General features: G+C 69.4%; 22 protein-coding genes (1 of these 22 cut by a window edge). 8 read left to right on the top strand and 14 right to left on the bottom strand.

Annotated features, from left to right (window positions below; all coding sequences use genetic code 11):
- A protein-coding gene (gene pncB, locus KDK82_RS05330; protein ID WP_012206539.1) for a nicotinate phosphoribosyltransferase crosses the window boundary here: on the bottom strand, positions 1 to 302 show its beginning. The gene continues 919 nt to the left of window position 1, outside the view; 302 of the gene's 1,221 nt are visible here — the first part of the coding sequence; its start codon is at positions 300 to 302; its stop codon lies off the left edge, out of view.
- A 115-nt stretch (positions 303 to 417) separates the two neighbouring features.
- Positions 418 to 879 carry a thioesterase family protein gene (locus KDK82_RS05325; RefSeq protein ID WP_034394994.1) on the bottom strand — a complete coding sequence of 154 codons (462 nt, stop codon included), beginning with the start codon at positions 877 to 879 and terminating at the stop codon, positions 418 to 420.
- A gap of 323 nt (positions 880 to 1,202) precedes the next feature.
- Between KDK82_RS05325 and KDK82_RS05320 the strand changes: the two genes are divergently transcribed.
- The 3 genes from KDK82_RS05320 to KDK82_RS05310 all read left to right on the top strand — a co-directional run bounded on the left by KDK82_RS05320 (position 1,203) and on the right by KDK82_RS05310 (position 3,989).
- Positions 1,203 to 1,751 (top strand): phasin family protein, encoded by a 549-nt coding sequence (locus tag KDK82_RS05320; protein ID WP_013801612.1) that lies wholly within the window; start codon positions 1,203 to 1,205, stop codon positions 1,749 to 1,751.
- A gap of 301 nt (positions 1,752 to 2,052) precedes the next feature.
- Positions 2,053 to 3,099, top strand: coding sequence for a Fe(3+) ABC transporter substrate-binding protein (locus KDK82_RS05315; RefSeq protein ID WP_012206542.1), 1,047 nt, complete (start codon positions 2,053 to 2,055; stop codon positions 3,097 to 3,099).
- 131 nt (positions 3,100 to 3,230) lie between these two features.
- The gene (locus KDK82_RS05310) at positions 3,231 to 3,989 is read left to right on the top strand and encodes a 3-hydroxyacyl-CoA dehydrogenase (RefSeq protein ID WP_034394989.1); all 759 of its coding nucleotides are present in this window, start codon (positions 3,231 to 3,233) and stop codon (positions 3,987 to 3,989) included.
- Positions 3,990 to 4,142: 153 nt separating this feature from the next.
- On the opposite strand, the gene KDK82_RS05305 is transcribed toward KDK82_RS05310, so the two are convergent.
- Both KDK82_RS05305 and KDK82_RS05300 read right to left on the bottom strand, forming a co-directional pair.
- Entirely contained in the window at positions 4,143 to 4,985 is an 843-nt protein-coding gene (locus KDK82_RS05305) for a N(5)-hydroxyornithine transformylase PvdF (protein WP_088164201.1), read from the bottom strand.
- A gap of 21 nt (positions 4,986 to 5,006) precedes the next feature.
- Positions 5,007 to 6,722 carry a cyclic peptide export ABC transporter gene (locus tag KDK82_RS05300; RefSeq protein WP_088164200.1) on the bottom strand — a complete coding sequence of 572 codons (1,716 nt, stop codon included), beginning with the start codon at positions 6,720 to 6,722 and terminating at the stop codon, positions 5,007 to 5,009.
- 245 nt (positions 6,723 to 6,967) lie between these two features.
- Here KDK82_RS05300 and KDK82_RS05295 point away from each other — a divergent pair, with 245 nt between their 5' ends.
- From KDK82_RS05295 to KDK82_RS05275, 5 genes are all read left to right on the top strand, one after another.
- On the top strand, positions 6,968 to 7,933 hold the full coding sequence (locus KDK82_RS05295) for an alpha/beta hydrolase (RefSeq protein WP_088164199.1): 966 nt from the start codon (positions 6,968 to 6,970) through the stop codon (positions 7,931 to 7,933).
- A gap of 221 nt (positions 7,934 to 8,154) precedes the next feature.
- The gene (locus KDK82_RS05290) at positions 8,155 to 9,267 is read left to right on the top strand and encodes a GNAT family N-acetyltransferase (protein ID WP_088164198.1); all 1,113 of its coding nucleotides are present in this window, start codon (positions 8,155 to 8,157) and stop codon (positions 9,265 to 9,267) included.
- A gap of 11 nt (positions 9,268 to 9,278) precedes the next feature.
- Positions 9,279 to 10,577 carry a lysine N(6)-hydroxylase/L-ornithine N(5)-oxygenase family protein gene (locus tag KDK82_RS05285; protein ID WP_088164197.1) on the top strand — a complete coding sequence of 433 codons (1,299 nt, stop codon included), beginning with the start codon at positions 9,279 to 9,281 and terminating at the stop codon, positions 10,575 to 10,577.
- Positions 10,578 to 10,791: 214 nt separating this feature from the next.
- The gene (locus tag KDK82_RS05280; RefSeq protein WP_012206549.1) at positions 10,792 to 11,391 is read left to right on the top strand and encodes an RNA polymerase sigma factor; all 600 of its coding nucleotides are present in this window, start codon (positions 10,792 to 10,794) and stop codon (positions 11,389 to 11,391) included.
- 12 nt (positions 11,392 to 11,403) lie between these two features.
- A complete protein-coding gene (locus KDK82_RS05275; RefSeq protein ID WP_088164196.1) occupies positions 11,404 to 12,438 on the top strand; it encodes a FecR family protein in 1,035 nt (344 codons plus the stop codon).
- A gap of 76 nt (positions 12,439 to 12,514) precedes the next feature.
- Here the strand turns inward: KDK82_RS05275 and KDK82_RS05270 are convergent, their stop codons facing one another.
- The 10 genes from KDK82_RS05270 to KDK82_RS05225 all read right to left on the bottom strand — a co-directional run bounded on the left by KDK82_RS05270 (position 12,515) and on the right by KDK82_RS05225 (position 56,988).
- On the bottom strand, positions 12,515 to 14,914 hold the full coding sequence (locus tag KDK82_RS05270) for a TonB-dependent siderophore receptor (RefSeq protein ID WP_088164195.1): 2,400 nt from the start codon (positions 14,912 to 14,914) through the stop codon (positions 12,515 to 12,517).
- Positions 14,915 to 15,095: 181 nt separating this feature from the next.
- Positions 15,096 to 33,629, bottom strand: a complete 18,534-nt coding sequence (locus KDK82_RS05265) for a non-ribosomal peptide synthetase (protein WP_088164194.1) — start codon at positions 33,627 to 33,629, stop codon at positions 15,096 to 15,098.
- The gene (locus tag KDK82_RS05260; RefSeq protein WP_179217851.1) at positions 33,629 to 43,546 is read right to left on the bottom strand and encodes a non-ribosomal peptide synthetase; all 9,918 of its coding nucleotides are present in this window, start codon (positions 43,544 to 43,546) and stop codon (positions 33,629 to 33,631) included. The genes KDK82_RS05265 and KDK82_RS05260 overlap by 1 nt, the downstream gene beginning before the upstream one ends.
- 10 nt (positions 43,547 to 43,556) lie before the next feature.
- On the bottom strand, positions 43,557 to 48,251 hold the full coding sequence (locus tag KDK82_RS05255) for an SDR family NAD(P)-dependent oxidoreductase (protein ID WP_088164192.1): 4,695 nt from the start codon (positions 48,249 to 48,251) through the stop codon (positions 43,557 to 43,559).
- Entirely contained in the window at positions 48,251 to 53,605 is a 5,355-nt protein-coding gene (locus KDK82_RS05250; protein WP_088164191.1) for a non-ribosomal peptide synthetase, read from the bottom strand. The genes KDK82_RS05255 and KDK82_RS05250 overlap by 1 nt, the downstream gene beginning before the upstream one ends.
- A gap of 20 nt (positions 53,606 to 53,625) precedes the next feature.
- Positions 53,626 to 54,615, bottom strand: a complete 990-nt coding sequence (locus tag KDK82_RS05245; RefSeq protein WP_043824407.1) for a TauD/TfdA family dioxygenase — start codon at positions 54,613 to 54,615, stop codon at positions 53,626 to 53,628.
- Positions 54,612 to 55,301, bottom strand: a complete 690-nt coding sequence (locus tag KDK82_RS05240) for a 4'-phosphopantetheinyl transferase superfamily protein (RefSeq protein ID WP_088164190.1) — start codon at positions 55,299 to 55,301, stop codon at positions 54,612 to 54,614. Before KDK82_RS05240 ends, KDK82_RS05245 begins: the two co-directional genes overlap by 4 nt.
- Positions 55,279 to 56,022, bottom strand: coding sequence for a thioesterase II family protein (locus KDK82_RS05235; protein WP_088164189.1), 744 nt, complete (start codon positions 56,020 to 56,022; stop codon positions 55,279 to 55,281). Before KDK82_RS05235 ends, KDK82_RS05240 begins: the two co-directional genes overlap by 23 nt.
- Before the next feature lie 5 nt (positions 56,023 to 56,027).
- Complete coding sequence (locus tag KDK82_RS05230; protein WP_034395838.1) at positions 56,028 to 56,312, bottom strand: MbtH family NRPS accessory protein; 285 nt, start codon at positions 56,310 to 56,312, stop codon at positions 56,028 to 56,030.
- 151 nt (positions 56,313 to 56,463) lie between these two features.
- On the bottom strand, positions 56,464 to 56,988 hold the full coding sequence (locus KDK82_RS05225) for a sigma-70 family RNA polymerase sigma factor (protein WP_088164188.1): 525 nt from the start codon (positions 56,986 to 56,988) through the stop codon (positions 56,464 to 56,466).
- Positions 56,989 to 57,671: the final 683 nt, after the last annotated feature.

Genomic DNA, 57,671 nt, shown 5'->3' with positions numbered 1-57,671 from the left:
CCATTGGGCAGCGCCTGCACCGTGACGCACTTCTCGTTGAGGTGGAACAGGCTCAGGAAATCGACGAAATCGCTCTTGATGAAGCGCAGCGAGCTCAGGTAGGCCAGCTCCGCATCCTGGAACCGCAGGCTGCACAGCGAGCGGATCTCTGCCCGGATCTCGTTCACATAGGGCGCAAGCTGCACGCCGGGATTGCGGCACTTGAAACGGTACTCGACCTGTGCCCCGGGAAACTGGTGCAGCACCACCTGCATCATCGTGAATTTGTACAGGTCGGTATCGAGCAGGCTGGTGATGATCATGGACAGAGCCGGGCGGTAAGCGCCCAAGCGGTCAGATGGCAGACAGCTTTCGAGTGTAGGCCATCCACACGCCGCCGCGCTGCGAGCGGGCGCCTTGCATGCGCCCCGAACGCCATCAACCGCGCAGCAACGGCTCCAGCACCCGGCGCAGCGCCTGCGGAATCTGGGCAGGCCGGCGCGTCTGCCGGTCCACATAGACATGGACGAAATGCCCGGCTGCGGCCGACAGCGGCTCACCCTGCGCAAACAGCCCCACCTCGTAGCGCACGCTGGAGCCGCCGATGCGGGCCACGCGGATGCCGGCCTCCACCTCCTGCGGAAAGGCCAGCGGGGCGAAGTAATTGCATTGGGTCTCTATGACCAGTCCTATCGTCTCGCCCGCATGAATGTCCAGCGCGCCCTGCTCTATCAGATGGGCATTCACCGCCGTATCGAACCAGCTGTAATAGACGACGTTGTTGACGTGCCCGTAGACATCGTTGTCCGACCAGCGCGTGCTGATGCGTCGGAATGCCGCATAGGCCGAACGGGGCTGCGGCGCGGGGCGGCTCGGGGGCGATTCATTCATGGCGGCCATTGTGCCGCCGGCCGAATGCGCCCTGTCCCCGGCCACTGTCGCCATCACGACGCGCACTGCTGCCGATCACTCGCCAGGCGAGTAAGCATGCCAACTGAAAAATGTCGTCAAACCGACATAAAACCAATTCAAAATCAAAGACTTACAAAAAACCCACAGCTTTCCGAATTTTTTTGCTGCACCGCAGCATCAGGTACTTGATTCCTTTTTTGCAATCCCTACAATAAGACCCATGCTGCACTGCAACATGACACTCAGTCAGGTCAGCGCAGGCAATTCCCCGTAACCCGAGACCCCTGTGGTCCGTTTTTCTGGAGACTGACATGAGCTTGACCCCTGACCAAATCCTGAGCGCACAAAAGGCCAACCTGGAAACCCTGTTCGGCCTGACGAGCAAGGCCTTCGAAGGCGTTGAAAAGCTGGTGGAACTGAATGTGACCGCCTCGCGCGCCGCACTGACCGAAGCTGCCCAGCACACCCAGGCTGTCCTGAGCGTCAAGGACGCACAGGAACTGCTGTCGCTGCAGGCCAACCTGTTCCAGCCCCTGGCTGAAAAGACCGCTGCCTACAGCCGTCACCTGTACGACATCGCCAGCGGCACCGGCGCCGAACTGGCCAAGACCTTCGAAAGCCAGGCTTCCGACCTGCAAAAGAACTTCAGCGCCCTGGTGGACACCACGGCCAAGAACGCACCCGCCGGTTCCGAAACCGCCGTTGCCGTGATGAAGAGCGCCGTGTCGGCTGCCAACAATGCCTTCGAGTCGGTGCAAAAGGCCGTCAAGCAGGCTTCGGACCTGGCGGAAGCCAACTTCACGGCCGTGACCAACACCGCCAACGAAGCCGTCCAGTCGGCCCAGACCCGCAAGCGTTGATCACGCTGTCTTACAACGGGGCTGCGTGCAAGAATCAGTGATTACCCGCATAATTGCACGCATCCCGGGTCGAAAGACCTGACCAGTTGTCTCCTTGGATCCTCTTGAAACCCCCGTTTCTGGATCCTTTCAAACCCAGTCTTTGGACTGGGTTTTTTTTCGTGCGCTTTTTCGCGCGCCATGGCTCGCGGCCCACCAGGGACCACCGCGCACAAGCCCTTAGACGGGCCCCACCCTTTATTAAGAACAATTCGCGTTTGACCTATCATCGCGCTTTGCCAACAAAGAGAGGCCTGTCTTCATGTCGAAATCCCTGAAAGCCCTGTTTGCCGCTTGCGCCCTGGTGGCTGCCGGCACAGCCATTGCCGACTCCCAGGTCGTCAACCTCTATTCCGCGCGCCACTACTCCACGGACGAGGAGCTGTACAACGGCTTCACCAAGGCCACCGGCATCAAGATCAACCGCGTGGACGGCGACGACGCCGGCATCATTGCGCGCCTGAAGGCCGAGGGCCAGGCCTCGCCGGCCGACGTGATCCTGCTGGTCGATGCCGCACGCCTGTACCGCGGCGAGGTCGATGGCCTGTTCCAGCCCATCCACTCCAAGCTGCTGGAAGACGCCATTCCCTCCAACCTGCGCGCCCAGCCCACGGCCGATGGCATCAGCTGGTTCGGCCTGTCTACACGCGCCCGCGTCATCGTCTACAACAAGGCCAAGGTCCAGCCCGCCGACGTGCAGAACTACGAATCGCTGGCCGACCCCAAGTTCAAGGGCCAGCTGTGCATCCGCTCGGGCTCGCATCCCTACAACCTGAGCCTGTTCGGCACCGTGGTCGAGCACATGGGCGACCAGAAGGCCGAAGGCTGGATCCAGGGCATGAAGGCCAACCTGGCCCGCCCGCCCAAGGGTGGCGACACCGACCAGATCAAGGCCGTGGCCTCGGGCGAATGCACCATCGGCGTGACCAACAGCTACTACCTGGCGCGCATGATGCGTTCGGGCAAGCCTGAGGACCAGGCCGTGGTCGGCAAGATCGGCGTGGTCTTCCCGAACCAGTCCAGCTGGGGCACGCACCTGAACATCGCGGGCGGCGCCGTGGCACGCCATGCCAAGAACAAGGACAACGCCGTCAAGTTCCTGGAGTACCTGGCCAGCCCCGCCGCCCAGAACTACTTTGCCAACGGCAACAACGAGTGGCCCGCAGCCAAGGGCGTGGAACTGGACAACCCTGCCCTCAAGGAGATGACCGGCGGCAAGCCCTTCAAGAGCGAGACCATCCCGATCACGGCCGTGGGCAAAAACATGACCAAGGTCCAGCAAATGCTCGATCGCGCAGGTTTCCAGTAACCCCCATCGCGCCCATCACCAGCCCGGCACTGCCGGGCTTTTTCTTGGGCGCGACATGGCTGCAGCCGGGGCTGCATGCATAATTTGAGAGTTACGTTTACGTCAACGTCAGATAACCAAGGAGACATTCCATGCAGATCAAGGACCGGGTATTCATCGTCACGGGCGGCGCCTCCGGGCTGGGCGAAGGCACGGCGCGCATGCTGGCGGCCGAGGGCGGCAAGGTGGTGATTGCCGACATGCAGGCGGACAAGGGCGAGGCCGTGGCGCGCGAGATCGGTGGTGTCTTCGTCAAATGCGACGTGAGCCAGGAAGCCGATGGCCAGGCTGTGGTGGACAAGGCCGTGAGCCTGGGCAAGCTGGCAGGCCTGGTCAACTGCGCAGGTATTGCGCCCGCCGAGAAGACCGTGGGCAAGAACGGCGCGCACAACCTGGCGCTGTTCTCCAAGACCATCACGGTCAACCTGATCGGCAGCTTCAACATGATCCGCCTGGCCGCCACCGCCATGTCGGCCAACGAGCCCGAGAGCACGGGCGAGCGCGGCGTGCTGATCTCCACGGCCAGCGTGGCGGCCTACGACGGCCAGATCGGCCAAGCAGCCTATGCGGCGTCCAAGGGCGGCGTGGTCGGCATGACGCTGCCCATTGCGCGCGACCTGGCGCGCAACGGCATCCGCAACATGACGATTGCCCCCGGCATCTTCGGCACGCCCATGCTGTTCGGCATGCCGCAGGAAGTGCAGGACGCGCTGGCCGCCGGCGTGCCCTTCCCCAGCCGTCTGGGCACGCCCCAGGACTATGCCAAGCTGGTGCGCCACATTCTGGACAACGACATGCTCAATGGCGAGGTGATCCGGCTGGATGGGGCCATTCGTCTGGCGCCGAGGTGAAGCACCCCCTGAGCGGCTGCGCCGCTTCCCCCTCTCTACGCGCTTCGCGCGGGAGGGGGACGACACCCTAGCGGCGGGGCGGCGCGGCCGGCATAGGCCCTTGCTCGGTGTCCCTCGCGTTGGGCCGCGCCGTTTTTGGAGATACGCGCGTTGTCAGGCCATGGTGCGTGCAGGCTCTTTGGCCATCATCTCCAGCCCCTTGCGCAATGCAGGGAACAGGCTGTGCTGGAAGTTGTTCCAGCGCAGCTCAAGAATCGTGTCTTGGGGATCGATGTCGGTGCCCAGCACGTCGGCGATGACTTCGCCGGAGTCGATGCCGTTGTCCACGTAGTGAAAGGATGCGCCGGTCTTGAACAGGGGCGGGACCGGGCGCTGTTCCATGGTCTTCCAGTCCACGATCTTGTAGCCCTGCGCGCCATGCAGCGCGTCCAGCGTGGCACAGGCGCCCCGGCGTTCATAGGGTGACTCCAGCCGCGTTATGCCGGGGTGGATGTTGGCGATCCTGCGGTGGAACAGGGCACCGGGCCGCACGAGCCGGTCCAGGATGACGAGCAGGCCATCCAGCACCACCCGCTCGGCACCCAGCTGCACCAGCCTGTCCTGCAGTTGCGCCTCGAACATCTGTTTGCCCGCGGCGCGCTGCGGATCGTTCAGCGGCAGGCGCCGGTAGGAAGACGGCACGGCCATGAGCAGATCATTGACCCTGCGCCCCTGGATGCGCAGGTCCGGCGGATAGAACCAGCGGCCGCCCGGCTGGTAGTGAAATCCGTAGTCGCCGATTTTTTCGCGGTCGCGCGGCGAGGCCTCGTCGTCGTCGTGGATCACGGCCTCCAGGCTGTAGATATCGCCCAGCGGGGTGGTGTCCAGCAACTCGCCCAGGTATTCGAGCGGCGATTTCATGTAGCGCGTTGCGCCCTTGTAGGCGATGTGCTGGCCGGCCTGGTCGGCGGCGGCGTTTCTCAGGGACCAGATGTAGACGAGTTTTGTCTTTGCCATGTTCGTGGATTCAGCAGGAATTCAGATGTCGGCCAGCGCGCCTTGACTGGCGGGACTGGCCGATGCAGCCGCCACCGGCTGCGCCCCATCTTGCGGCTGGACCATGCGGCCGGCCTCCATGCGCACGATGCGGTCGGCCAGGTGGAAGTAGCGATCGTCATGGGAGATGACCACCAGCAGGTGGCCCCTGGCGCGCAGCTCGGGCAGCAGCTCGGTGTAGAACAGGTGGCGGAAGCTCGGGTCCTGGTCGGCCGCCCATTCGTCGAAGACCAGCACGGGCCGGCCCTCCAGATAGGCGTGGACCAGGGCCAGGCGCTTGCGCTGGCCGGTGGACAGGTCGATGGTGCTGAAGCTGCCGTTGCGCACGCTGACCTTGTGTGCGATCTCCAGCCGCTGCAGGTAGGGCAGCGCGGCCTCGGGCAGCGCGGCGGCCTGGCCCTCTTCACCGCCGGCCACCAGGTCCTCGAACAGGTAGAAGTCCGAGAAGACCGTGGTGAACAGCTGGCGGTAGTCGTCGCGCGTCTGCGCCGTGACGGGCTGGCCGTCATGCAGGATCTCGCCCTGCTGGGGCGCATACAGGCCCAGCAGCAGCTTGATCAGCGTGGTCTTGCCCGAGCCGTTGTCGCCCACCACAAAGACCAGTTCGCCCTTGCCCAGCTTCAGGTCGATGGGACCGATCTCGAAGGCCTTGCCGCCTTCGGGCGCATCGAAGGCATAGCGCACGCCCCGCAGCTCCAGGCCGTGGTCCAGGCTGACCTCGCCGGGCGGGCTGTCCAGGTGCAGGTGCGGCTCGGGGCTGGCAAAGCGCGCCGACAGGTCGGCAATGCGCTGCAGCGCCACCTTGGCACGGCCCAGGTTGGGCAGCGCGCCCGCGATCTGGTCCATGGGGCCCTTGAGGAACAGCAGCACCAGCACGAAGCCGCTGAGCACCACGGGCTCGGTGGTGCGCAGCGCGGCCCAGCCCAGGATGAGGGCGATCAACAGAAAGAACAGCGCCGAACCGAAGGCCGTGGCCAGCACATAGGTGTTGATGGCGCGGCTGTTGATGCGGCGGATGGCATCCACGGTGGAGCCAATCTGCCCGTCGAAGATGCGGCCCCGGCGCGCGCGGTGCATGCGCAGCTCCTTGGCGCCTTCGCTGATGGCGCGGTAGGCCTTGTGCAGCACTTCCTCGTGATCGCGCGCCTTCCAGAACCCCGCCACGCCGCGTGACTGCGCCAGCGCCTGCAGGCTCACGCCCAGCATCAGCGCCACCACCAGCATGGCAAACAGCGGCGGCGACAGCAGGGCCAGATAGGCCAGGCAGCCCAGCGCAATGGCCAGGGCGATCACGTTGGAGGCCAGTACGAAGGCCACGTCGCTGATCATGTCCACGTCCTGCGTGAGCACGGGCATGAGGCGGTGCGTGCGGTAGCGTTCCAGCGCATCGATGGGCGCAGCCAGGATCTTGCCGGCCAGTTCCTTGCGCAGCTGCGCCACCAGGCGCTGCCCCACGAAATTGCCCGACATGTCCGACGTGGCCCGGCACACCAGCACGGTGGCACACAGGGCGAGGAAGGTCAGCAGCAGCCCGCCAGCCAGCCCGCCGGGACGATTGAGCACCTGGTTGATGGTCGCCAGTAGCGCCACCGTGGCCCCACCCGCGCAAATGCCCGTGACCACGGACAGCGCCATCCACGGCAGGAAGGGCCTGAGCAGGCGCAGTACCTCGGAGGGCGGTCGGCTGGCGTTTTCCATAAGGGATTCCTCTGGCGCCCGTGGGCGCATGACCTTGCAATGCCGGCGCGGCCCGGCGTTTCCTGGAGCGCGGCGCACGGCGAGCACTCCCCACTCCCTGCAAGACGTGCGTGCGCCAAAAATGTTCACCGCCCAGGCGATGAACAAATTCCGCTGCCCTGCGTCATCACGGGGAAGGGGCAGCGCGGGCGCCATGCCCTGCACCGGCCCGCTTTGCTTTGTCTGCCGCATATCCGAAGGACGCCATGGCTCTCCACCCCGACCTGCAAGCATTTCTTGAACTCGCCAACGCCCAGGCATCCAGCCGCCCGCGCATGAGCCAGATGACGGCAGCGCAGGCGCGCGCCGCCTACGACAACGCCACGCTGGCGCTGGACCTGCCGGGCGACGATCTGCCCACCGAGGACCTGGATCTGCCCACGCGCGACGGCGCGCGTATCCGTGCCCGGCTCTACCGCGCAGCCCCTGGACACACAGCTGCGCCCTGCCTGCTGTTCTTTCACGGCGGCGGCTACGTGCTGGGCGGGCTCGAATCGCATGACAGCCTGTGCCGCAGCCTGGCGCTGGGCACGCCCTGCAATGTGCTGGCCATCGACTACCGGCTGGCGCCAGAGCACCGCTTTCCCACAGCCTTTCTCGACGCACAGGACGCCCTGGCCTGGCTGCTGGAGCACGGCGGCCGCCATGGCCTGGACGCGCAGCGCCTGGCCATTGGCGGCGACAGCGTCGGGGGCACGCTGGCCACGGCCCTGTGCATCGCCGCACGCGACGCGGGCATGCCCCAGCCCTTGCTGCAGTTGCTGCTCTACCCCTGCACGGCAGCGCAGCAGGACAGTGACTCGCATGCGCGCCTGGCCACCGGCCATCTGCTGGAAGGTGACACCCTGGCCTGGATGTTCGGCCAATACCTGCGCAGCGATGCGGACCGGCAGGACTGGCGCTTTGCCCCCCTGCAGGCATCCGACCTGGGCCGGCTGGCCCCCACGCTGATGGTGCTGGCCGAGTACGACCCGCTGATCGACGAAGGAAAGCACTATGCCGAGCGGCTGCAGGCCGCCGGCGTGGCCGTGGACCTGCAGATCTACGCCGGCATGGTCCATGATTTTGCGCGGCTGGGCGCCCTCACCGAAGAGACCGAGGTGCTGCGCGGCCAGCTCTGCAAGGCACTGGCCCATGCCTTCCAGGCGGCCCGCAGCCTGGCCCTGGCATGAACAGCCCTGGCATGAACATTTGCCGCGCCTGCGCGTCATCCCGGTCATGAGGCTGCCTTGTGTCCCTTGTGTCCCTTGTGTCCCTTGTGTCCCTTGTGTCCCTTGTGTCCCTTGTGTCCCTTGTGTCCCTTGTGCCCCTTGTGCCCCTTGCGCCCCTTGTGCCCTTGCCCGAGCCCCGACCCGTGTCCCGCACGCGGGGCACTCCATCTGAAAGAGTCCACGTGCGTCCAGTCGAAGCCACCGCTACACCGTCACCAGACGCCTCCGGCGCCAGCTACCTTGCCCATGCAGGCGCCGAGACGATCAGCGTCTTCGGTGATGGACAGCGGCTGCGCCTGGAGCGTTCGGGGTCCGTGGATGCCGGCAGGCCCGGCAAGCCCAGTCTCTGGAATCTGTCGCCCACGGCCGCGCCAGGCCTGATGCAGCTGCAATGGCTGGGCCCCTGCTCGGGCATGCCCGAAACGGATGAACTGCTGGCCGCACTGCAGGCAGGCTTTGGCCTGCATCCCGATGCGCAAGCCATCGAGCTGCCCCTGCCCCGGCTGCCGCCCGGCCTGCGCGACAGCATTGCCACAGTGCAGCCGGGCCAGGCCCCGTGCGTGGCAAGAAGCGTGCTGTGGCAGCAGCCCCTGTGGCTGCCCCGCCCGCGCCCACCCTATGCGCTGCACTACACGCTCACCGAAGGCCGGCGCCACCCCGCGCGCCTGCACAAGCCGCGCGGCGAGGTCTATCGCCGCTTCATCCCCTGGCTGGGCCGAACGCTGAGCTTTCGCACCGTGGAGCCCGAGGCCGACCTGCCCCTCATCCACCGCTGGATGAACGACCCGGTCGTCGCGCATTTCTGGGAGGAAAGCGGCGACCTCGCCCACCACCGCGCCTACCTGCAGCGCATGGCCGGCGACCCGCATGCGCTGGGCCTCATCGGCTGCCTTGACGGCGAGCCCTTCGGCTACTTCGAGGCCTACTGGGCCAAGGAAGACCGCATCGCCCCCTTCTATGACGCGGGCGACCATGACCGGGGCTGGCATGCGCTGGTGGGGGAGGCGCGGTTTCGCGGCCAGCCCTACCTGACGGCCTGGCTGCCCTCGCTGTCGCACTACCTCTTTCTGGACGACTGCCGCACGCAGCGCATCGTCGTGGAGCCGCGCGCCGACAACCGCAAGATGCGCAAAAGCCTGCCGCGCTGCGGCTATGCGCTGGTCAAGGAATTCGACTTCCCGCACAAGCGCGCCGTGCTGGGAGTGCTGCTCAGGGAACGCTTTTTCGCAGACGCCTTGTGGATACCGCAGACCGACGCAGCCGCGCCGGACGCACTGGACGCATCGACCCAATGAAAGGACCTTCCATGCAAACCCACCCGCTGATCGGCATCGGCTTCGGCCCCTCCAACATTGCCCTGGCCATCGCCCTCAAGGAGCGCGAAACCACCGCACGGGCCTTGCACCCCGTCTTCATCGAAAAGCAGCCGCGTTTCGCCTGGCACCGGGACATGCTGCTGGAGCAGGCCCACATGCAGGTGTCCTTCCTCAAGGACCTGGCCACGCTGCGCAATCCCACCAGCCGCTTCACCTTCATCAACTACCTGCACGAGAAGGGCCGGCTGCAGGACTTCATCAACCTCAAGACCTTCTTTCCCAGCCGCCACGAGTTCAACGACTACCTGGCCTGGGCCGCCTCCAAGTTCGAGGACTGCTGCGTCTACGGCCAGGAAGTCATCGAGGTGCTGCCTGAAAAACGCGACGGCAAGGTGGAGCTGCTGCGCGTGCGCTCGCGCGATGCGGCCGGCAACGTGCATGAGCGCCTGGGCCAGAACCTGGTCATGAGCATCGGCGGCACGCCCAGCATTCCCGAGCAGTTCAAGCCCCTGCGCGGCGACGCGCGCGTCTTCCACTCCAGCGCCTACCTGCGCAGCATTGCCGAGCATGCCAGGCCGCTGCGCATCGCCGTGGTCGGTGCGGGCCAAAGCGCAGCGGAAATCTTCATGGACCTGCACGGCCGCTACGCCACGGCCGAGATCGACCTGGTCATGCGCGCCCGCTCCATCCGCCCCTCGGACGACAGCCCCTTCGTCAACGAAATCTTCAACGCCGACTTCGTGGACCATGTCTACAGCCGCCCGCATGACGAGCGCGGCGCCCTGCTGCGCGAGTTCTGGCACACCAACTACGCCTGTCCCGACCTGGAACTGATCGAGAGCATCTTCAAGGTGTTCTATGAGCAAAAAGTCGTCGGCGACACGCGCCACCGCTTCCTGCGCCGCCACGAGGTGCAGGACGTGCGCGCCGCCAGCGACGGCATCCACCTGGGCCTGCGCGATCTCAACAGCGGCATCGACCATGCATCGCGCTACGACGTGGTGGTGCTGGCCACCGGCTATGCGCGCGAGCACCACAAGACCCTGCTGGACCCGCTGGCCCCCTACCTGGGCGACTTCTCCGTGAGCCGCGACTACCAGGTGCACACCACGCCGGACTTTCGCCCCGCCATCTTCCTGCAGGGCGCCTGCGAGGGCTCCCACGGCCTCAGCGACACCCTGCTGTCCGTCACTTCGGTGCGCACCGGCGAAATCGGTGAAGCCCTGCTGGCAGCGCAAGCCCAAAGACCCGATGTTGCGCGCACAGAACAGCTGGCGCTGCAGGATTGAAAGATCGCACAGGGCATGATGGCGCAGGGATCTCCCATGCCATAATTTGAATGCAAACCATTTGCATTTGAATTTGAATCACCTGCGCCGCTGAATCCCATACCCGCTGCTGCACCGCCCCGGCCCTGGCCGGGGTTGCAGCATCCGGTAGGCCCTTCTCTGTACGGACCCAGGGGTTCCAACCCATCGCCCTTGCGGAAAGGCAGGTATCCGGATGCGTGACCTGATCCAGGAACTCGTGGCTCACTATGGCGATCTGCGCCGCCAGCTCACGCGCGATCTCAGGGATCCGCACTATGCGGCCGACATCGCGCAATCGAGCTTCGAGCGGGTCTACGTGCACGCCCTGGGCCTGCGCAGCGGCAAGAAGGCCGAAACCCTGCCCGACGCCGGCATCGAATCCCCGCGCGCCCTGCTGTTTCGCGTGGCACGCAATCTGTGCATCGACGATGCGCGCAAGCGCAAGACCGCCCAGGAATGGACGCGCCAGCAAATGGTGGTGCAGCACAGTGCGCCCTCCAGCGAAACCCTGGCCGCCCAGCGCCAGATCCTGAACCGCGTCGTCCAGGCGCTGGAAGGCCTGCCGCCGCGCCGGCGCGAAGTCTTCATCCTCTTTCGCGCCCATGGCTACACGCGCGCGGAAATCGCCGATCAGCTCAACATCACCGAAATGGCCGTCGCCAAGCACATGGTGCGCGCCACGCTGGACTGCTCGCGCGTGCTGGCCCAGCTGCGCTCCGAACTGATCGAGGACCATGCGCTGGGCAGCGCCATGGATTTTGACAACAGTACACTGACCGACGACGCATCCTGACTCCCCCTTTCCATGGCAAGTGCACCTAGCGAGCGCATGGTCGAGCATGCGCTGACGCTGATCGTTCAAAGCGAAATCGCTCCCGACCCGGTGGCCGACCAGGCCCGCCTGACCCTGGGCGAATGGCGCGGGAAATCAGCCCGGCACGATGCCGCCGCACGCGAGGCGCACCTGCGCTGGAACCTGCTGGGCGGCATGTCCGGCGGCCTGCGCGAGCAGTTCCAGGAAACCGCCCTGCTGGCCGACCGGGCCTCGCGCTCCACCCAGACCGTCCGGCGCCGCAAGCTGCTTCTGTCCTTCGCCGGGCTGCTGGGCACAGGCGCGCTGGCGGGCCGGGGCGCCTACTGGTACTGGCAGCAGCCCATACACACCTCGGCCTACGCCACGCGCAACTCGCAAATCCTCAAGATCACTCTGGCCGACGGCAAGCTGCCGCTGCAGGCCAGCCTGGTGGAACTGGCGCCCCAGAGCGCCATTGCCGTGACGCTCTACCGCCAGCGCCGCAGTGTGTCCATGGCCCGGGGCGAAGTGCGATTCGACGTGGCCCCCGATCCCGACCGGCCCTTCGAGGTCATCACGCGCGAGGCGCGCATCGAGGTCGTGGGCACGGTCTTCACCGTGCGCGACCGCGGCGGCCCCGTCACCGTGGGCGTGGAGCATGGCCATGTCAGGGTCCGGGTGCTGGGCAGGGATGCGCAGGATGCGACGGGCCCGGCGGCGGCAACGCTGGACCTGCTGCCCGGCCAGGTCGTGGACATCCGCAACGGCCAGGCCGAGGCTGTGCGCCAGGCCGATGCCGCCACGCTGTCCGCCTGGCGCGAGGGCTGGCTGGTCTTCGAGAACACCCCGCTGGCCGAGGCCCTGGCCACGGTCAACGCCTACCGCACCCAGCCCATAGAAGCCGCCGATGCACGCGTGGCCGCGCTGCGCCTGACCGGGCGCTTTCGCGCCAATGACTCGGCCGGCCTGCTGGCCGTGCTGCCGTCCATCCTGCCGCTGAGGGTGCGCCCGCAGGCCGGTGGCGGCGTGCAGTTGCAGGCGCTCTGAACGGCGCCTTCGGTTCCCCGACAAAGAAAAGGCCACGGCCGGATCGCTCCAGCCGTGGCCCATGGCCCATGCCCGCTTACCAGCGATAGGTGGCCGTGCCGATCACCTTGCGGGGCTCGCCGTAGAAGCAGCCGTAGGAGCAGCTGGCGATATAGGTCTTGTCGGTCAGGTTGGTGAGGTTCAGGGCGAAGCGCCAGGGTCCGGTGGTGTAGCTGACCATGGCATCCACCAGGGTGAACGCCGGCAGCGAGACGGGAACGCCATAGGCCAGGCCGCGTGTCTGGCCCAGGTACCTGGCGCCCATGCCCACCTTGAGGCCGGCAAGCCCGAAGTCTCCAAAGCTGTAGTCGCCCCACAGCGATATCTGGTTGTAGGGCACGCCGATGGAGCGCTTGCCCAGCTCGTCCGGCTGCAGGGGGCTTGCCTGCGTGGTGCGCGCATCCGTGTAGGCATAGGCGGCAATGATGTTCACATTGCGGCCGATGGAGCTTCGTGCCTCCAGCTCGAAGCCGCGGGAGCGGACTTCACCGGCCTGGATGTTGAACGCCCTGCTGGCGTCCTGGGGATCGGGCACGAGCAGGTTCTGGCGGGTGAGCTGGAAGACCGCTGCCGAAATCATGGCCCGGGAGCCGCTGGGCTGGTAGCGGACACCGGCCTCGTACTGCTGCCCCGTCGTCGGCTTGAACCGCGATCCAAGGCGGTCCTGGCCCTGGGTGGGCTCGAAGGACTCGCTGTAGCTGAAGAAGGGGGCAAGGCCATTGGCGGCGAGATAGACCACGCCCACCCGGCCCGTGAAGGCCGAGCTTTTCTCATTGGCCGCGCTCACGTCCCCGGTGAAGAAGTTCGTCTCGTTGAAGCGGACCTTGTCATAGCGGCCGCCCAGCAGAACCACCCACTTGTCATCGATCTTGATCTGGTCCTGCGCATAGATGCCAAGCCGCTTGTAGTCGTTCTTCCAGGACGAGCGGTAGTAGGGGGAGACAGGCCCCACCGGCTTGCCATAGACCGGGTTGAAGACATCGAGGTCGGCGGCCTGCTGTTCATAGCGCTCGGTCTCGTGCTTAGGCAGGGCGTAGTCGAAGCCCACCAGCATGGTGTGCTTGATGCGGCCCTGGTCCAGCTGGTACTGCAGCGAGGTATCGGTCACGAAGGCCGACGAACGGTCCCAGCGCGGCTGGTAGTAGCGCTCCACCACCGAGCGCTGGTCGGCGGACAGGCCCCAGCCGTCCGTGCTGAAGTAGCTGCTCTTTGCGTTGTAGTAGCGCATGCTGTTCCTGAGCTTGAGCTTCTCGGAAAAGGCATGTTCGAAGAGATAGCCGATGGAGTAGCGGTCCAGATCGAATTTGTCCCGTCCCGCCTCTCCGATGAAGCGATTGCGGGGAATCTGTCCATTGATGTTGGGCAGCAGGGTGCCGTAGGCGGGCAGTCCGTAGACGTAGGTGGTGCGGTCCTTCTGGACCTCGGCCAACAGTGTCAGCGAGGTATTCGCATCGGGCTGCCATTTGAGCGACGGGGCGATATAGGTTCTGTCATCGGGGACACGGTCGATGAAGCTGTCGCTGTCGCGCTTGAGCGCCACCAGCCGGTAGGACCATTTGCCCTCGTCGTCCAGGGCGCCCGCAAAATCACCCGAGACCTGCCTGCGCCCGAAGCTTCCGGCGTCGATGTTCAATTCCCGGATTTTTTCCGTGGTGGGCCGCTTGCTCACGGTGTTGACCACGCCGCCCGGGGAGACCGAGCCGAAAATCACCGAAGAGGCGCCCTTGAGCAGCTCGATGCGCTCCAGGCCGTAGGGCTCCTGCCGTCCGTCGTAGATGTTGGCCGTGAACAGGCTGCCGTCCCGGTACATGCCCGTGGTGCGGAACCCGCGCAAATACAGGCTGTCCGAGGTACGGTCCAGGCCCTCGGCGCGGGTGACGCCGGCGGCGTAGCCCAGCGCATCCTGCAGGCTTTGCGACTTCAGCGTCTCGATCTCCTGGGCACCGATGACCGTGATGGACTGCGGTGTCTCCAGGATGGGCGTATCGGTCTTCGTGCCCGTTGAGCTGCGCCGGGCGACATAGCCCTGCACGGGGCCGGCTGCGGTTTCGCTGTCCGTGACGTTGATGGTCGGCAAGGTCGCGCCGGAGACCGCGGGACGGCGGATGGCGAAGCCTCCGTTGTTCGTCCTGGTGGCTTCCAGGGACGTGCCGGCCAGCAGCTCCCGCAAGGCCTGCTCCGATGTCAGGCGGCCGTTGACGGCGCGGGAACTGAGCCCGGCAACCAGGTCGCCTGCGGCAAACATCTGGGTTCCCGTCTGGCGGGACAGCTCGTTGATGGCCGAAGCCAGGGCCTGGGCCGGCACATGGATATCGAACACTTGGGCCGCCTCCTGCCCTGTGGCCTGGGCCACCGCCTCGGTGCTCCAGAACGAAACGGAACCAAAGGCCGTGGCAAGGGCCAGGCTCAGCAGATGTTGACGGGGCAAGGAACGCATGGTTGAAGAATTTCCAAAGGCATTGAATGAGACTGGTTACCAACCGGACGCGGACCTCGGCGCTGGTTGTTGTGCATTCCAAAGACGTTCTGCGCAGAAAAATGGAGACAAGGTGTAACCCCGATTTCACGAAAAAAACCGGGATGGGACGGGGGCGTCCTGCCCCCGTCCCCGACTCCCGTCAGTCCAGCGCGTACTCCAGCGCCAGGGCATCGAGGATTTCAGCCGTCAGCCCCTCGTTCCTCATGATGGCGTAGTGGTCGGCGCGGATCACCGCGCCCTCTGCCCTTTCGGCCATTTCGGCCCTATCGGCCCCCTCCTGGCGCAGCTGGTGCGCGAGCCGCAGCCGGTGCCCGGCCGCGGTTTCATCGCTCCACCAAAGGCTTGCCGCCGCTTGCACGGGCGCCAGGGCCTGCGCCTGCAGCGCCAGGTGCTTGAGGTGCAGGGTGGTCAGAAAGGCCTGGGCCAGGTCGGCGCCGTCCATGCAGGCATGGCCGCTCGGTCCCCCCGGTCCCTGCCTTGACGCTTCACGGCCCAGCGCGGCAGCCAGCAGATCGGCGCGGGGCAGCACCGATGCATCGATGTCCGCAAGGTCTTCGATGCGCGCCAAGGGCAGCATCTGCGAGACGAAGAGCCGGAAGTCATCCCACCACGACGGGGACCCGGCCGCATCGCCAGCAGGCACGAACGGATCCACCAGTCCCAGGAAACCCACCGTCTGTCCCTGGCCTTCGAGCCGGGCGGCGATCAAGGCCGCCAGGCTGCCGCCCAGGGACCAGCCGAGCAGGTGGTAGGGGCCGGCAGGCTGTACCTGCCTCACCATCGCGCAGTAGTCGTCGGCCATCTGCTCCAGCGAGCGGTCACGGTAGCCGGGATTGCCCAGGCTGCGGCAGGGTATGGCGTGGACGGTGCGCCGGTCCTGCAATGCCCGCGCCAGCGGCTGGTAGTCAAACACCGTGCCGAACCCGGCATGCACGCAAAACAGCGGTGGTGCGGCCTCACACACGGCGTTGAGCGCCACGACGCCCCCAGCTCCACCGGCGCCGGCTGAGCGAAGCTCCAGCAGGCCGGCAATGGTGGGCCGCTGCAACAGGTCGCGCAGCTTGAAGTCCAGCTGCGGATCGCCCAGCTTGCGCACCTTGGCGTGCATCCTGAGGCTGAGAAGGGAGTCGCCTCCCAACTCGAAGAAGTTGTCGGTCTCGCCCACGCGTTCCACGCCAAGCACCTCCTGCCAGATGCGGGCCAGCGCCATGGCCGACGCTGTGGACGGTGGCACGTGAACCCGCCCGGCATCTGCCTGCGGCAGCGGCAGCGCACCACGGTCCAGCTTGCCGCTGACCAGTCTTGGCAAGGCAGGCAGGACCAGCGTATGGGCCGGCAGCATGTAGTCGGGCAGGTGCTCGCCTGTCTGCTGGCGGATGCGCTGGACCAGGGACTGCGCGGCGGTGCCCTCCTCCCCCACCACATAGGCCACCAGCTGCTTGCCTGTACCGGCATCCTGGACCAGCACGGCGGCATCGACCACGCCGGGCACGGCCCGGACGGCCTTCTCGACCTCGCCCAGCTCGATGCGAAAGCCCCGGATCTTGACCTGGTGGTCGGCCCGGCCTATGTACTCGATGTTGCCGTCCGGCATCTCGCGCACCAGGTCCCCCGTGCGGTAGAGGCGGCCGCCACCGCCGTCGAAGGGGTCAGCGACGAAGCGCTCGGCCGTCAGGCCGTGGCGCGACAGATAGCCGCGCGCCAGACCATAGCCGCCGATGTACAGCTCGCCCACGACGCCGTGCGGCACCCGGTGCAGGTCGGCGTCCAGGATGTGCACCGTGCGCTCGCCCACCGGCCGGCCGATGGGAGCGTAGGCGCAGTCGAAGGTCTCGCTGGCCTCGGCCTTCCAGATCAGCGGCGTCACCACCGTCTCGGTGGGGCCGTAGCCGTTGATGAGCAGGCGCGGGCGCAGGCTCTGGCGCACCTTGTCGTAGGCGGCCTTGGGCATGGCCTCGCCACCGAAGACATACAACTCCACCGGCGGCGGCTCCTGCGACTGCTCTGCGGCCCAGTCCGCGATCTGCGCCAGATAGGCCGGCGGGAACGCGGCATTGGAGATGCCGTGGTGGCGCAGGGCCTCGCAGGCCTGCTCCGCCGTCCACATCTGCGGCTCGCGCAGCACCAGGCCGGCGCCGATGCTCAGTGCCGTCAGCCAGCGCTCGTGGGCACCGTCAAAGGAGAAGGACATGAAATGCAGCTCGCGCGAGTTCGCCCGCATGCCGTAGATCCCGGCCGTGGCCGCGCAGTGCATGGACAGCGGCCCGTGCTCGACCACGACGCCCTTGGGCTGCCCGGTCGAGCCCGAGGTGTAGATCACATAGGCCAGGTCGCGCTCGTGCACGGCATGGGACGGCGCCGCATTGCAGGCCTGGGTGAAGTCCACCTCCTCGGCCACCACCAGATGGGCCACGGCGGGCGTGCCCAGCTTGTGCAGCGCCGCCCTGTGGGCGATCAGGTGGGAGGCACCGCTGTCTGCCAGCATGAACCTCTGGCGTTCGGCCGGCGACGCCGGGTCCAGGGGCAGGTAGGCCGCGCCCGCCTTGAGCACGGACAGCAGGCAGATCACCATTTCCAGCGAACGCTCCATGGCGATGCCGACGATGGCGCCGCGCCCCACGCCGGCCTGCACCAGGCGGTTGGCGAAATGGTTGCTGCGCGCCTGCAGCTCGCCATGGCTGATGGTTTGCTCGCCCATGACCAACGCCACCGCACCCGGGTCCCGGCGCGCCTGCAGCGCCATGCAGGCATGCACGGGCAGGAACGGCGGGCGGCAGGCATCCGTGCCCATGCCCGTGCCCGCCGGCCCATCGCGGCCAGCCTCGGGCAGCAAGGCGATGTCCCGCAGGCAGTGCATGCTCTCGCTCGCCATGGACTCCAGTACCTGCACCAGTTGCCGCAGCAGGGCCTGCACGGCGTCATCGCCGAAGCTGCTCCGCTGGTAGATCATCTTGAGCGACAGCACATCGCCCAGCCGCACCTCCAGGTCCATGGGATAGGAGGTCACGTCGATGGCATGCGTCACCGCAAATCGCAGATGCGGGTCGTCATGCGCGGACAGCACCGCATCCATGGGGTAGTTCTCGAACACCAGGATGCTGTCGAACAGGCCGCGCTGGCCCTTGCCCGCCCAGCGCTGGATGTCCGAAAGCGAGGTCTGCTCATGCTCGCGCGAGGCCAGGTTCTGAGCCTGCAGCGTGCGCAGCCAGGGGCCCAGCTCCAGCGCGCCGTCGCAGGCCACGACCACCGGCAAGGTGTTGATGAACAGCCCCTGCATTCTTTCCACGCCGGCCAGCTCGGGCGGGCGGCCTGCCACCGTGGCCCCGAAGGCCACCGTGTCCTGGCCCGTGTACCGCGCCAGCACCAGCGACCATGCGGCCTGCACCAGGGTGTTGGCCGTCACGCGCTCGCGCTGGGCAAACTCCACCAGCTGCTGCGTGGCACCGGCCTCCAGCGCGGCGCCGGCCTCGTGGTGCCCCTGCCGGGCTGCAGGCAAGGCAACAGGCCGGGCAAGCGCATCCACCAGCAAGGTGGGCTCGTGCAGCGGCTGCACCAGGCGCCTCCAGTAGGCCTCGCTGGCCCCGTGGTCCAGGCCTTGCAGCCATGCGATGTAGTCGCGGTAGCTGGTGTCCACGGGCTCCACGGCAATGCCCTTGTAGTCGCGCAGCACCTCGCCCAGCAGGCTCGATGAACTCCATCCGTCCGTGAGCAGGTGGTGGGCGGTCCAGATGCAGTGGTGGCTGCCATCGGACACCCGGACCAGGGCCAGCCGCATCAGCGGCGGCTTCCTGAGGTCGAAGGCCGCGAACTGCCCGGCGGCCAGGGCATCCAGGGCCCCCGCCACATCCTCGCTGTGCCGGCAGTCATGCTCGGTGATGTCCAGCAGGACCTGCCTGGCCACCCATTGCAGCGGCAGGGACGCATCGGCCAGGAAGCCGCTGCGCAGCACGGCATGGCGGTCCAGCACCGCCTGCCAGGCCTTTCGGAAGCGCGCGGCATCCAGGCCATGCGCGCCGATGCGCAGCTGGGTGACGTAGGACAGCCCCGAGGGATCGGACAGGCTGTGGAACAGCATGCCCGACTGCATGGGAGACAGCGGATAGAGGTCCGCCAGATTGCCCGCAGGCAGGTCCAGGCCGTCCAGTTGCGCCTGCGTGACCCGCGCCAGCGGGAAGTCCGAGGGCGTCACCCCCTGCGCGCCGCTCAGGCAGTGGTCGATCAGGCCTTCCAGCTCCTGCCGGTAGCGCCCCATCCAGGCCTGCACATCGGCGGTGTCGTGGCGGGCCGTGCTGAAGACGGCCGTCATCACCAGCTCGCCGTCGTAGACGCGGCCATTGATGGTGAACTCGTGCGACAGCGGCGCCGAGGCGTCGGCGGGCATGCCGCTGCCCTCGGCAGCCGGCAACCATTGAGCCGCGCTGTCAAAGCTTGCATCGAACTGCCCCAGGTAGTTGAAGACCAGGCTGGCCTGGGGCAAGGCCCGCATGGCCTGCCTTTGCTGCGCCGTGCCCAGGTACTTGAGCACGCCATGGCCCAGGCCGTGCAGCGGCACTTCGCGCAGGCTTTGCTTGACGCGCTTGAGCGCGTCGCCCGGGCCTGTGCCCGCATCGAGCGCCACCGGGAAGACGCTGGTGAACCAGCCCACGGTGCGCGAGACGTCGACGCCGGCCGACAGCTCCTCGCGGCCATGGCCCTCCAGGTCCACGAGGATGCGCTGCTGCCCGCTCCACGCGCACAGGGCGCGCCCCAGGGCGGCCAGCAGGATGTCGTTGATCTGCGTCCTGTAGGCGGCCGGCACGCGGCTGATCAGGGCCTCGGTGCGCTCGCGGTCCAGCCGCAGCTCGACGCTGGACTGCCATGCCAGGGTGTTGGCCCCCTCGGGGCGGGCACAGGGCAGGCCTGCCGGCACCTGGGCCAGCGCCTGCCAGAAGGCCAGCTCGCCGCCGCATTGCGCGGCATGGGCCTGCAGCGCCTGCGACCAGCGCTGGTAGCTGGCAGTCTTGTGGACCCTGGCGGGCTCCAGGCCCTGCAGCCGGCTGGCATAGGCCGAACGCAGGTCCTCGAGCAGGATGCGCCAGGAGACCCCATCGACGACCAGGTGGTGGGCCACCAGCAGCAGGCGCCAGCTGCCGTCGCCCACCTCGATGCACAGCCCGCGCAGCAGCGGCCCGTGGACGATGTCCAGGCTGCGCTGCGCCTGTTCGCACAAGGCCTCGATCGCGCCGGCATCCCGTGCCTGGCGCACCCACAGCAGTGCCTGCAGGTCGGCCTCGGACGGGCTTGCGTAGGCCTGCTCCCAGGCGCCCTGCGCCGTGGGGCGAAAGCGCAGGCGCAGGCTGTCGTGCCGGGCCAGCAGGTCGGCCAGGGCCTGGCGCAGCGGCGCAGGCTGCAGCGGCTGCGTGCTGCGCAGCAGCAGGGCCTGGTTCCAGTGGGATCGCTGCGGCACGTCCGTTTCGAAGAACTCCGCCTGAATGGGCAGCAGGGGAACGCTCCCTTGGACCGGGGTGTCCTGCTCCACGGCCTCGTCCTGTACGGGCTCGGCCACACGCGCCAGCTCGGCAATGCTTTGCCGCTCGAACAGTTGCCGTGGCGATAGCTTCCAGCCGAAGCGGCGCAGGCGCGAGACGATCTGCAGGCTGAGGATGGAATCACCGCCCAGCGCGAAGAAGTTGTCGCTGCGCCCCACCCGCTCCAGGCCCAGCACCTCGGCCCAGATACGGGCCAGCAGCGTCTCCAGTTCGCCCTCTGGCGCCTGGCTGGCGGCTGGCATGCCGAACGCGGGCAGGGCCTGCCGGTCCAGCTTGCCGTTGGCGTTCTGCGGCAACTGGTCCAGCACCATGATGGCGCCCGGCACCATGTAGTCGGGCAGTACCGTGGCCAGGCGCTCGCGCATCTCCTGCTCGTCCAGGGTCCGCCCGCTGCGGGCAGACACATAGGCCAGCAGCCGCGTGCCCGCCGGTCCCTCGCCGGCCACGACCACGGCCTCGCGCACATCGTCCAGCGCCAACAGTTGCGCCTGCACCTCGCCCAGCTCGATGCGCAGGCCGCGGATCTTGACCTGGTGGTCCACCCGCCCCAGGTACTCCAGCTGGCCCTGCGCATTCCAGCGCACCAGGTCGCCCGTGCGATAGAGTCTTGCGCCATCGCGGCCGAAGGGGTCTGCGACAAAGCGCTCCGCGCTGAGCCCTGCCCGGTTCAGGTAGCCGCGCGACAGCAGGGGGCCGCCTATGCACAGCTCGCCGGCCACGCCCAGGGGCACGGGGCGCATCCGGTCGTCCACCACCCACATGTGCCGGCCCGCCAGAGGCCGGCCTATGGGAAGGTCCTGGGGCGCCGCGCCGGCGCCTTCCACCAGGCCCGTGCAGTCGAAGAGGGAGGCCGTGACGGTGGCCTCGGTCGGGCCATAGGCATTGAGCAGCCTCACATGGCCCAGCCCGGCATCGCGCCAGGCCTGCAGGCCGGCGCCCGGCATGGCCTCGCCACCCACATGCACCTGCCTGAGCCGCCCATACCCGCGCAGGCCCTGGCGCGCGAAATCCTGGACCAGCAGCAGCCAGTAGGCGGTGGTCAGATCGGCCACGCTGATCTGCCTGGCTATGAGTTCCCTGTGGAAGGTGGCGCTGTCCCAGAGTTCGGGCCCGCGCAGCACCATGGCCGCGCCGGCCACCAGGGGCGCGAACAGTTGCTCGATGCAGCCATCGAAATTCAGCGTGGCGAACTGCAGCACGCGGTCCTGCGGCGACAGCGCGGCAAAGCCGACGGCCAGCTGCGCCTGTTCGGCCAGGCAGCGGTGGGAGATGCCCACGCCCTTGGGGCGGCCGGTGGAGCCCGAGGTGTAGATCACATAGGCCAGGCATTCGCCATGCACGGCGGCGCCGGGGTTGTGGTCGGGCCCCAGCATCGCGCCGATGGCATCCAGGTCCAGCGCCTTCACGCGACCGGCCACCTCCAGCCCCAGGCGGGACTGCGTGAGCAGGCAGGCCATGCCGCTGTCCTCGACCATGTGGGCCAGGCGCTCGGCCGGATAGCCGGGGTCCAGGGGCACATAGGCCGCGCCCGACTTGAGCACGGCCAGTACGGCAACCACCATCTCCACCGAGCGTTCCACCGCAATGCCCACGCGCACCTCCGCGCCCACCCCCTCGGCGATCAGGCGGTGCGCCAAGCGGTTGGCACGCCGGTTGAGCTGCGCATAGCTGATGCATTCGTCGCCAAAGACCAGGGCCGTGGCCTGGGGCCGCTCGTCCACCTGCTGCTCGAACAGCTTGTGCACCAGGGGCTGGGCGTCGCGGCTCTGCGGGTTGCATCCAGACTGCACCGATTGCGCCCATTGCGTCAGCTGCGCCCATTCGTCCCGGTCCAACAGCTCGATATCGCAGGCCGGCAGCGCGGGCGATTGGGCCAGGGCCGCAACAATGCCTTCCACGGCGGCCAGCATGTAGGCGCACAGGCGCTGCGCGCCCACGGCCTTGCTGGCCTGCCCGACCAGACGAAAGCCCTGGCCCAGGTCATCGATGGACATGTCCACCGGGTAGTTGGTGCGCTCCTGCCCGCCCAGGGCCGTCATGCCTTCCCACGCGCCCGAGGCTGCATCCGCTGCCTCCGTCTCCTGCGGCGCTGCGGTGTAGCGGTAGTTGAGCAGGGCCGAGAACAGCGGCGTTCCCCCCGCCAGAGCGCTGCAGCGCTGCGCCAGCGACAGCGTGGCGTGCTCGTGGTGCATCAGCCCCGTCAGCCCCGCATGCGTCTCTTGCAGGCACTCCTGCACGCTGCGCCCGCCCAGCCGTATGCGCAGCGGCAGCGTGTTGATGAACATGCCCAGCGCGCTGTGCGCGCCCTCCCCGCCCTGCATGCGGCCAAAGAGCACGGTGCCGAACACCACGTCGTCCTTGCCCGTGGTCCTGCCCAGCACCAGCGCCCAGGCCAGGTGGAACAGGCTGGCCGCGCTCACCCCATGGCGCTGCGCCTGCCGGCGTACGCTGCGCGCCAGGGGCTCGTCCAAGGCCAGCCTGGCCTCCTCCACCGCGCTGCCGTCGCCCTGCACATCCAGCAGGCCAAACGGCGCCGTGGGTTCATCCACATCGCCGAGCATGGCGCGGAAGAAGTCCTCATGCTCGCTGGTGCTCACGCCCAGCCGGGCCTGGGCCACGAAGCGCCTGAACGGCAGGGGCCTGGGCAGCTCCGCCTCGCGGCCCTGGGTCATCAGCGCGATCTCCTCGACGATGCGCTCCAGCGTCGTGTGGTCCAGCACCAGGTGGTGGGTCAGCAGCTGCAGCAGCCAGCGGCCGTTGCGCGCATCCTGCGCCGCCACGGCGCGGATCATGGGCGCGCGGCGCACATCGATGCGCTGCACGCGCGGGTCCAGGCGCTGCTGCAGTGCGGCGGCCACATCGCCTTCGCCCTCGCTTTCACCAAGCTCCAGCCAATCGACCAGCACCTGTGCCTGCCGCCAGACCACCTGCACGGGCTCGGCCAGCCCTTCCCACAGCACGGCCGTGCGCAGGATGTCGTGGCGTGCGATGACCCGGTTGAGCCGTTGCACAAAGCCCAGCAAACGCTCCCGCGTGTCGAAGCCCAGCAGCGTGGGCGTGGCATAGGCGTCGCCCTGCTGGTGCAGGGTGTGGTGGAACAGAATGCCTTCCTGCAGCGGCGCCAGCGGATAGATATCCTGGATGTTGGCCGCGCCACCTGGCACGGCGGCCTCGACCCGTGCGATCTCCTGCACGTCCAGCGCCACCAGCGTCAGCATGGCGGGCGTGATGGCCGTGCAGCCTTCGGGAATGCCGTTGGGCGGCACCTGCACCTGGGCGGCGCCGTCCGCCTGCATCAGCTGCGCCGCAAAATCCGCCAGCTGCGGATGCTGGAACAGGCTGCGCACCGAGGCCGACAGGCCATGCGCACGCATGCGCTCCAGCATGCCCATGGCCAGCAGCGAGTGCCCGCCCAGCTCGAAGAAGTTGTCGCGCCGCCCCACGCGGTCCTGCCCCAGAAGCTCGGCCCATATCGCCGACAGCTGCTGCTCGACCCCGTTGTGCGGCGGCTCGTATCCACGCTGCGCCCATTCGGGCTGCGGCAGGGCCTTGCGGTCCACCTTGCCGTTGGCATTGAGCGCAAGCGCAGGCAGCACGACGATGGCCGAAGGCTGCATATAGTCCGGCAGCCGCCCTGCCAAAGCCTGGCGCAAGGTTTCGGACAGCCCCGCATCGGCGTCCGGACTGGCCACATAGGCGACAAGGCGCGCGCCCGCCGCGCCCGACGTGGCTTGTGCCGCGACCACCACGGCCTCGCGCACGCCGGGCTGGGCCAGCAGATGGGCCTCGATCTCGCCCAGCTCGATGCGCAGGCCGCGGATCTTCACCTGGTGGTCCAGGCGGCCCAAGTACTCGATCTGGCCTTCGCCGTTCCAGCGCACCAGGTCGCCCGTGCGGTACAGCAGGCCGCCCTGCGTGTCCAGCGGGTCGGCCACAAAGCGCTCGGCCGTCAGTGCGGGGCGGTTCAGATAGCCGCGCGCCAGGCCCATGCCGCCCAGGTACAGCTCGCCAGCCACGCCCTGTGGCGCCGGCCGCATGGCGCAGTCCAGCACATAGGTGCGGATGCCGCTGATGGGCTGGCCGATGGGAACCTGGCGCCGCCCGTCGTCGCGGCAGCGCCAATGGGTGACGTCGATGGCCGCCTCGGTCGGGCCATAGAGGTTGTAGAGACCGGCCCCGGGCAGGAGCCTGAAGACGGCGTTCTGCGCCTCGGCCGGCAGGGCCTCGCCGCTGCACAGGATGCGCCTGAGGCCCGTGCATGCCGCAACGCCCGCGTGCGCCACAAAGGCCTGCAGCATGGAAGGCACGAAGTGCACGGTGGTGACGCCATGGCCCGTGATCAGCGCCACCAGCCTTGCGGGGTCACGGTGATCGCCAGGCGCAGCCATCACCAGCCGGGCGCCGACCATCAGGGGCCAGAAGAACTCCCAGACCGACACATCGAAGCTGAACGGTGTCTTTTGCAGCACGGCGTCCGAGGCATCGAGCGCATGGGCCTGCTGCACCCAGGCCAGCCGGTTGTGCAGGGCCGCATGCCGGTTGGCCGCGCCCTTGGGGCGGCCCGTGGAGCCCGAGGTGAAGATCACATAGGCCAGATGCTGCCCATGCACGGCAACCACCGGGTTGCGCTGCGATTCACCGGCCACATCGATGCGGTCGATGTCCAGCCACTGCAGATCCTCGCCTGCGGGCAGGCGCTCGCGCAGCGCGCTGTGGGTGAGCAGGCGCCGCACGGCGCCGTCTTCGATCATCTGCGCCAGCCGTTCGGGCGGGTGATCGGGGTCCAGGGGCACATAGGCGCCACCGGCCTTCATGATGGCCAGCAGGCCCACCACCATCTCGATGGACCGCTCCATGGCGATGCCGACCCGGGTCTCCGGCCTCACGCCCAATGCCATCAGCCGGTGTGCCAGCTGGTTGGCGCGGCGGTTGAGCTGGTCATAGCTCAGAACCTGATCGCCAAAGACCAGCGCCACGGCATCCGGCCGTGCCTTGGCCTGGCGCTCGATCAGCTGGTGCACCGGCTGCATCCCTGGTTCGGTTCGGGCGCCCAGGCTCCAGGCCTGCAGCTGCGCCCATTCCTTGCCGTCCAGCATGTCCAGCGCCGCAGCCTCCAGGCCGGGCTCGCTTTCCAGCGCGTGGACCAGGGAGGCCACGGCCGCCGCCATGTATCCACACAGCCGTTCAGCCCCCAGAGCAGCATCGGCCTGGGCCACGATGCCAAAGCCTTCGCCCAGGTCGTCGATGGACACGGTCACGGGGTAGTTGGTGCGCTCCTGTCCGCCCAGCGCCGTCATGCCCTCCCACGCGCCCGCTGCGGCCCCCTCCTGCGGCGCCACGCTGTAGCGGTAGTTGAGCAGGGCCGAGAACAGCGGCGTTCCCCCCGCCAGAGCGCTGCAGCGCTGCGCCAGCGACAGCGTGGCGTGCTCGTGGTGCATCAGCCCTGTCAGCCCCGCATGCGTCTCATGCAGGCACTCCTGCACGCTGCGCCCGCCCAGCCGTATGCGCAGCGGCAGCGTGTTGATGAACATGCCCAGCGCGCTGTACGCGCCCTCCCCGCCCTGCATGCGGCCAAAGAGCACGGTGCCGAACACCACATCATCCTTGCCCGTGGTCCTGCCCAGCACCAGCGCCCAGGCCAGGTGGAACAGGCTGGCTGCACTCACCCCATGGCGCTGCGCCTGCCGGCGCACACTGCGCGCCAGGGGCTCGTCCAAGGCCAGCCTGGCCTCTTGCACCGCACTGCCGTCCCCCTGTACATCCAGCAGGCCAAACGGCGCCGTGGGTTCATCCACATCGCCGAGCATGGCGCGGAAGAAGTCCTCATGCTCCCGGGTGCTCACGCCCAGCCGGGCCTGGGCCACGAAGCGCCTGAACGGCAGGGGCCTGGGCAACTCCGCCTCGCGGCCCTGGGCCATCAGCGCGATCTCCTCGACGATGCGTTCCAGCGTCGTGTGGTCCAGCACCAGGTGGTGGGTCAGCAGCTGCAGCAGCCATCGCCCGTTGGGCGCATCCTGCGCCGCCACGGCGCGGATCATGGGTGCACGGCGCACATCGATGCGCTGCACGCGCGGGTCCATCACGGCCTGCAGCCGGCTGGCCACATCCGTACTCTCCCCTTCGCTCTCCCCTTCACTCTCCTTTTCGCTCTCCTCCAGCCAGTCGAGCTGCACCTGCGCCTGCCGGCAGACCACCTGCACGGGCTCGGCCAGCCCTTCCCACAGCACGGCCGTGCGCAGGATGTCGTGGCGTGCGATGACCCGGTTCAGATGGGCCACAAAGCCCAGCAGCCGTTCGCGCGTGTCAAAGCCCAGCAGCGTCGGCGTGGCATAGGCGTCGCCCTGCTGGTGCAGCGTGTGGTGGAACAGAATGCCTTCCTGCAGCGGCGCCAGCGGATAGATGTCCTGGATGTTGGCCGCGCCACCGGGCACGGCGGCCTCGACCCGCGCGATCTCCTGCACGTCCAGCGCCACCAGCGTCAGCATGGCGGGCGTGATGGCCGTGCAGCCTTCGGGGATGCCGTTGGGCGGCACCTGCACCTCATGCCGGGGCAGGCCCTGCTCGCGGCGCAGCGCCAGCGCCAGATCCGCCAGCCGGGGGTGCTGGAACAGCGTGCGCACCTGCGTCACCCAGCCCTGGGCGCGCATGCGCTCCAGCAGCTTCAGGGCCAGCAGCGAGTGCCCGCCCAGCTCAAAGAAATGGTCCTGGCGCCCCACGCGCTCCACGCCCAGCACCTCGCTCCAGAGTGCGGCCAGACGCTGCTCGCCGTCGCCCACGGGCGCCTCGTAGTGCAGGCTGGCCAGCAGTTCTGGCTCGGGCAAGGCGGCCCTGTCCACCTTGCCGTTGGCATTCAGGGGAAGGCGGTCCAGCACCATGATGGCGGCCGGCACCATGTAGTCCGGCAGTTCAAGGGCCAGGCGCTCGCGCAGTTCGTCCGCCGTGACCTGCTGCCCTTCATGCGCCGAGACATAGGCCGCCAGGTGCATTCCGGCAGGGCCCTTGCGGGCCACGACCACGGACTCCCGCACCTGGGGCTGGGCCAGCAGCCGGGCCTCGATCTCGCCCAGCTCGATGCGAAAGCCCCGGATCTTCACCTGGTGGTCCAGGCGCCCCAGGTACTCCAGTTGGCCTTCATCGTTCCAGCGCACCAGGTCGCCCGTGCGGTACAGGCGGCCGCCGCCCTGGTCGAACGGGTCGGCGACGAAGCGCTCGGCGCTCAGGCCGGGCCGGCCCAGGTAACCCTGCGCCAGCGCCTGCCCGCCCAGATAGAGTTCGCCGGCCACGCCTGCGGGAACCAGTCCCAGATCCTGGCCCAGCACCAGGGCCTTGGTCGCACTGACGGGGCGGCCGATGGGGACCGGGCTGCGGCCATCGTCGCGGCAGGTCCAGTGCGTCACGTGGATGGCGGCCTCGGTCGGGCCGTAGAGGTTTTGCAGGCTGACGCCGTGCAGGCGGCGCAGGGCCTCGCGCTGTGTCTCGGCCGGCATGGCCTCGCCGCCGCAGATCACGTAGCGCAGGCGGGTCTCCTCCTCGATGCCTTCATGGGCCAGAAACGCCTGCAGCATGGCCGGCACGAAGTTCAGCGTGGTGATCTGGTGGCGGCGGATCAGCGCGACGATGCGCTCGGGATCGCGATGGTCGCCGGGCCGGGCCACCACCAGGCGCACGCCCGCCGTCAGCGGCCAGAAGATTTCCCAGGCCGAGACATCGAAGCCGAAGGCCGCCTTGTGCAGCACCGCGTCGGCCCGCGTGAGCCGGTAGTGGTCCTGCATCCAGGCCATGCAATTGGACAGCGCGGCATGCCGGTTGGCCGCCCCCTTGGGCCGGCCGGTGGAGCCCGATGTATAGATCACATAGGCCAGATGGTCGCCATGGACCGCCACGCCGGGATTGTGGTCAGGCCCCGCGTCCAGGTCCAGGCCGTCGAGCTCGACCACGTTCAGCGCCTGCGCGAACGGCAGGCGCTCGCGTGCCTTGCGCTCGGTCAGCAGCAGGGCAATGCCGCTGTCCTGGGCAATGTAGGCCAAGCGATCCACCGGGTACTCCATGTCCAGCGGCACGTAGGCGCCACCGGCCTTGAGCACCGCCAGCAGTCCCGCCACCATGTCCACCGAGCGCTCCAGCGCAACGCCCACGCGCACGTCCGGCCCCACGCCCAGGGCCATCAGCCGGTGGGCCAGCCGGTTGGCACGGGCGTTGAGCTGGGCCGAGGTCAGCGCCTCGTCGCCATGGACCAGGCAGACGGCATCGGGCTGCTCCCGCACGCGGGCCTCGAATTCCCGGTGCACGGGCAGGGCCTCGGGATGGGACTTGCCATTGAGGCTCCACTGCAGCAGCCTGTCCCGTTCATGCGCGGGCAGCACCGCAATCGCGGTCACGGGCTGGCCGGGGTCGCGCGCCAGGGCATCGGCCAGGCCGTCCAGCGCCTCGTGCATGTAGCCGCACATGCTGTGGGCATTCACCGCATCGATCACATGCGCGATCAACGTGAAGCCCTCGCCCGTGTCGTTGACCGACAGGCCGAACGGGAAGTTGGTGCGCTCGTGGCTTTGCAGTATCTGCACGCCGGTCCAGGCATCGCCAGCGTCCGCGTCCTGCAGCGCCGTGTGCCGGTAGTTGAGCAGGGCCGTGAACAGCGGCGCCCCGCCGGCCAGGCCGCTGCAGGACTGGGCCATCGACAGGCTGGCATGCTCGTGGTGCAGCAGGTCCGTCAGCGCGGACTGGGTCTGGCGCAGGGCCTGGGCCACGCCACGACCGGCCAGGCGAACGCGCAGCGGCAGCGTATTGATGAACATGCCCAGCGCGCGGGCCGCGCCCTGCTGCGCCTGCATGCGGCCGAACAGAACGGTGCCGAACACCACGTCGTCCCTGCCGCTGGTCCTGGCCAGCACCAGGGCCCAGGCCAGGTGGAACAGCGCGGCGGCGCTGACGCCGTGGCGTCGGGACTGCTGCCGCAACCGGGCGGCAAGGCCGCCGTCAAGCACCTGCCGCACCTCGTTCGTGCGCGCTCCGTCGCCCTGGACGTCCAGCAGCCCGAAAGGCGCCGTGGGCTCCTGCACATCGCCCAGCATGGCGCGAAAGAACGCCTCATGCCCGGCCGTGCCCTCGCCCGAGCGCGCCTGGGCCACGAACCGGCGGAACGGCAGCGGCCGGGGCAGCGCACTGGAGCGGCCCTGCTGGATCAGCGCGATCTCACCGATCACCTGCTTGAGCGTGGTGTTGTCGTCCACCATGTGATGGGCCAGGATCTGCAGCAGCCAGCGCTGGCCCGGCGCGTCGTGCGCGGCCACCAGGTGGATCAGCGGCGCCTTGCGCAGGTCGATGCGGTAGCCCTGGGCGCAGGCGGCCAGCCGGGCCTGCGCGTCCTGCGCGTCCTGCGCGTCCTGCGCGTCCTGCGATGATGCCGCTGTTCCGCCCTCCTCCAGCCAGGGCAGCGGCAGACGGGCCTGCCGGCAGACGACCTGCACGGGCGTCGCCAGGCCCTCCCAGAACACGGCCGTGCGCAGGATGTCATGCCGCGCGACCACCTGGTCAAAGCTCTCGGCAAACCGCTGCAGCCGCTCGCGCGAGTCGAAGCTCAGCGTGTGCGAGGTGACATAGGCATCGCCCTCGGACTGCAGCAGGTGGTGGAACAGAATTCCCTCCTGCAGCGGCGCCAGCGGGTAGATGTCCTGGATGTTGGCTGCGCCACCGGGCACCGCAGCGGCAATGCGTGCAATCTCATCTTCATCCAGCGCCACCAGGGTCAGCATGTCCGGCGTGATCGCCGTGCAGCCTTCGGGGATGCCATTGGGCGGCACGTCGATCTCGCCGGCCACCTGCGCACCTTGCTCACCCTGCTCACCCTGCTGCTCCTGCCGCACCGCCTGCGCAAACTCCGCCAGCCTCGGATGCTGGAACAGCGTGCGCACCTGCACGCGCAGGCCCTGGGCGCGTACGCGCTCCAGCAGGCCCAGGGCGAGCAGCGAATGCCCGCCCAGCTCGAAGAAGCCGTCCTGCCGGCCCACGCGCTCCACGCCCAGCACCTCGGCCCAGATCTTCGCCAGCGTTTCTTCGAGTTCACCTTGCGGTGCCTCGTATTCCTGCGCACTCGCCATCTCCGGCTCGGGCAGCGCCTTGCGGTCCACCTTGCCGTTGGCCGTCAAAGGCAGGGCTTCGAGCACGACGATGGCCGAGGGCACCATGTAGTCGGGCAGCGCCTGGCCCAGCCGCTGCTTGAGCTGGCTTTCCTCCACCGCGTCACGCAGGGAGACATAGGCGATCAGCCTTGCACCATCCCTGGCCAGCACCACGGCCTCGCGCACCTCGGGCTGGGCCAGCAGCTGCGACTGCACCTCGCCCAGCTCGATGCGGAAGCCCCGGATCTTGACCTGCTGGTCGGCACGGCCCAGGTATTCGAGTTCGCCCTGAGCGTTCCAGCGCACCAGATCGCCCGTGCGGTACAGGCGCTCGCCCGTCTCGCTGAACGGGTTGGCAACGAAGCGCTCTGCCGTCAGTCCTTGCCTGTTGAGATAGCCGCGTGCCAAGCCCTCGCCCGCCACGAACAGCTCCCCGGCCACGCCCTGCGGCAGCAGGTTCAGGCTGCCATCGAGCACATACAGGCCCAGGTCTGGAATCGCCACGCCAACAGGGCTGCGACCACCCTCCAGATCCGCCTTGGTGATCTGCCGGTACGTCACATGCACCGTGGTCTCGGTGATGCCGTACATGTTGATGAGCTGCGGGGCCTGCTCGCCAAAGCGCTCGAACCAGGGCCGCAGGCTCTCGGGCTCCAGCGCCTCGCCGCCGAAGATCACCTGGCGCAGCGCCAGGCCAGCACTGCCTTCTTCATCCTGCTCCACCGCATGGATCAGCTGCCCGAAGGCCGAAGGCGTTTGATTGAGAACCGTTACGCGCTCGGCACGCAGCAAAGCCAGGAAGTCCTGGGGCGAGCGGCTGACCCAGTACGGCACCACCACCAGCCTGCCGCCCGTGCACAGGGCGCCGAAGATCTCCCAGACCGAGAAGTCGAAGGCGTAGGAATGGAACAGCGTCCAGACGTCGTCAGGCCCGAAGCCGAACCAGGCATCGGTGGCATCCAGCAGCCGTGCCACGTTGCGGTGGCTCAGTTGTGCGCCCTTGGGGCGGCCCGTGGAGCCCGAGGTGTAGATCACATAGGCCAGGCTGTCGGCCGAGACTTCAACCTGCGGATCGGTATCGGGTTCGCCCGACAGGTCCAGCATGTCGATCTCCAGCACCTGCAGCGCAGCGGCGCCGGGAATGCGCTCGCGCACCGCAGCCTGCGTCAGCACCAGAGAGATCCCGCTGTCGGCCACCATGTGCGCCAGCCGGTCGGCAGGGTAGTCCGGGTCCAGCGGCACATAGGCGCCACCAGCCTTGAGGATGGCCAGCAGTCCCACCACCATCTCCACCGAGCGCTGCATGGCAATGCCCACGCGCGTCTCCGGGCGCACACCCAGGGCGATCAGGCGGTGGGCCAGGCGGTTGGCCCGGGCGTCGAGTTCGGCGTAGGTCAGTTGTGCGGACTCGCAGGTCAACGCCATCGCATTTGGCCGCTGCTGCGCGCTTGCCGCAAAGCGCTGGTGCAGGCAGGCGGGCTGCGCAGGGTTGAGGGCAGGTCCATTGCGGGTACTGCGGCGCGCACTGCGGTCCAGAAGCTGCGCCTGCTCATCGCCGGGCAGCAGCTGCACCTGGTCCAGCGCGCACTGCGGCGCATGCGCCAGCGCCTGCAGCAGCAGCGACAGATGCGCGCCCATGCGCTGCACCGTGGCCGGCTCGAAGCGCTCGCGCACATAGGCAAAGCCCAGTTGCAGGCTGCCGTCGGCGCGGCGGCTGGCGTGCAGGGTCAGCTCGAACTGGGCGGCCAGGCCGTCCAGCTCCAGCTTCTGGATCTCCAGGCCCGCCAGGCCGGCCGCCTCTTCGTGCTGGTAGTTCAGCATCACCTGGAACAGCGAGCTGCCGTCCAGGCTGCGGCGCGGCTGCAGCGCCTCGACCAGTTGCTCATAGGGCAGGTCCTGGTGGGCCAGGCCCAGGCGGACCCGCTCGGCCAGCTGGGCCAGCAGCTCCTGCAGGCGCATGCGGGGATCGAGCCGGCCACGCATCACCAGCGTGTTGACGAAGAAGCCGACCAGCGGCTGGGCCTCGGGCTGGTTGCGGTTGGCCACGGGCACGCCCACGCGGATATCGGTCTCGGCGGTATAGCGGTGCAGCAGGGCCTGGAAACCGGCCAGCAGCGCCACGAAGAGGGAGGTGCCCTGCTCGCGGGCGCGCTGCTCCAGTCCGGCCACCAGGCTGGCGGGCAGATCCAGCCGGTGCCAGGCGGCATGCCAAAGGGTCTCGGCGCCCGGCGCGCGGGCATGGTCGGCGGGCAGTTCAAGATGCAGGTCCTGCCCCCCGGCCAGTTCGGGCAGCCAGTAGTCCAGCAGGCGCTGCCTTTCCCCGGCCTCCAGCCAGTCGCGCTGCCAGGCGGCGTAGTCGGTGTAGGCAATGGGCAGCGGCGGCAGGCGGGTCGGGCGCTGCTGCACCAGTGCCGCGTACAGGCCGGCGAACTCCTCCAGCAGGATCTGCATGGAGCGGCCGTCGGAGATGATGTGGTGCATCACCACCACCAGCAGGTGCTGGCGGCTGTCCAGGCGGACGGCGGCCACGCGCAGCAGCGGGCCGCGCGTCAGGTCAAAGGGCGTGAGGCACAGGCGCTCGGCTTCGGCCAGGGCCCGTTCGCGCCGCTGTGCGGCAGGCAAGGGGGTCAGGTCGATCAGCGGCAACTCCAGGGCCAGCTGCGGCACGATGCGCTGCCGCGCCAGGCCGTCGGGGCTTTCCTCGAACACCGTGCGCAGTCCGCCGTGGCGCTCCAGCAGCACGCCGAACGCCTGCCGCAAGGCCGCCAGATCCAGCTCGCCATGCATCCACGAGGCCTGGGCGATGTGGTAGGCCGAGCTTTGCGGGTCCAGCTTCCACAGGAACCACTGGCGCAGCTGCGCATGGGACAGGGCTTCGGTCTGGTCGGGCGATGGTGCGCGGACAGGGATGGGGAAGTGCGAGAGATCCAATCCCTCGGCCCGGATCTTTTGCAATGCCAGCGTGCGCTGGGCAGGGCTCAGGCTTGCAAAGCGCTCGGCGATTTGGCGCAGGCGGCCACGGTCCATCAGATATCTCCCAGAGTTTCGAGAAAGGAATCCAGCGCATCGAGCGCCTGCGCATCCGCGCCTGTCGTGCCTGTTGCACCCGCAGCATCCGCGCTGCCATGGGCCGGCAGGCGCACCAGGCCCGCCATGTCCTGCAGCACCGGGGTGCGGAAAACGTCCTGGGCGGTCAGCCCCGCAGCGCCTGCCCCCTGCAGCCGCGCCAGCAGTTGCACCACCTTGAGCGAGTGCCCGCCGCGCTCGAAGAAGCTGTCGCGGCGGTCCACGCGGCCACTGCCCAGCAGCTCGGACCAGAGCCCGGCCAGCATTTCCTCGGCCTGCCCCGAAGGCGCCTCGTAGGACGGGCCGGACGATGCCTGCGCCGCAGGCAGCGCGGCACGGTCCACCTTGCCGCTGTTGTTCAGCGGCAGCGTGTCCAGCACCACGATGGCGGATGGCAGCATGTAGTCGGGCAGGCCGCTGGCCAGTCTTGCGCGCAGTGCCGCAGCGTCCAGGGGCGGGCCTGCATGCAGCGGTGCATGTAGAGATACGTGCGCCACAAGGCGCGTATCGCTGCCGGACCCCGCTGCCGTGACCACGGCCTCGCGCACCTCGGGCTGGGCCAGCAGCGCGGCCTCCACCTCGCCCAGCTCGATGCGGTGGCCGCGAATCTTGACCTGGTGGTCCAGCCGGCCCAGGTATTCGAGCGCGCCATCGGCATTGCGGCGCACCAGGTCGCCCGTGCGGTACAGGCGTTCGCCAGCCTCACCCGGACCCGCGAAAGGATCGGCCACAAAACGCTCCGCGCTCAGGCCCGGCCGCTGCCAGTAGCCGCGCGCCAGGCCCTGGCCGCCAATGAACAGCTCCCCGGCCACGCCTTGCGGCACGCAGCGCAGTCCTTCGTCAAGCACCAGCAGCCGGGTGGCCGCGATGGCCTGGCCCAGGGTGGCGGCATCGCCCTGCACCTGCTGCAGGCTGGACCAGATCGTGGTCTCGGTCGGGCCGTAGAGGTTCCAGAGGTCCACGCCCGCCGCGCGCAGCAGGGCGATCAGGTCCGGTGCAAGCGCCTCGCCGCCGCACAGCGCCTTCAGCGGCCGTGCCGCCTTCCAGCCACCGGCCAGCAGCAGGCGCCAGCCCGAGGGCGTGGCCTGCATCACGCTGGCGCGGCTGCGCTCCAGCAGCGCCGCCAGCGCGGCCGCGTCGCGCACCTGTTCGCGCCCGGCCACCACCAGCTGCGCGCCCACGGCCAGGGGCAGGAAGATTTCCAGGCCCGCAATGTCGAAGGACACGGAGGTCGTGGCCAGCACCACGTCCTGCGCCTGCAGGCCCGGCTGTGCCGCCATGGACTGCAGGAAGTTGGAGAAGGCCGCATGCCGCACCACCACGCCCTTGGGCCGCCCGGTGGAGCCCGAGGTGTAGATCACATAGGCCGCCTGGTCGCCATGCACCTCGACGCGGGGCGCGCGTTCCGTGCCTGCCTGCGGCCCTGGCTCCCTTGCCTCCACTGCCTCCAGCACCTCCGGTACCTCCAGCGCCTCCAGTTCCAGCACCTTCGGCACGCTGGCGGCGAGCAAGGCCAGCCGGCCCGGCGCCAAGCCCGAGGCCAGCGCCAGGCAGGCCCCGCTGTCCTGCAGCATGTACTGCATGCGCTCATCGGGCAGCGCCGGATCGACGGGCACGTAGGCGGCGCCCGCCTTGAGGATGGCCAGCAGGCCGGCCACCATGGCGGCCCCGCGCTCGGCCACCAGGCCCACGCGCTGCCCGGGCCGCAGCCCCTGGGCGATCAGGGCCTGCGCCAGGCGGCTGGCCCGCCGGTCCAGATCGCCGTAGCTGAACACCTGCCCGTCCGCAGCCAGGGCCGGGGCCTGGGGCCGCTGCCTTGCCTGCGCCTCGAACATGCGGTGCACCGGCAAGGCCTGCGGCCAGGACCGGGGGTTGCCGGCCTGCGCCAGCAGCGCCTGGCGCTCGGCCGGGGGCACCACGTCCAGCGTGCGCAGGTCGCGGCCGGGCTGCTGCTGCAGCGCCTGCACCAGCGCCTGCAGGGCCTGCTGCATGTAGGCGCAGACGCGCCCGGCCCCTACGCTGCGCACCACCTGGGCGACGAGCACAAAGCCCTGGCCGTCGTCATCCACGGCCATGCCCACGGGATAGTTGCTGCGCTCGGGGCGGCCCAGCACCTGCACGCCGGCCCGGGCCAGCTCTTGCGCAGCACCCTCGGCCGCGCCATGCCGGTAGTTCAGCAATGCGCTGAACAGCGGCGTTCCCGCAGGCAGGCCGCTGCAGCGCTGGGCCAGCGACAGGCTGGCATGCTCGTGCTGCAGCAGCGCCGCAAGCGCCGCCGCCGTGCTGCGCAGGCCCTGGAGCACGCTGCCTTCGCCCAGCGGCAGCCGCAGCGGCAAGGTGTTGATGAACATGCCCAGCGCCTGCTGCGCACCGGCGCCGCCGTCCATACGGCCCATCAGCACGGTGCCGAAGACCGGCTCCTGCCTGCCGCTGGTCCGGGCCAGCACCAGCGCCCAGGCCAGGTGGCAGAGCGCGGCGGGGCTGACCCCGTGCGCACGCGCCTGGCCGCGCATGCCCTGGGCCAGTGGGGCGTCCAACCGCAGGCGGGCCTCCTCCATGCCACGGCCATCGCCTTGCACGTCCAGCAGGCCGAAGGCGGCCGTGGGCTCCTGCACATCGGCCAGCATGCGGCGGAAGAACCGCTCGTGCGCCTCGGCCGCCACGCCCTGGCGCGCCTGCGCCACAAAGCGCAGGAAGGGCACGGGCACCGGCAGCTCGGCCGCACGGCCCTGCTGGAGCCGCAGCACTTCCTGCAGCAGCAGGTCCAGCGTGATGCGGTCCATCACCAGGTGGTGACTCAGCAGCTGCAGCAGCCAGCGGCCTTGCCCGGCATCGTGCGCGGCCCGCGCCCCTATCATCGGCGCCTGCCGCACGTCCAGGCGCAGGTCGTGGCTGCGCAGTTGCTCCAGCATCTGCGGCACCAGTGCCTCATGTGCCTCATCCGCATCAGGCCACTGCAGCTGCAGCGGTGCCTGGCGCAGCACCACCTGCACGGGCTCGGACAGCCCCTCCCAGAGCACGGCCGTGCGCAGGATGTCATGGCGCGCAATCACCTGGTTGAGGCTGTGCACGAAGGATTGCAGCTGCTCGCGCGTCCCGAAGCTCAGCAGGTTGGGCGAGACGAACACATCGCCCCCGGACTGCAGCAGGTGGTGGAACAAAATCCCCTCCTGCAGCGGCGCCAGCGGGTAGATGTCCTGGATGTTGGCTGCGCCACCGGGCACCGCCTGCGCAATGCGTGCAATCTCATCTTCATCCAGCGCCACCAGGGTCAGCATGTCCGGCGTGATCGCCGTGCAGCCTTCGGGGATGCCGTTGGGTGGCACATCGATTTCGCCGGCCACCTGCTCCCCTTGCTCACCCTGCTGCTCCTGCCGCACCGCCTGCGCAAACTCCGCCAGCCTCGGATGCTGGAACAGCGTGCGCACCTGCACGCGCAGGCCCTGGGCGCGTACGCGCTCCAGCAGGCCCAGGGCGAGCAGCGAATGCCCGCCCAGCTCGAAGAAGCCGTCCTGCCGGCCCACGCGCTCCACGCCCAGCACCTCGGCCCAGATCTTCGCCAGCGTTTCTTCGAGTTCACCTTGCGGTGCCTCGTATTCCTGCGCACTCGCCATCTCCGGCTCGGGCAGCGCCTTGCGGTCCACCTTGCCGTTGGCCGTCAAAGGCAGGGCTTCGAGCACGACGATGGCCGAGGGCACCATGTAGTCGGGCAGCGCCTGGCCCAGCCGCTGCTTGAGCTGGCTTTCCTCCACCGCGTCACGCAGGGAGACATAGGCGATCAGCCTTGCACCATCCTTGGCCAAAACCACGGCCTCGCGCACCTCGGGCTGGGCCAGCAGCTGCGACTGCACCTCGCCCAGCTCGATGCGGAAGCCCCGGATCTTGACCTGCTGGTCGGCACGGCCCAGGTATTCGAGTTCGCCCTGAGTGTTCCAGCGCACCAGATCGCCCGTGCGGTACAGGCGCTCGCCTGTCTCGCTGAACGGGTTGGCAATGAAGCGCTCTGCCGTCAGTCCTTGCCTGTTGAGATAGCCGCGTGCCAAGCCCTCACCCGCCACATACAACTCTCCCGCCACGCCCTGCGGCAGCAGGTTCAGGCTGCCATCGAGCACGTACAGGCCCAGGTCCGGAATCGCCACGCCAACGGGGCTGCGGCCTCCGTCCAAATCCGCCTTGGTGATCTGCCGGTACGTCACATGCACCGTGGTCTCGGTGATGCCGTACATGTTGATGAGCTGCGGGCCCTGGTCACCGAAGCGGTGGAACCAGGGCCGCAGGCTCTCGGGCTCCAGCGCCTCGCCGCCGAAGATCACCTGGCGCAGCGCCAGGCCAGCGCCGCCCTGCTCGTTCCCATCTTCCTGCTCCACCGCATGCACCAGCTGCCCGAAGGCCGAAGGCGTTTGATTGAGAACCGTTACGCGCTCCGCACGCAGCAAGGCCAGGAAGTCCTGGGGCGAACGGCTGACCCAGTAAGGCACCACCACCAGCCTGCCGCCCGTGCACAGGGCGCCAAAGATCTCCCAGACCGAGAAGTCGAAGGCGTAGGAGTGGAACAGGGTCCAGACATCGTCCGGGCCGAAGCCGAACCAGGCATCGGTGGCATCCAGCAGCCGTGCCACATTGCGGTGGCTCAGTTGCGCGCCCTTGGGTTTGCCTGTCGAGCCCGAGGTGTAGATCACATAGGCCAGGCTGTCCGGGTTCACATCGACCTGCGGATCGGTATCGGGTTCGCCCGACAGGTCCAGCGTGTCGATCTCCAGCACCTGCAGCGCAGCAGCGCCGGGAATGCGCTCGCGCAGCGCAGCCTGCGTCAGCACCAGGGAGATCCCACTGTCGGCCACCATGTGCGCCAGCCGGTCGGCAGGGTAATCCGGGTCCAGCGGCACGTAGGCGCCGCCGGCCTTGAGGATGGCCAGCAGGCCGGCCACCATCTGCACCGAGCGCTGCATGGCGATGCCCACGCGGGTCTCCGGCCGCACGCCCAGGGCGATGAGGCGGTGGGCCAGGCGGTTGGCCCGGGCGTCGAGTTCGGCGTAGCCGAGAACGTGGTGCTCGAAGGACAGCGCCTGCGCCCCGGCTCGCGCCAATGCCTGGCTGGCGAAGCGGCCGTGCAGCGTCTGCGCTGCGGCCGGCCGGCCGGCAGGCAGGCCGGCGGCGCGGCCCCATGCCTGCTGCCTGTGCAGCTCGGCCGCGCCCAGCAAGGCGACCTCGCCCACCTTGCGGGCCGGATCATCGGCCAGCGCCTGCAGCATGGCCACATAGTGGCCGGCCAGCGCGCCGATGGTGGCGGCCTCGAACAATTCGCGGGCATAGGTCAGGCGCAGGTGCAGGCGGCCCTGCGCATCCTCGGTGGTGTCCACGGTCAGCTCGAACTGGGCACCCTGGCCCTGCAGCGCATATTCCTGCAGCTCCAGCCCAGGCAGTTGCTGCAGCGCGCTGCGGTCCTGGCGCTGGTGGTTGAACAGCACCTGGAACAGCGGCTGGGTGCCGGCGTTGCGTTCGGGCTGCAGCGCCTCGACCAGTTGCTCGAAGGGCAGGTCCTGATGGGCCTGCGCGCCCTGGGCGGCCTGCCGGGCCTGGTCCAGCAGCTGCGCCAGGCCCATGCGCCCGTCCAGCGTGGCGCGCAGAACCTGGGTGTTCACGAAAAAGCCCACCGTGCCCTGTGTTTCCACCCGGTGGCGGTTGGCAATGGGCACGCCCACGCGAATGTCTTCCTGGCCCGTGTAGCGGTGCAGCACGGCCTGCAGGCCGGCCAGCAGCAGCACGAACAGCGTTGCGTCCTGCGCCTGGGCGCGGCGGCGCAGGCTGCCGACCAGACCGGCCGGCAGCTGCAGGCCATGGCTGGCGGCCACATGGTCCGCGCCGGGCCGGCGCGGGTGGTCGGTGGGCAGTTGCAGCACCGGGTGCGTGTCGCCCAGCTGGGCGCGCCAGTAGGCCAGTTGCCGCTGCCGCTCGCCGGCCTCCAGCCACTGGCGCTGCCAGGCCGCGTAGTCGGCGTACTGCAGCGGCAGGGGGGCGGCCTGCGGCACCTGTCCCTGGCACCGTGCGCGGTACTGCTGCACGAATTCATCCACGATGATCTGCATGGACCAGCCGTCGGAGACGATGTGGTGCATGGCCACGACCAGCAGATGCGCCTCGGCCGACTCCCGGATCAGGCCCACGCGCAGCAGCGGCCCAGCCTGCAGGTCGAAGGGCTGGCGGTGCACGGCAGCCGCCGCCTGTTCCAGTTGTTCCTGGCGCTGCGCAGCGGGGAGTTCGGACAGATCCGTTTGCTCGACCCGCACACCGCCCTGTGCGGCGATCACCTGCACCACCTGCCCGTCCCCGCCCATGCGGAACACCGTGCGCAGCGACTCGTGGCGCGCCACCAGCGCGTCGAAGCTTTGCTGCAGCGCCAGCACATCGAGCGTGCCCAGCAGACGCAGCGCCCCACTGATGTGATAGGCCGTACCGGCCGGCTCCAGCTGCCACAGGAACCACTGGCGCAATTGCGCAAAGGACAGCGGCAGCGGGCCACTGCGGTCGGCCCTGGGCAGGGGCGCCGCGCCTTCGGTCTGCTCGGCGCCGGCGACCGGCCCCTCCACCAGCCGTGCCACACCCGCCGGCGTCTTGCCCGTGAACAGCTGCTTGGGCGTGAGCTTGACGCCGCGCTTGCGGGCGCGCGCCACCAGCTTGAGCGCGAGGATGGAGTCCCCGCCCAGCGCGAAGAAGTCGTCATGCCGGCCCGCGCGCTCCAGGCCGAAGAGGTCGGCCCAGACGGCGGCCAGCGCCTGCTCAGCCTCGCCTTGGGGCGCCTCGAAAAGATCGGCGGCCGCCTGCTCCGGCACGGGCAGGGCCTTGCGGTCGATCTTGCCGTTGGCCGTCAGGGGCATGCCCTCCAGCACGGTGATGCTGGCGGGCACCATGTATTCGGGCAGCGCCTGCGCCAGCGCGGCGGCCCACCCCGGCCTGTCGGCGGGCAGGCCGGCCTGGGGCACGGCATAGGCATGCAGCTGCATGCGCCCGTCCCCGCCCCCATCCCCATTCCCGTCCAGCCGCGCCACGACTTCGGCCTGGGCCACGCCGGGCACGGCCTGCAGCGCCAGCGCCACCTCGCGCAGCTCCACGCGGTAGCCGCGCACCTTCACCTGGTCGTCCATGCGGCCCAGGAACTGCAGGCTGCCATCGGCCAGCATGGTCACGCGGTCGCCCGTGCGGTACAGGCGCTCGCCCGGCTGGAACGGGCTGGCCACGAATCGCTCTGCCGTCTGCCCGGGCCGGGCCTGGTAGCCGCGCGCCAGGCCCGGCCCGCCCAGGTACAGCTCGCCGCTGGCGCCCAGGGGCACGGGCTGCAGGTCGGCATCCAGCACCAGGGCGCGGCTATTGGCCAGCGGCCCGCCCACGGGCAGGCTTTCGCCGCCGCGCAGCGCCTCGCCCGCCTCCTGGGTGAGGATGCCCACCGTGGTTTCGGTGGGGCCGTAATGGTTGAGCACGCGGCAGCCGGGTCTGAGCGCGGCGATGCGGTCGATCAGCGGCCAGCGCGTGGCCTCGCCGCCCAGCACCAGGCGGCTGGCAGGCAGCACGTCAGCGGGCATGCCGGCATTCAGCAGCCCCTGCAGATGGCTGGGCACGATCTTGAGCACGTCCACCCGGTGCTCCGCCATGTAGCGCGCGAAGCCGTCGGGGTCGAAGGCCAGTTCGGGCGCCATCAGATGCAGCGCGCGCCCCGAGCACAGCGCGCCGAACAGCACGGTGTGCCCCAGGTCCGCCGCCACGGTCGAGACCATGGCCATGCTGCGCGCCGCCTCGGGCAGGTCCAGCCGCTGCAGCACGGCCTGCACATAGTGGGCCAGCGCCCCGTGGCTGACGACCACGCCCTTGGGCTGCCCGGTCGAGCCCGAGGTGTAGATCACATAGGCGCCCTGTGCGGAATGCGGCGGCGCGGCCGGCGGCGCCTCCCCCGCAATGCACGGCTCCTGGCAGGCATTCAGGTCCAGGCTCAACAGGGGAACGCCCGCGTCCCAGGCGGGCGCCTGCTGGCAGAGCATCAGCACCGCGCCGCTGTCGCGCAGCTGCCAGGCCAGCCGCTGCGCCGGCAGGCCGGGGTCCAGGGGCACATAGGTGCCACCGGCCTTGAGCACGGCGAGCAGGCCCAGCACAAAGGCGCAGCTGCGCTCGGCATGCAGGGCCACGCGCACATCGGCCCCCACGCCGCGCGCCACCAGGGCCCGGGCCAGCTGGTCGGACTGCCGGTCCAGCTGTGAATAGTCCAGGGCCGAGCCCGCGTCCCTGACCGCCGTGCCATCGGGATGGGCCTGCACGGCGCGCGACCAGAGCTGCAGCACGCTGTCGGCGCCAAAGGCCTGCACCGGGCCTGCAGACTCCGACACGCGGCCTGGCAGCGACAGCTCGCCGAGCCTGGGCTGCCTGTCGCTGATTGCGCCGGTGACCTGCAGCGCAAGGTCCTGGAATGCGGCGGCCATGTCGCGCACCACGGCCTCGTCGAACAGGGCATCGGCATAGATCAGCACGCAGTCGATGCCGTCCTGCCGGTCGGTGAAGTCCAGGCTCAGGTCGAAATGCGCCTGGCCGCTGGAGACGGCCTGCATGGCGATCTCCAGGCCTGCGATGTGGCGCGCGGCCGAGGCATCTTCCTGCTGGGTGCACTTGACCTGGAACAGCGGGTGAACGCCCGGCTGGCGGGCCGGCTGCAGCGCCTCGACCAGCAGGTGGAACGGCAGGTCCTGGTGGGCCTGCGCGCCCAGCACCGCCTCGCGCACCTGCGCCAGCAGCGCGCCGAAGTCCTGCGCGGGATCGATGTGCGTGCGCAGCACCAGCAGGTTCAGGAAGTAGCCGATCAGCCCATGCGTCTCGGCCTTCTGGCGGTTGGCCACGGGCGTGCCCACGCGCAGCTCGCGCGTGCCGCTGAAGCGGTACAGCACCAGCTTGAGCAGGGCCAGCATCACCATGAACAGCGAGGCGCCATGCGCGCGGCCCAGGGCACGCACGCGGGTGGCCAGCGCAGGGGGGAGCGTGAACTCCAGGCGCTGCTCCTGTGCCTCCTGCGCGGCCGCCCTGGCCTGCTTCATCGGCAGGGCCAGGGCCTCATGCTCGGTGCCCAGCCGGGCGCGCCAGTAGTCCAGCTGCCGCTCGCGCTCACCGGCATCGAACCAGCGGCGCTGCCAGACGGCGTAGTCGGCGAACTGCAGGGCCATGGCCGGCAGGCGCGATGGCTGCTGCGTGCGCAGGGCCTCGTACAGGTGGAACAGCTCCTCGACCACGATGCCGTTGGACCAGCCATCTCCCGCAATGTGGTGCAGCGACAGGCCCAGCACATGCTCCTGCGCGCCCAGCCGGCACAGGACGGCGCGCAGTGGCATTTCCGTGTCCAGCGCAAAGGGCTGGCGGGCCAGCAGCAGCACCTGGCGCTGCGCCTCGGCCTGCGGATCGCCGTCCGCCCATGCGCCCAGATCGACAAGGCGCAGGGGCACGGGCGCGACGGGCTGGATGGACTGCCGGGGCTCGCCGTCCTCACCGGCCGGATAGCAGGTGCGCAGGATCTCGTGGCGCTCGGCCAGGGCCTGCAGCGCCTGCTCCAGCGCCAGCGCATCCAGCGGCCCCTTGAGCGACAGCGATCCCACCATGTTGTAGGCGGGGCTGGCGGGCTCCAGCCGCCAGGTGAGCCAGAGGCTGCGCTGCGCGGGGGACAGGGCAATGGCCAGCGTGCGGTCGCAGCGGGTGATGGTGTGGGCCGTGTTGCGGGCGTGGCCGTCCGGCAGGCCACCTGCGCCAGATGCAGCGGTTGCACCGGATGCACCCCGGAGCCTCAGGGCCAGTGCGGCACGCTGCGCATCGGACAGGCGGGACTTGCGGGAATCGAGATCGTTCAGGGACATGGTGGTCTTCTCACGCAGATGCGAAGGCGGCAAGGGCATCGCCTTCATCGGTAACGGTGGCCTCGATCTCCTCGATCAGCCGGGTCTCCACCAGCACGGCCAGCTCGCCGACGGTGGGGGCCTTGAAGAAGGCGGCAGGGTGCAGCTCGACACCAAAGCGCTTTTTCACGCGGCCCAGGATCTGCAGGGCCAGCAGCGAGTCGCCGCCCAGCTCGAACAGGTTGTCGTGCACGCCCACCGGGGCAATGCCCAGCATGTCGGTCCACAGCGCGGCCAGGGCCTGCTGCAGTTCGCCTTCGGCCGCGACGTAGGCGGTCTGCAGCGCCGGGCGCGGATGGCCGCCACGGGCCTGCGATCCGTCGGCAGGTTCGGCGAAGGCTTCGGTGGCAGGTTCTGCCAGCGCATCCACCAGCCCAGCATCGATCTCGCCCAGGCGCTGCTGCAGGTCGGTGGTGGAGATGACCACCTGGTGCGGCACATCGCCGTTGACGATGCGCTCGAACACCGCTGCCGCTTCTGCGCCGCTCCAGCCTATGCCTTCGGGAATGCGCATGCCGGCGGCCATGCCCAGGTCACGCCAGGCGTCCCAGTCCACGGAGATGACGGGCCAGGCGCGCTGGCGGCTGGCCAGCGCCGCCAGTGCATCCATGCAGGCATTGGCGGCGGCGTAGTCGCTCTTGCCCAGGCCTGCGGTGAGGCTGGAGATGGACGAGCACAGCAGCACGAAGTCCGGAGCCTGCATGTCCAGCGTGCCCTGCGTGCCCTGCTTGCCCAGTAGGTCCAGCAGCAGCCGGGTGCCGCGCAGCTTGGGGGCGAACGTGCGCTCCACGCTGTCCCGGGTGCGGGTGGCCAGCATGCCGCTGTCGGCATGGCCTGCGGCGTGGACCACGCCATGCAGCGCGCCAAAGCGCTGGTGCGCCTGCGCCAGCGCCGCCTGCATCTGCGCGGCGTCGGCCACATCGGCGGCCAGGGTCAGCACCTGGGCGCCCTCGGCCTCCAGGGCCAGCAACTGCAGCAGTTGCTGGCGCAGGGTGCGCGGCTGCCCGTCATCGGCGGCCAGTGCCTCCCATTGGCTGCGCGCAGGCAGCGCCGTGCGGCCCACCAGCACCAGGCGGGCCTGCCAGTGCGCGGCCAGATGCCGGGCCAGCGCCAGGCCCACGCCGCCAAGGCCGCCCGTGATCAGGTACACGCCCTGCCTGCGCAGGCGCGGCGCTGCGGCGTCCTGCCACTGCAGGGGCTCGTAGGTCTTGCGCCAGCGGTGGGCACCGCGCAGGGCGATGGCCGTGTCGGCCGCGCGCAGCCCGTGCGGCGCGCGGGCTTCGTCCAGCAGCTGGCGCGCCAGCCGGGCCTGCATTGCGGGCGAGCCCGCCTGCACCACATCGACGAAACGGCAGTCGATGGACGGGCATTCCTGCCCGATCGCCTTGCACAGCGGAAAGACGGCGGCCATCTCGGGGTTCAGCGCTTCCAGCCCGGTCACATCTTCCGAACCGCCTGCGGCCACCAGCAGCAGCAGCCGTGTGCGCGGGCCTCCAGCACCGTGCGCACGGGCCTCCAGCGCCTGCGCCAGCGCCAGCACGCTGTGAAAGCCGCGCTCCAGCGGCGCAGGGGCGGCCGCGTCCATGGCCCACAGGTGGTAGATGGCGTCCACAGGGCCGAACCGCGCCTGCACCGCATCGAGCAAGTCCTCGCAATCGCGGCGCTCACCGGGGCGCACGGCATGCCGGCCCGGGGCCAGGCAGGCGGGGGCCGCGCCCGCTTCCACGCAGACCACATCGGTTCCCTGCGCGCGCAATGCGTGCACCAGGGCCTCGGCCGTGGCACTGCCGTCGCCAAACACCAGGGCCACCTGGGCTGCGGCTGCGGCGGTGCCTGCCGCCAACTGCAAGGGACTGCGCTGCCAGGCGGCTGCGTAGAACGGACCCGCGGTAGCCGAGGGACCTGCCGTGCCTGCCGCTTTCGGTGCATCGCCACCCTGCCCCGCCGCCCGCACCCAGAAAGAGCGGCGCTGGAAGGCATAGGTCGGCAGCGGCACGCGCCGCCCTGGCCGCCCGCCCCGGCAGGCAGTCCAGTCGATGTCCACGCCCGCGCACCACAGGCCGGCAACGGCCTGCGCCAGCAGCTGCGCGCTGCGTGCGGTCTGCTGGGGATGGGCCTGGCTGGGCCAGGTGCCGGCCGCCGTGGCGGCGCGCGCATGCTGGCGAGCCAGGGCGGTAAGGGCTTGGCCGGGGCCCACCTCCAGCAGCACGCGGCCCGGCTCTCGCACAAGCTCGTCCAGCCCGTCCGCAAAGCGCACGGTATGGCGCAGGTGGCGGGCCCAGTAGGCGGGGCTCATGGCCTGCTCGGCCGTGATGGGCCTGCCGGTCACGCTGGAGATGAAGGCCAGGCGCGGCGCATGCCGGGGCACGCTGGCCACCACCTGCTCCAGCTGCGCCAGCAGGGGCTCGGTCATGGCCGAGTGCGAGGCCACGGCAATGTGCAGCCGGCGCGCGGTGATGTCCCGCGCGCGCAGCACCTCTTCGGCCGCCTCGATGGCGGCCAGCGGGCCGGACAGCACGCACAGGCGTTCGCCATTGACGGCACCCAGGTCACAGCCCAAATCCAGCAGGGATTGCAGCTCGGCCTCGGCCAGGGGCACCGAGGTCATGGCGCCCTGCGGCAGCGACTGCAGCAGGCGGCCACGCGCCGCGACGATGCGCAGGGCATGCAGCAGCTCGAACACGCCGGCCAGGCAGGCCGCCACATACTCGCCCAGGCTGTGGCCCAGCATGGACATGGGCTGCACGCCGCGTGCCATCCACATCCGGGCCAGCGCATAGCCGATCACGAACAGGGCCGGCTGGGCCTTGTCCATGGCGGACAGCGCCGCGTCGGCCTCCACCTCTTCACCCGGGGCGGGGAACAGCCACTGGCGCAGGTCCCAGCCTGTTTCGGCCTGCAGCAGCTCGCAGCAGCGGTCCACCTCCTGCCGGAATACACCGCCGTCGCGGTACAGGTCCAGACCCATGTTGGCGTGCTGCACGCCCCCGCCCGGGAAAAGAAAGACCACGCCGGGCGGCTGTGCCGGCACCTCGGTGGCCTGGCCTGCCGGCGCAGCAGCAGAAGCAGCAGCAGTAGCAGCGAGGTGCAGGCCCTCCACCGCCATGCCCATGCCGTCGGCCACCACGGCACGGCGATGGCCGAAGGCGCGGCGGCCCTGCTGCAGGGTGTGGGCCACATCGTCCAGCGACAGGCCGCTGCCGGCCTGCTGCAGATGGGCAGCCAGGTGGCGCGCCGCTTCGTCCAGCGCACGGGGGCTGCGAGCGGACAGCGGCAGCACCTGCCAGCCCCGGGCTGCATCCGCCGGTGCACTGGAAGGAGTGGCAGAGGTGGCAGGGGCGGCAGCAGCCTCCTGCAGCACCACATGGACATTGGTGCCGCCAATGCCGAAGGCGCTCACGCCCGCGCGGCGCGGTGTGGCCGCCTGGGGCCAGGGCTTGGCCACGGTGTTGACATGGAAGGGACTGCGCTCGAAGTCGATCTGCGGGTGCGGCCGCTCGAAATGCAGGCTCGGCGGCAAGGTGGCATGCCGCAGCGAGAGCACCGTCTTGATCAGGCCCGTGACACCGGCGGCCGCATCGAGATGGCCGATATTGGTCTTCACCGAGCCGATGGCGCAGTAGCCCCTGCGCGGCGTGCTGGCGCGAAAGGCCTGGGTCAGCGCCGCGATCTCGATGGGGTCGCCCAGCGCCGTGCCCGTGCCATGGGCTTCCACATAGCCGATGGTGTCGGCCGGCACGCCCGCCAGGGCCTGCGCCGCGCGCACCACGGCGGCCTGGCCGTTGACGCCGGGCGCCGTGAAGCCTACCTTGTCTGCGCCATCGTTGTTGGCGGCGCTGGCCAGGATGACGGCGTGGATGGTGTCGCCGTCGCGCAGCGCATCGTCCAGGCGCTTGAGCACCACAATGCCCGCGCCGCTGCCCTGCAGCGTGCCTGCGGCCTGGGCATCGAAGGCGCGGCAATGCCCGTCCGGCGAGAAGATGGCGCCGGCCTGGTAGCGGTAGCCGCCGTTTTGCAGCAGGTTGAGCGAGACGCCCCCGGCCAGCGCCATGGCGCATTCATGGCCCAGCAGCGCCTGGCAGGCGGTGTGCACGGCCATCAGCGAGGTCGAGCAGGCCGTCTGCACGGTGACGGCCGGGCCGCGCAGGTCCAGCTTGTAGGCCACGCGCGTGGCCAGGGCATCGGCCATGTTGCCGCTCATCAGGCCCAGCAGGTCGGCGACCTGGGCGCCAGGGCCCGGCGCATGGCGGGGCAGCAGATGGCGCATCAGGTAGACGCTGGCGCCCGTGCCCGCATACACGCCGATGGCGCCGGGATAGCGCCGGCCCTCGTAGCCCGCATGCTCCAGCGCCTGCCACGCGCATTCCAGGAAAAGGCGGTGCTGCGGGTCCAGCTGCTCGGCATCGCGCGGGGTGTAGCCGAAGAAGTCGGCATCGAAGAGGTCCATGCCGGCCAGCGGCACGCCGGCCTTCACGTAGCCGGCATCGTCCAGCAGGGCCTGGGGCACGCCCAGGGCGCGCAGCTCATCGTCGCTGTAGCGCTTCACGGACTCGACGCCGTCACGGATGTTGGCCCAGAAGCGGTCGATGTCGTCGGCGCCCGGAAAGCGCCCGGCCATGCCGATGACGGCGATCTCCAGGCCGGTGGTTTCGGAGGAAGAAGGCATCAGAGGGTCCTTTCGATGTGGCGCTTGCGCTGCAGCAGCGCCTCGCGGCGGCGCTGGGCCGCGTCCATGCCGTCCCGGGCGGCGGCCGCCTGCGCGGCGCCTTCGCCCTCGCCCTCGCCATCTGCGCCCTGCTCGATGCGCCGCGCCAGGGCCGACACCGTGGGGTGCTTGAAGAGATCGACCAGGGACAGCTCCCGGCCCAGCCGCGACTCCAGCAGGCCATGCACGCGGATGAGCTGCAGCGAATGCCCGCCCAGGTCGAAGAAGTTGTCGCTGGCGCCTATGCGCTCCACGCCCAGCACCTGGGCCCAGAGGGCGGCAATGGTCGCGGCCACACCGCCCTCGGGAGGCTCGTAGGCCTGGCGCTCCAGGGCCGGCAGGGTGGGCGCCTCGGGCAGCGCCTTGCGGTCCACCTTGCCGTTGGCGTTCAGGGGCAAGGCATCCAGCACGGTGATGGACGAGGGCAGCATGTAGTCGGGCAGGGCTGCGGCCAGCGCGCTGCGCAGCGCGGCCATGTCCAGGCACTGTCCCTGCTGCACCGAGACAAAGGCGGCCAGCCGCGCACCGTCGGCCGCCTGGCGGGCGACCACCACGGCCTCGCGCACGGCGGGGTGGGCCAGCAGTTGGGCCTCCACCTCGGCCAACTCGATGCGAAAGCCGCGGATCTTCACCTGGTGGTCCACGCGGCCCAGGTAGTCGATCTGGCCGTCGCCGCGCCAGCGCACCAGGTCGCCCGTGCGGTACAGGCGCTCGCCCGTGCGGCTGGCGGGGTCGGCGACAAAGCGCTCGGCGCTCAGGCCCGGCCGCCGCCAGTAGCCGCGCGCCAGGCCCACACCGCCCAGGTACAGCTCGCCAGCCACGCCGCGCGGCACCTCGTTGAGCGCGGCATCCAGCACATGGGTGCGCAGCCCGGCCACGGGGCGGCCTATGGGCACGGACAACGCGCCCTCGTCCCGGCAGTCCCACCAGGTGACCTCGATGGCCGCCTCCGTGGGGCCGTAGAGATTGAGCAGGCGGGTGCCGGGGAAGGCCTGCAGCACGGCCGCCTGCAATTCGGCGGACAGGGCCTCGCCGCTGCACACGATGCGCTGCAGCCCCTGGCAGGTGGCGGCCGCCGGGTGCGCCATGAAGGCCTGCAGCATGGACGGCACGAAGTGGATGGTGCTGACTTGGTGGCGCGCTATCAGCTCGGCCAGGCGCCGGGGATCGCGGTGGTCGCCGGGGGCGGCCAGCGCCAGGCATGCGCCGGTGGTCAGCGGCCAGAAGAATTCCCAGAAGGAGATGTCGAAGCCGAAGGGCGTTTTCTGCAGCACCGTGTCGCCCGGGCCCAGCGGCTGGTGCATCTGCCCCCAGGCCAGGCGATTGCACAGCGAACGGTGGCGGTTGGCCGCGCCCTTGGGACGCCCGGTCGAACCCGAGGTGTAGATCACATAGACCAGGCTGTCGCCATGCAGGGCAACGGCCGGGTTGTGAGCCGGCAGGTCCTGCAGCCGGGACGCCAGGCCCGGCACATCGACCAGTTGGGCACTGCAGCTGGCCGGCAGGCGGTCACGCACCTGCGGCTGCACCAGCACCAGGGACACGCCGCTGTCCTCCAGCATGTAGGCGATGCGGTCGGCCGGGTGCTCGGGGTCGATGGGCACATAGGCCGCGCCGGCCTTCATGATGGCCAGCAGCCCCACGACCATCTCGATGGAGCGCTCCATGGCAATGCCCACCGGCACGCCGGGCCGCACGCCCGATGCAATCAGGTGATGCGCCAGCCGGTTGGCGCGCGCATTGAGCTCGGCGTAGCCCAGCGTGGCCTCGCCCAGGCACAGGGCCGGGGCATCGGGGCTGCGCGCCACCTGCTGCTCGAAGCGGCGGTGCACGATGTCGCCGCCGTGCAGGACCTGGTCATTGCAGCTCCAGGCCGCCAGTTGCTGGCGTTCGTCGGGACCCAGCAGCGGCACCTCGTCCACGGCACATTGGGGCTGGTGCGCCAGTGCGTCCAGCATGGCCGCATAGTGGGCGGCCAGCCGCTGCATGCTGCCCGGCTCGAACAGCTCGCGGGCATAGACCAGGCTGATGCCCAGGCTGCCATCGGAGCGCTCGCGCACTTCCACGGTCAGCTCGAACTGCGCATCTGCGGCCGCCAGCGGCTGGCCGGCCACGGTCCAGCCCGGCACCTGCTGCAGCGCGTGCCAGTCCTCCACCAGATGATTGAACAGCACCTGGAACAAGGGGCTGTGCGCCAGGCTGCGCTGCGGCTGCAGCGCCTCCACCAGTTGCTCGAACGGCAGCGCATGGTGGGCCTGCGCGCCCTGCGCCGCCTCGCGGGCCTGCTGCAGCACGTCGGCCAGGCGCATGCGCCCGTCAATACGGTTGCGCAGCACCAGGGTGTTGACGAAAAAGCCGACCACGCCCTGCAGATCGGCCTGCGCGCGGTTGGCCACGGGCACGCCGACGCGGATGTCCTCCTGCCCCGTGTAGCGGTACAGCAGCGCCTGCCATCCTGCCAGCAGCAGCGTGAAGAGCGTGTCTCCCTGCTGGCGGGCCTGCGCGCGCAGCGCCTGCAAGGTCGCGCCGGGCAGCTCGAAGCTGAGCCGTCCCGCCCGATAGCGTGCCAGCGCCTGGCGCGGATGGTCGGTAGGCAGGGCCAGCACAGGCTGGGCCTCGCCTGGGGGCACCTGCAACCGTTCCAGCCAGTAGGCAAGCGAGGCCTGCTGGCCTTGCTGGGCCTGCTGAGCCTGCTCCCGCTGCCAGACAGCGTAGTCCACATACTGCAGCGCCGGGCCGCTGTCCGGGGCGCCGGAATACAGCGCCGCCAGATCGTCCAGCAGGATCTGCATGGAGGCGCCGTCGGAGACGATGTGGTGCATCACCAGCGCCAGGATGTGCTCATTGGCCTGCAGCCGCACCAGGGCAGCCCGGGCCAGCGGCCCCTGCTGCAGATCAAAGGGCTGGGCGCACAGCGCCTGCAGCCATTGGCCGGCTTGCTCCTCGCGCTGCGCGGGCTTGCCCTGCGCGGCCTGCGCGGCATCCAGCCACTGCAGCTCCAGCCTGCCCTGGGGGTCCAGGCGCTGCTCGACCTCCCCATCGGGCCGGGCGTTGAATACCGTGCGCAGCGAACCGTGCCGTTCGGCCAGGCCCTGCACGGCCGCACGCAGGGCGCCTGCATCCAGCGGCCCGGTGATGCGCAGAGCGCCCTGCACGTGGTAGGCCGTGCTGCGCGTATCCATCTTCCAGAGAAACCATTGGCGCTGCTGGGCCGGCGTCAGCGGCAGGGGCATGGCGCGACGGGCCTCGGCCAGCGGGGCAATGCGCTGCAGCGCCGTGCCCGGCTGGCGCTGTTGGCACAGCCGGTCGATGTCCTGTGCCTGGTCGCGCAGCCGCGGGTGCTCGAAGACCCGCCCGGCCGGATACTCCAGGGACCATTGCCGGCAGATGCGCGCGGCCAGCCGCACGGCGGCCAGGGAGTTGCCGCCTTGCGCGAAGAAGTTGGCCTCGCCGGCCGGCCCGTGCAGGGCATCGCCACCGAGCACCTCGCGCCACAGGCCGGCCAGCGTGCTTGTGGTGGGATCTGCCGCGCCCGCCTCCTGCGGTGCGTGGCTGCCGCCGCCCGCAAAGCGGCCCGACTCGAACACGGCATAGGCATCCAGCGTGCGCGCGGACCAGCCCTGGCGGCAGGCTGCGCGCTGCAGCTTGCCGCTGGAGGTGCGGGGCAAAGCGCCGGGGTTGAGCAGCACGATCACCGTGGGCGCCTCGCCGCACTGCGCGCCCACGGCGGTGCTCAGTGCATCGACCAGGGCCTGGGCCGGCACCAGCTTTTGCATGCCGAACGAGACTTCGGCAGCAATGCCTATGCCTTCCCGGCCATCGATGTCCACCGCAAACGCGGCCACGCGCCCCTTGCGCACGGCTTCGACCTCGGCCTCGACCACGCGCTCGATGTCCTGCGGGTAGAGGTTGTGCCCGCGCACGATGATCAGGTCCTTGATGCGGCCCGCCACATGGACCTGCCCGCCGTGCACGAAGCCCAGGTCGCCCGTGCGCAGCCATCGCCAGCCTGCATGCTCGACAAAGGCCTGTTGCGTTTGCTGCGGCTTGCCCCAGTAGCCCTGGCTGATGCTGGGGCCGTGCGCCCAGATCTCGCCCACGCGGCCGGGCTCCAGCACCTGCAGGCTGTGCGGATCGACGATGTTCACCGAATGGCCGGGAACGGCAGGGCCGCAGCCCACCAGCGGGGTGGTCTGCGAGGCGCCGGAGCTTTCCTCGGCCCGGCCCTGCGCCAGGGCCTCGGTATCGAAGGACGTGATCGTGGCGCCCGCGCCGCAACTGCCGCCGGTGATGAACAGGGTGGCCTCGGCCAGGCCGTAGCATGCATAGGCCGCGTCGGGCCGCAGCCCGCAGGCGGCAAAGCGCTGCGCGAAGGCCGTGACGGTGTCGGCACGCACGGGTTCGGCACCCGTGTAGGCCAGCCGCCAACTCGACAGGTCCAGCTGCGCCAGTTGCGACGGCTTGATGCGCTCCAGGCACATGCGGTAGGCGAAGTCGGGGCCGCCGCTGATGGTGGCGCGGTGGCGCGAGATCAGCTCCAGCCAGCGCACGGGGCTTTCCAGGAAGAGGCGTGGCGAGGTCAGCACCAGCGGCAGGCCGCTGTACAGCGGCTGCAGCAGGCCGCCGATCAGGCCCATGTCGTGGTAGAGCGGCGCCCAGGACATGAAGCGGTCGCCCGCGCCGATGTCCATACGCTGCTGGATGGCGGCCTCGTTGGCGATGAGGTTGCCGTGGCTGACCATCACGCCCTTGGGCGCCGAGGTGGAGCCCGAGGTGTATTGCAGGAAGGCGATGTCGTCGGCAGCCGGCGCATGGGGCCGCCAGGCCTCGGCATCGGCCAGGTCCACCTGGTCGGCGGCCACGGCGGCAATGCCGGCAAAGCGCGCATCGGCACCGGGCAGGGCCTGCATCACTTCGGCCGTGCTGATAACGCAAGCCGCGTCCGCGTCGCCCACGATGCCCAGCAGCCGCTCCAGATGCTGCACGCGCAGCGATTCCAGCGGCGGCACCGGCACGGCGATCACGCCCGCGTAGAAGCAGGCCAGCATGCTGGCGGCGTAGTGCTCGTCGTTGTCCATCATCACCAGGGCGCGCGCGCCCACGGGGCACAGCTGCTGCAGCCGGGCGGCCAGCGCACGCACGCGGCGGTCGAAGTCGCCATAGCTGTGGCTGCGCTCGACCACGCGGCCGTCCTGCACGGCGGCCACGGTGAGCCAGATGTCGTCGGGCCGCTGCTGCGCCAGGCCCCTCAGGTGCTCGACCAGGCTGGCCGGCGCCTGGCCTGCTGCCGCGATTGCACTTTGTCCACTCAGCATGTCAGCTGCCTCCCGGGTTCTCAGAAACGGTCCAGATTGCTGCGCGGCTCGGCCATGGCGACGATGACCTTGCGCGGCCCCTTGAAGGGCGAGCGGGCATGGGCCACGAGCATGTTGTCCAGCATCAGCACGTCGCCCTGCTCCCAGGGGAAGCTGACGGTCTCGGCGTCCAGCGCGGCGCGCACCTCGGCGAAGATGTCGTCGCCGATGGTGGAGCCGTCGGCGAAGAAGGTGTTGCGCGGCAGGTTCTCGATGCCGTAGACCTCCTCCAGCACCTCGCGCTCCTCGGGCTCGCGCGCCGAGATGTGGAACAGGTGGGCCTGGTTGAACCAGACCATCTCGCCCGTGACGGGGTGGCTTTCCATGGCCTGGCAGAGCTGGCGTGTGCGCAGGCCGTCGTCCTCCTTCCACTCCCAGTCCATGCGCGCATGGCGGCAGAAGGCCTCGACCTCGGCGCGGCTTTCGGTGTTGAAGACCTTCTGCCAGGGCACGTCCATCTCGCCGAAGTTGCGCACGTACAGAATTCCGGGCTCGAACAGCTCGCGGATGCGCGCCGGAATGCGGCGGTAGACCGCACGGCTGTCGGCAATCGGCGTCTCGCCGCCCTCGGGCGATGCGGTGACGCAGTGGAACCAGATCTTCATGGGCCATTCGCGCGTGTAGGCCTGCTCGTTGTGCAGCGGAATGCTCTGGTGGGCCGGGTATTCGGTGGAGGTGTAGACGCCCGCGCCGCTGGAGGCCTCGACCGCGCTGCGCGGCGTGGAGGCGAACTCGTACTTGAGCAGCGGATGGCCGAAGGCCGAGGCAAAGCGCTGGAAGGTCTCCACATCAGGCACGCCAAAGCCGCGCAGCAGCACACCGCCCGTGGTCAGCAGCGCCTCGTCGATGTCGCGGCGCAGCGGCGGCAGCGCGGCCAGCAGGTCCTGGCCCGGCTGGGCGGGCGTCATGAGCTGGGGAAGCAGCGAGCCCGCGGGGGCCTTGCGCTCGAAGCGCTGGAGGGTTTCGTTCATGTCGATTCCTTGGTGCGCCACGCAAGAGCTGCCGCGTAGCCCGGCGGCGCTGGCAGCGCCATCGCTTGAAAACCATTCCAGTCGGGGACCGCGCAGGCGATGGCCAGCCGTCCGTCCCCTCCCGGGCTGATGCCTATGGAGCGCAGGTGGTCGGCCACGCCGATGCCGATGGCCTTGAGCACGGCTTCCTTGCCCACCCAGCGCTGGTAGAAGGCCGCCAGCCGATCAGGCGCACGGCGCACGCTGGCGCGTTCCTGGTCGGTGCAGACGGCGTCGAGCATGACCTCGGCATCGAGGTCGGGCTTGTGCTGCTCGATGTCCACGCCCAGGTGCAGCACGCCACCGGGATCGGCCATCGCGATCAGCGCATGCCCGCCCGAATGCGAGACATTGAAGAGCGGTGCCCGCAGCGGGTCCTCGTCGACAAAGGGCTTGCCGTGTACGCCGACCGCCAGCGGCACGTCGGCCGGGCAGCAGCCCAGCCTGCGCCCCAGCAGCCGCCGCGTGGCAGCGCGCGTCTGTGCGAAGCGCAGCCGGTCGGCGGCCCGCACGAAGCGCGCGGCGCGACCGCGCTCCTCGGGGGTCAGGTGCGGCAGGCTGTCGCTCAGTTCGGCCGACAGGTCCAGGTCCAGCCTGAAGACCTCGATGCCCTGGCTCATGGCCTCACGCACGGACACGAGCTGCATGGATTTCCCCCTGGAGTGACTGGGACCCGGCCAGGCGCTGCGCCAGCACGGCCAGCACATCGCCTTCGCGCTGCTTGATGAAGAAATGCCCGCCCTCGAACCAGTCCAGCGTGAAGGCCCCGGCGGCCTCCTGCGACCAGGCCTGGACGCGGGGCGCCTCGATGTCGTCCTGCCGCCCCGCAAAGACGTGCACCGGCAGCGGCAGGCCCGCAGCGGGCACATGGCCGAAGCTCTCGCAGACGCGGTAGTCGGACCCCAGCACATCCAGCGTGATGCGCATGAGCTCGGGGCTGCCAAACACCTCTTCGGGCGTGCCGCCCTGCCTGCGCAGATCGGCAATCAGCGCCGCATCGTCGCCCTTGCCCGCAAAGCGCTCGGGATCGCGGCAGGCCGGTGCCGGGCTGCCCGAGGCAACCAGGGCCAGCGGCAGCTCCCTGCCCTCCTCGCGCAACTGCCGCGCCATGCCGAAGGCCAGCAGCGCGCCCATGCTGTGGCCCAGCAGCGCAAAGCGGCCGCGCATGGCCTGGCGCTGCTCGGCGCACAGCAGCGAGACCAGCTGCCCGAAGTCCTCGACCGCAGGCTCGCCCAGCCGGCTGCCCCGCCCCGGCAGCTCCACCGGCGCAATGCGGATCCAGTGGGGCAGCAGCCTGCGCCAGCGCAGGTACATGGTGGCGCTGGCGCCTGCGCATGGCAGGCACAGCAGGGTCAGCGGCGCGTGCATGCGCGTCAGCCCGCTGCGGTTTCGATAACGGTATCGGTATCGCTTTGCAGCGCGGCGCCGGCTCCCGCCTGCTCCTGCTGCTGCATCCACACGCGCAGCGACTTGGGTCGCATGTCGGTCCAGGTGGCGTCCACGTAGTCGAGCACGGTTTTCTTGTCGCCCTTCACGCCCTCCACGGCGGTCCAGCCGCCGGGCACGGCCTTCCAGTGCGGCCAGATGGAATACTGTTCCTCGTGGTTGACCAGAACGATGAAGGTTTCGTCTTCGCGGTCGAAGCAGCTTGTAGACATGCAGGCGTCCTTTATGCGGTTGAACATCGGTGAGGCCAGTACCGGATCGCGGCGATCCGGTACTGCGCCTCTGCTGAACATGACGTTCCGGATCCGAAACTGTTCACGCCGCGTGCGCGCCGGTTCCGGGTCGTGCGCCGGGCTGCACCGTTCAATGGTGGTCCAGCAGCGAGCGGTGGACATGGATGGCCTTGCAGGCATCGGCAATCCTGGCGTTCACCAGGCCCAGCGCGCACTCCATGTGCTCGGCGATCTGGCGCTGGGTGAGGCCCTTGATGCGGTACAGCTCGAAGGTCTCGCGGGTCTTGGGCGGCACCTCGTCCAGGGCCTGGTCGATCAGGCGTATGGCCTGGGACTCGAACAAAAGGCGCTCGGGCGAGCGGCTGTCCGGTATCTCCAGCGTCTCCACATCCACGCCGTGGGTGCGGTAGCTGTTCTCGCGCTCCTGGCGGCGCAGGTAGTCCAGCGCCATGTTGCAGACGGCGCGCGTCCAGTAGGCGGCGGGCCTGGCGATCTCGGCATCGCTGCGCATCTCGGCAACGCGCAGATAGGTGTCCTGCACGGCGTCGTCTGCCAGTTCAGGATTCCTGAGAATTCTTCGCGCGACCCTCACCAACTGTCCACGCGAAGCAATGAAAACCTCTTCCAGCGAAGAATGTGTGTGATTCAAGGACACGATGCAGTTCCTCTCGCAAGCTAGGCAAGAACGTCAAGGGGAAATGTCGACCGCAGGTCGATGGACTGCCGGCGCGCCGCCCGTGCAAAAAGACGGGAACGGGACTCGGCGCAGGCGGAAAGCGGCGGCACGACCGCTGACCGCAGGGCATCAGTGCACGCCGATGCGCATCGGCGTGACTTGGGGAGACGGGCCTTAGATCGGCCTCATACCGGCTTCATGGCGGCTTCATGGCGGCGGCCGACCTCGCCGCCGGGCCCATGCGTCCTGGAACAGGATCGGCAAGGGCTGTGCGGCCTTGCAGACGTGCTGAAACTTGAACCGGGACCAAGGCATGCAGTGGTGCTCCTTTAACGTTTTCCAGAACATGAAATGAGAAGCATTAACAGCTCCGGCGACAAAACCGGGTCTGGATCGGCATCTCGTACCTGTCTGGAAGACGTCCCGCCAAGGCAAACGAAGACACGGCTATCGGCATTGGAAAATCGGCAGCCGATGCCTATGGATTCCCGTCTCCCATGGCTTTCCCTCGCCATGGATGATGGGCCTGGATCATGACGGACTGGTGATGCCCCAAGCGCAGCGCGGGGGCACAGAATGGCTGGGTGCGCAGGCTGGAAAAGCGAACGGAGCGCGGCCTGCTGCTGCAACCTGCAGACGAAAAAAAGCCACCTTGCGGTGGC

The sequence above is a fragment of the Delftia sp. K82 genome (genome assembly GCF_002193035.1).
GTDB lineage: Bacteria > Pseudomonadota > Gammaproteobacteria > Burkholderiales > Burkholderiaceae_C > Comamonas > Comamonas acidovorans.
The sequence above is the reverse complement of the archived record's forward strand: the minus strand, read 5'-3'. Positions and strand labels throughout refer to the sequence as shown.

Excerpts from the sequence above, each read along its gene's own strand:
- KDK82_RS05295 (WP_088164199.1), top strand. The coding sequence starts at position 6,968 with ATGGCTCTCCACCCCGACCTGCAAGCATTTCTTGAACTCGCCAACGCC.
- KDK82_RS05235 (WP_088164189.1), bottom strand. The coding sequence starts at position 56,022 with ATGCACGCGCCGCTGACCCTGCTGTGCCTGCCATGCGCAGGCGCCAGC.
- KDK82_RS05260 (WP_179217851.1), bottom strand. The coding sequence starts at position 43,546 with ATGTCCCTGAACGATCTCGATTCCCGCAAGTCCCGCCTGTCCGATGCG.
- KDK82_RS05255 (WP_088164192.1), bottom strand. The coding sequence starts at position 48,251 with ATGCCTTCTTCCTCCGAAACCACCGGCCTGGAGATCGCCGTCATCGGC.
- KDK82_RS05275 (WP_088164196.1), top strand. The coding sequence starts at position 11,404 with ATGGCAAGTGCACCTAGCGAGCGCATGGTCGAGCATGCGCTGACGCTG.
- KDK82_RS05285 (WP_088164197.1), top strand. The coding sequence starts at position 9,279 with ATGCAAACCCACCCGCTGATCGGCATCGGCTTCGGCCCCTCCAACATT.
- KDK82_RS05305 (WP_088164201.1), bottom strand. The coding sequence starts at position 4,985 with ATGGCAAAGACAAAACTCGTCTACATCTGGTCCCTGAGAAACGCCGCC.
- KDK82_RS05240 (WP_088164190.1), bottom strand. The coding sequence starts at position 55,301 with ATGCAGCTCGTGTCCGTGCGTGAGGCCATGAGCCAGGGCATCGAGGTC.
- KDK82_RS05280 (WP_012206549.1), top strand. The coding sequence starts at position 10,792 with ATGCGTGACCTGATCCAGGAACTCGTGGCTCACTATGGCGATCTGCGC.
- KDK82_RS05325 (WP_034394994.1), bottom strand. The coding sequence starts at position 879 with ATGGCCGCCATGAATGAATCGCCCCCGAGCCGCCCCGCGCCGCAGCCC.
- KDK82_RS05300 (WP_088164200.1), bottom strand. The coding sequence starts at position 6,722 with ATGGAAAACGCCAGCCGACCGCCCTCCGAGGTACTGCGCCTGCTCAGG.
- KDK82_RS05245 (WP_043824407.1), bottom strand. The coding sequence starts at position 54,615 with ATGAACGAAACCCTCCAGCGCTTCGAGCGCAAGGCCCCCGCGGGCTCG.
- KDK82_RS05310 (WP_034394989.1), top strand. The coding sequence starts at position 3,231 with ATGCAGATCAAGGACCGGGTATTCATCGTCACGGGCGGCGCCTCCGGG.
- KDK82_RS05230 (WP_034395838.1), bottom strand. The coding sequence starts at position 56,312 with ATGTCTACAAGCTGCTTCGACCGCGAAGACGAAACCTTCATCGTTCTG.
- KDK82_RS05320 (WP_013801612.1), top strand. The coding sequence starts at position 1,203 with ATGAGCTTGACCCCTGACCAAATCCTGAGCGCACAAAAGGCCAACCTG.
- KDK82_RS05265 (WP_088164194.1), bottom strand. The coding sequence starts at position 33,629 with ATGGACCGTGGCCGCCTGCGCCAAATCGCCGAGCGCTTTGCAAGCCTG.
- KDK82_RS05270 (WP_088164195.1), bottom strand. The coding sequence starts at position 14,914 with ATGCGTTCCTTGCCCCGTCAACATCTGCTGAGCCTGGCCCTTGCCACG.
- KDK82_RS05315 (WP_012206542.1), top strand. The coding sequence starts at position 2,053 with ATGTCGAAATCCCTGAAAGCCCTGTTTGCCGCTTGCGCCCTGGTGGCT.
- KDK82_RS05250 (WP_088164191.1), bottom strand. The coding sequence starts at position 53,605 with ATGCTGAGTGGACAAAGTGCAATCGCGGCAGCAGGCCAGGCGCCGGCC.